Below are 54,992 nucleotides of genomic sequence, written 5' to 3' on the forward strand. Positions count from 1 at the left end.
CTTAAGCAATGATCTTTGCCACGACGCCGGCGCCGACGGTACGGCCGCCTTCACGGATGGCGAAGCGCAGGCCTTCTTCCATGGCGATGGGGTTGATCAGCTTGACGGTGATCGACACGTTGTCGCCTGGCATGACCATTTCCTTGTCGGCCGGCAGCTCGATGGCACCGGTCACGTCGGTCGTGCGGAAGTAGAACTGAGGACGGTAGTTGTTGAAGAAAGGCGTGTGACGGCCACCTTCGTCCTTGGACAGCACGTACACCTCGGCGGTGAAGTGCGTGTGCGGCTTGATGGAGCCGGGCTTGCACAGCACTTGGCCACGCTCGACGTCTTCACGCTTGGTGCCGCGCAGCAGCAGACCGACGTTGTCGCCAGCCTGGCCTTGGTCCAGCAGCTTGCGGAACATTTCCACGCCGGTGCAGGTGGTCTTTTGCGTGTCGCGGATACCGACGATTTCGATTTCTTCGCCGACCTTGATGATGCCGCGCTCGATACGGCCGGTCACCACGGTGCCACGACCGGAGATGGAGAACACGTCTTCCACGGGCATCAGGAATGCGCCGTCCACAGCGCGCTCTGGCGTGGGGATGTAGGTGTCCAGGGCATCAGCCAGCTTCATGATGGCTTCTTCGCCCAGCTTGCCCTTGTCGCCTTCCAGGGCGAGCTTGGCGGAGCCGCGCACGATGGGGGTGTCGTCGCCTGGGAAGTCGTACTTGTCCAGGAGTTCGCGCACTTCCATCTCGACGAGTTCCAGCAGCTCTTCGTCGTCCACCATGTCGCACTTGTTCAGGAACACGATGATGTAAGGCACACCCACTTGGCGGGCCAGCAGGATGTGCTCACGCGTCTGGGGCATTGGGCCGTCAGCGGCCGAGCACACAAGGATGGCGCCGTCCATCTGGGCGGCACCGGTGATCATGTTCTTCACATAGTCAGCGTGGCCTGGGCAGTCCACGTGGGCGTAATGGCGGGCAGCCGTTTCGTATTCCACGTGGGCGGTATTGATGGTGATGCCGCGGGCCTTTTCTTCAGGAGCCGCATCGATTTCGTCGTACTTCTTGGCTTCGCCGCCGAACTTGGCGGACAGCACCGTGGCGATGGCCGCCGTCAGCGTCGTCTTGCCATGGTCCACGTGACCGATCGTGCCCACGTTCACGTGGGGCTTGGTACGTTCGAACTTACCTTTTGCCATTTTGAATCTCCAAAGAGCAATGCCTGTGTCAGGGTTTAACGTCTGCATTCGGTTGCTGATTCATCCCGCACAGGGCAACAGGACGGCACCGGATCGCAGATTGCAAGAAACTTGCTACTGATTCGATAGCTGTCAGCGCTCATTCAATAAACGCTGACAGCCCATTTCATTCAAACCAACCAAAAGGGCTCGCGGAACGAACCCTCCTTTGACCAATTACTTGGTGCGTGCAGCCATGATGGCTTCCGACACATTGCGAGGGGCTTCGCTGTAGTGCTTGAATTCCATCGTGTAGGTCGCACGGCCTTGCGTTGCAGAGCGCAGCGAGGTCGAGTAGCCGAACATTTCGGACAGGGGCACTTCTGCCTTGATGGCCTTGCCGCCACCGACCATGTCGTCCATGCCCTGCACCATGCCGCGGCGGGATGACAAGTCACCCATCACCGTGCCGGCGTAGTCTTCCGGGGTTTCCACTTCCACCGCCATCATTGGCTCGAGGATCACGGGGTTGGCCTTGCGGCAACCTTCCTTGAAACCGAAGATGGCAGCCATCTTGAACGCCAGTTCGTTCGAGTCCACATCGTGGTACGAACCGAAGTGCAGCGTGACCTTGACGTCCACCACGGGGTATCCCGCCAGCACGCCTTGCGTCACGGCTTCGTTGATGCCCTTTTCCACCGCTGGGATGTACTCGCGAGGCACCACACCGCCCTTGATCGCATCGACGAACTCGATACCCTTGCCGGCTTCGTTCGGCTCGATCTTGAGCACGACGTGGCCGTACTGGCCCTTACCACCGGATTGGCGAACGAATTTGCCTTCGGCCTCTTCCACCGTCTTGCGGATGGTTTCGCGGTAGGCCACTTGCGGCTTGCCCACGTTGGCTTCCACGCCGAATTCGCGCTTCATGCGGTCCACGATGATTTCAAGGTGGAGCTCGCCCATGCCGCCGATGATGGTCTGGCCGGATTCTTCGTCGGTGCTCACGCGGAACGATGGATCTTCTGCAGCCAGACGGCCCAGTGCGATACCCATCTTTTCCTGGTCGGCCTTCGACTTGGGCTCCACAGCCTGACGGATCACGGGCTCGGGGAACACCATGCGCTCCAGCGTCACGATGGCGGAAGGATCGCACAGCGTTTCGCCGGTCGTCACGTCCTTGAGGCCCACGCAGGCGGCGATGTCGCCAGCGCGGATTTCATCGACTTCTTCGCGGTTGTTGGCGTGCATCTGCACGATACGGCCGATGCGCTCCTTCTTGCCGCGCACGGGGTTGTACACCGTGTCGCCCTTGGAGAGAACGCCGGAATACACACGCACGAAGGTCAACTGGCCCACGAACGGGTCGGTCATCAGCTTGAATGCCAGGGCAGAGAACTTTTCCGAGTCATCGGCCTTGCGGCTCGTTGGCTGCTCGTCATCATCGGTACCGCCAACCGGTGGAATGTCCACTGGCGAAGGCATGAGTTCGATCACGGCGTCCAACATGCGCTGAACACCCTTGTTCTTGAACGCCGTGCCGCAGAGCATGGGCTGGATTTCGCAGGCGATAGCGCGCGTACGCAGGCCGTGGGTGATTTCCTCTTCAGACAAATCACCTTCTTCCAGGTACTTGTTCATCAGCTCTTCGGAAGCCTCGGCAGCTGCCTCGACCATCTTCTCGCGCCATTCCTTGGCCGTTTCCAGCAGGTCGGCAGGGATTTCTTCGAAGTTGAACTTCATGCCTTGCGAGGCTTCGTCCCAGATGATGGCCTTCATCTTCCGCAGATCAACCACGCCCGTGAAGTTTTCCTCGGCACCGATCGGGATCACGATCGGCACGGGGTTGGCCTTCAGGCGCAGCTTCATCTGCTCGACGACCTTGAAGAAGTTGGCACCGGTACGGTCCATCTTGTTCACGAACGCGAGACGGGGAACCTTGTACTTGTTCGCCTGGCGCCACACGGTTTCCGACTGGGGCTGCACGCCGCCCACAGCGCAATACACCATGCAGGCACCGTCCAGCACGCGCATGGAGCGCTCCACCTCAATGGTGAAGTCCACGTGGCCGGGGGTGTCGATGATGTTGATGCGGTGTTCTGCGAACGAACGGTCCATGCCGCTCCAGAAGCAGGTGGTGGCAGCCGAAGTGATCGTGATGCCGCGCTCTTGCTCTTGCTCCATCCAGTCCATGGTGGCTGCGCCGTCATGCACTTCACCGATCTTGTGGTTCACACCGGTGTAGAAAAGAATCCGCTCGGTCGTCGTGGTCTTGCCAGCGTCGATGTGGGCCGAGATACCGATATTGCGGTAGCGCTCGATGGGGGTCTTGCGAGCCATGGTAAATCCTTGGTTGAACGTTGTGTTCGTGTGATGGGCCACCCGCGGTTGCGACGCAGCACCACAATTTGCCGGTGACCTGAATCAAGATAAGGCCGCAGGCAGAAAATGCCAGCGGCCTTACGTTTGCACCGGAAAAAGCCTGAAGGCTTAGAAGCGGAAGTGGCTGAATGCCTTGTTGGCTTCGGCCATGCGGTGCACTTCGTCACGGCGTTTCATCGCGCCGCCACGGCCTTCCGTGGCTTCCAGGAGTTCGTTGGCCAGGCGTTGCGCCATCGACTTTTCGCCGCGCTTGCGGGCGGCTTCCTTGATCCAGCGCATCGACAGCGCCAGACGGCGCACGGGGCGCACTTCCACGGGAACCTGGTAGTTCGCACCGCCCACGCGGCGGGACTTCACTTCGACCATGGGCTTCACGTTGTTGATGGCAACGGTGAAGGCTTCCAGAGGGTCCTTGTCAGGATGCTTCTTCTCGATCAGTTCCAGAGCGCCGTAAATGATGCGCTCTGCCACTGCCTTTTTGCCGCCTTCCATGATCACGTTCATGAATTTGGACAGCTCTACATTGCCGAACTTGGGATCCGGCAGGATTTCACGTTTGGGGACTTCGCGACGACGTGGCATTTTTTACCTCTATCTTTGCTTCAGTTGGCATCTTTTCAGACACCGCGAGAGCCAATGAAGGACTCCCACTTACTCGACCCGCGCAGACAACCTGCGTTTGGGGCCACTACGCTGCATCACCGCGCCACGCGGGAACAGCACCGAAAATTCTTGTGCAAAAGCGCAGGGCTTACTTGGCCTTGGGCTTCTTGGCACCGTACTTGGAGCGCGCTTGCTTGCGGTCTTTCACGCCTTGCAAGTCGAGCGAGCCGCGCACGATGTGGTAACGCACACCGGGCAAGTCCTTGACACGACCGCCGCGAACCAGCACGACGCTGTGTTCTTGCAGGTTGTGGCCTTCGCCGCCGATGTAGGAAATGACTTCGAAACCGTTGGTCAGGCGAACCTTTGCGACCTTCCGCAGAGCGGAGTTAGGCTTCTTTGGCGTCGTGGTGTACACACGGGTGCACACGCCGCGGCGCTGGGGAGAGTTTTCCATCGCAGGGCTCTTGGACTTGATCTTTTCGACCTCGCGCCCCTGACGGACCAGTTGATTGATGGTTGGCATGAATACGTCCCTAAACGTGAAATGCTTCGTGAAAAACGAAAACGTGAATCCCTTCGGAAATTCCGAAAAGCTTTCTAGTGTAGCAGGTTGGTGTGACCGGAGCAATCGCCGGGCCGTCCACCGGCCCGCCGCGTGTCACTTGATCCACAGGCGCATGGCGTCCCAGGCGCGGCCGAAGATGCCGGCCTGCTCCACGGCCTCCAGCGCCACCAGCGGCACTTCGGCGATCTGCTGCTCGCCCAGCGAGACCTTGAGCGTTCCGATCGACTGGCCCTTGGTGAAAGGCGCGACGAGCGGATCGGTGCGCACGATCTGCGTCGTGACCTTGCCTGCGCTGCCGGCTGGCACGGTGACCACGATGGCGTCCGGACGGCCGATCTTGATAGTGTTTTGCTTGCCCTTCCAGACCGCGGGCGTGGCAGCGGGCTGGCCGGCATCGAACAGCTTGACGGCGTCGAAAGCGGTGTAGCCCCAGTTCAGGAGCTTCTGGCTTTCGTTCGCGCGGGCGTTCTCGCTGGAGGCCCCAAGCACGATGGACAACAGGCGGCGCTGGCCGACATTCGGGAAGTCGCGCTTGGACGTGGCCACCAGGCAGTAGCCGGCGGCGGCGGTGTGGCCGGTCTTGAGGCCGTCTACCGTGGGATCACGGAACAGCAGCGAATTGCGGTTGGTGCCATTGGAGGGTGGCGTGCCGGGGTAGGCGTAGTGCTTGGTCGCGTAGTAATGCATGTACTCCGGAAAGTCCTGCATCAAGCGGGTGGCCAGCACGCCCAGATCGCGCGCGGTGGTGGTATGGCCCGGCTCGGTCAACCCCTCGGGGTTCTTGTACGCCGTGTTCTTCATGCCCAAGGCCTTGGCCTGGTCGTTCATGAGCTTGACGAAGTTCTCGGCGGTGCCGCCCACGCCTTCGGCGAGCGCCATGGTGGCGTCGTTGCCCGACTGCACGATCATCCCCTTGATGAGGTCTTCCACCGGCACCTGCATCTTGGGGTCGATGAACATGCGGGAGCCTGGCATCTTCCAGGCCAGCACGCTCACGGGCAGCTTCTGCTCCAGGGTGATCTTCTTGGCGCGCAGCGCGTCGAAGACCAGGTAGCCCGTCATGAGCTTGGTGAGGGACGCCTGCTCCACCGGTGCGTCGATGTCCTTGGAGGCCAGCACCTGGCCCGCCGTCACATCGAGGAGCAGGTAATTGCGCGCGGCGATTTCGGGCGGCTGGGGGGCCTGCCCTTGCGCCCACAGGACGGCAGGGGCCAGCACGGCGGCAAGAACGAAGGAGCGCAGCGTGGGCAGGAGAATCTTCATGGAAACAGGCATTCGGACAGGAAACGGTGGAACGGAACGGCGGTTGCGACCGCGGCCGATCGCGCGCGGTGCGGTAGAGGGAGCGGCTGAGCGGCGGTCAGTTCCCCGCCAGCAGATGGCGGGACACCAAGTTTTTCAGGAGCGGCAATTGTCCGTGAAAGAAATGCCCGCCGCCCGGTACGACTGTGACGGGGAGTATCTGCGGCCGCGCCCAGTCCATGACGGCCGCGAGCGGCACCGTGTCGTCCTGCTCGCCGTGCACGATGAGCGTGCGGTCATGGGCCTCCGCCGGTACGGGCGCCACCGTGAAACGGCTGGCCGCGGTGCCGACGAGCACGATGCGCTCGATGGCGCGCTCGCCCCAGAGCCGCTCCACGGCGTGGCTGGTGACGAAGGCGCCGAACGAGAACCCGGCCAGGGCCAGCGGTCCGTCGGGCGCCGTCTGGCGAATCACTTCCAGGAAATCCTCCAGCTCGCCCTGCCCGGCGTCGTGCGTGCCGGCGCTGGCGCCGACGCCGCGAAAATTGAAGCGCACCGCGGTCCATCCGCTGTGCACAAAGGCGCGCGCCAGGGTCTGCACCACCTTGTTGTCCATGGCGCCGCCGAACAGGGGATGCGGATGGGCGATCACGGCGACGCCGCGCGACGGGCCGTCGTCGGCCACCTGGGCCGCGTCGCGGGCCGCTTCGATGGCACCGGCCGCTCCGGCAAGGGTCAGGCGTTCAGTCTGGGCATTCACGTTGATTTGCTATTTAATTGATAGCTGTCAGCGCAATAACCACTAGGGCGGACAGCCAAAATGGCTTAAAAATCGAAACTAGGGCGATCAGCGCCCGAGTTCCGGTGGGGTGAGCAACCGCTCGACGATCTGGCCGTTCTTGAGGTGCGACTCCACGATTTCGTCGATGTCGCTGCCGTCCACGAAGGTGTACCAGGTCCCTTCGGGGTAGACCACGGCGACGGGCCCGCCGGCGCAGCGGTCCAGGCAGCCGGCCTTGTTCACCCGCACCTTGCCGGGGCCGGAGAGACCGGCGGCCTTGACCTGGGACTTGCACCGGTCGAACGCAGCCTGCGCGCCATGGTGGGCGCAGCTGTCTTCACCGTTGGTGCGGTCGTTCAGGCAAAAGAAGATGTGGCGGGCGTAGTAGCCAGGCTGCGCGGCTGGCGGCGTGGGGGTGTCGGTCATTCGGGCATTTTAGGAGCCGGTGCGCGGCGGCGTGTCGGCCTAAGCCGTCTCGCGGTCCCGCCGCGCCACGCGCTGCACCACATAGACCAGCGTGACATAGGGCCAGAGCCAGCCCAGCCACTGGCCGATGCCATAAAAGCGGATGAAGCGGCCCTGCTCCCAGGCCTGCAGCGTGTCGGCGAAGTAGGCGCTCGTGGGCGCCTGGTTGAGGATGTTGAGCTGCAGCATCAGCAGCAGCAGCAACACCGCTGCGCTGGCGCGGCGGGGCAGGCCGACCAGCATCAGCGCCACCGCCATGCCGGCCCACACGCCCACGCGGGCCGGGGTGCCCAGCCATTCCCACGCATGCGCCGGCCCGTAGCTGAGCGCCGAAGACAGGGCGGTCACCGACACGCCGGCCACGACGGTGGCGAGCGAGAACGCCACGCGGCGGCCGATATGGCGGATCACGCAATAGCCCAGCAGGCACGGCACCAGCAGACCCAGCATCACGGCAAGCAGTTCGGCGCTGGGCGACAGGGCCTCAAGAGGCGTTTCGCGCATCGGCAGCCAGTCCAGAAAAGGCGTGTCGGACAGCAGATCTTCGAGCGCAATTTCGAGCCGCTCCCACATCTGGCCCAGCCCGAACGGCACCGCCGCTGGAAACAGCAGCGCCACCGGCCAGAGCGCGAGCAGCGCCAGGGCCCCGCTGGCGTCGGGCACGAACCAGCGCGCGCGCAGCCGGCTCCATCGGTCCAGCGCGCCCAGCCGTTCCAGCAAGGTGGCCAGCAGCGCTCCGGCCAGGGTCCCCAGCGCGTTCAGCACCAGATCCATGTTGGAGGGCACGCGCCGCGGCAGGTAGATCTGCAGAAACTCCATCAGCATCGCCAGCAGCCCACCGGCCAGCGCCGCGAGCGGCACCGCGGCCCGTGGCCAGCCGGTGCGCAGCAGGGCCAGCGCCAGCAGGAAGCCGAAGGGTGCGTAGCCCGCGATGTTGATGTTGACGTCGAACCAGGTCCAGTACGGCGGCGGAATGCGCGCCGTCAGGAAGACCCAGGGCGAGATGCCCTGTTCGCGCCAGCCGTCGAAAGGAAACAGGCTGGCGAAGACCACGAGGGCCGCGTAGATCAGCGCCAGGGGCCAGGCGGATGTCTTGTGCACGTCGAGGGGGCGCGCGGCCAGCGCTTGATGGGTTTAAAAGGGTTTGACGACGACCAGCACCACTGCCGCCACGAGCAGCAGCACCGGCACTTCATTGAACCAGCGGAACCACCGATGGCTGCGCCGGCTTTGCCCGCTGGCCAGTTTGCGCAGCAGTACGCTGCAGGCGTGGTGGTAGCCCACCGCGAGCACCACCACCATGAGCTTGGCGTGCATCCAGCCGTTGCCCGGCCCGCGGCCGATGCCATAGCCCAGATAGAGCCAGAGCCCGAGGGCGATCGCCGGCACGGCGAGGATCGTGGTGAAGCGAAGAAGCTTCCTGGCCATGATCAAGAGCCGGTCGCGCTCGGCCGCCGATCCGGGGGCCACCATGGCCAGGTTGACGAAGATCCGTGGCAGGTAGAACAGTCCGGCGAACCAACTGGCCACGAAGACGATGTGAAAGGCTTTGACCCAGAGCATGGCCGCAGTGTACGTGCCGGGCAGGCGCCAAAAAGGCACTTGGTGCGGAAAGCACACATGCCCGCAAGCGGCCAAGAAAGTTCATGACTTTTTGTCCCAGGGCACGGCGGCGCGGCGCCCTGCGCACGGGCCGCGCGGCAATGTGGCGCACAATTTCGGGATGCATCTGTCCAGCCCCACCCCATTCCCCCAGAACCGGCCGCGCCGCCTGCGCCGCGATGCCTTCACCCGCAACCTCGTGCGCGAGCATGCAGTCACGCCGCACGACCTGATCTACCCGGTCTTCGTGCATGAGGGCCAGGGCCGCAGCGAGGCGGTTTCCTCCATGCCGGGCGTGGAGCGCCTGAGCCTCGATCTGCTGCTGCCCGTGGCCGAAGACTGCGTGAAGCTGGGCATTCCGGTGCTGGCGCTTTTTCCGGCCATCGACCCGGCCCTGAAGACGCCCGACGGCAAGGAAGCGCTGAACCCCGAAGGCTTGATTCCCCGCGTGGTGCGGGCGCTCAAGAAAGAATTCCCTGGCCTCGGTGTGATGACCGACGTGGCGCTGGACCCCTACACCAGCCACGGCCAGGACGGCGTGCTCGACGCCACCGGATACATCATCAACGACGAGACGGTGGAGATCATCACGGGCCAGGCGCTCACGCATGCCGAGGCGGGCGTGGACATCGTCGCGCCCAGCGACATGATGGACGGGCGCATCGGCGCGGTCCGCGAGGCGCTGGAGGTGCAGGGCCACATCCACACCCGCATCATGGCCTACAGCGCCAAGTACGCCAGCGCGTTCTACGGCCCGTTCCGCGATGCCGTGGGCACGCGCGGGGCCCTGGGCAAAGCCGACAAGAACGTCTACCAGATGGACCCGGGCAACACCGACGAGGCTCTGCGCGAGGTGGCGCTGGACATCGCCGAAGGCGCCGACATGGTGATGGTCAAGCCCGGCATGCCGTACCTGGACGTGGTGCGCCGCGTGAAGGACGAATTCCGCGTGCCGACCTTCGCCTACCAGGTGAGCGGCGAATACGCGATGCTCAAGGCCGCTGCCGCCAACGGCTGGCTCGACCACGACGCGGTGATGATGGAAAGCCTGCTGGCCTTCAAGCGCGCGGGCGCCGACGGCGTGCTGACGTACTTCGCCCGCGACGCGGCACGGTTGCTGCAAAAGTAAACCAGACCGCCAGCGGCGCCTGCCCGCCTGCGGTGCAGGCGCCGGCCCTCCCCGCCCTGTCCTGCCCCAGGCCTTCATGCGCATCTTTCACATCCACCAGGGCAACGCCACCGAGCTGGCCGCCCTGCCCTCCCAGCCCCCGGCCGCAGGCTTTTTCTGGATCTCCTGCACACGGGCGGCCTTCGGCGAGCAACTGGGCCTGGTGCAGGCCGCGCTGCAGGCCACTACCGGACTGCAACTGGTGGACCTGCACGTGTCCGACCTGCTGAACGCGCAACTGCCATCGCACTACGACTACACCTCGCAGTACGACCTGCTGGTGTTTCGCCGGCTGGCAGCCACTGGTGCGGGGACGGCGCCGTCCAGTCTTCCCTCTGCGCCCACAGCGACCGCAACGCCGCCGGAACGCATGAGCGGCCCGCCCGTCTTGCGGCGCATCGACACCAGCCCCGTGGGGTTCGCGGTGTTCGACCAGGTGCTGCTGTCGGTGCACCCGTCCGACTGCGCGGTGCGCGATGCCTACGCGTCGCGCCTGCTGGCCGCCGCGCGTGGCGAGGCGCAGCGCGATCCCCGGCCAGGCGCGTCGCCCGCGGGGCGCCTGCCGACGTCGCCCGCCGATCTGATGATGCGGGTCGTCAACCTCATCGTGGACGGCTACCTGGACCTGCGCCGCGAACTGAGCCGCCAGCTCGACCACTGGCAGTCCGAACTGCTCAAGCCCCGGGCACGCTTCGCCAACTGGAATGCGCTGTTGGAAGCGCGGCTCGCGCTGCACCAGCTCGACGAGATCTGCGAAGACCAGAACACCGCCGTGCAGGACTGGATCGACGCGGTCGAAACCTGGCCCGAGCCCGAAACCCCGGCGCTAGAGCGCGAACTGGACCTGCTCAAGGTGCGCAGCCGCGACGTGCTGGAGCACATCGAACGCGTGGTGCACCACGTGCGCCGGCTGGAGCAGAGCACCGAGACCGCCGTGCAGATGCACTTCAGCGTGCAGAGCAACCGCACCAACGACATCATGCGCACGCTGACGGCGCTCACCGCCGTGTTCCTGCCGCTGAACCTCATCGCCGGCATCTTCGGCATGAACTTCGAATTCATTCCGCTCGTGCACAAGCAAGATGGCTTTTGGTGGGCGATGGGTTCGATGATGGTGATCGCCGTTTCGCTGATCGCGCTGTTCTGGCGCAAGCGCTACCTGGCGCGCACCGGCCAGCACTGAAGCCGGTCCTGGCCGCAGCGTTGCACCCGGGCAAGGCTGCGCGGCATGGCATGGTGCGCTGGGTACGGCGCCGATAGAATCGCGCCCCCGTTCCAACACCCCGCAATGCCGGTCCTCCGGCGCTTCTCCCATGGCCCACATCCTCGTCGACGAGCTCGTCAAGACCTACCGCATCGCCGAGCGCGCGCCAGGCCTGGGCGGCGCGCTGCGCGGGTTGCTGCACCGGCGCACGCGCACGGTGGCGGCGTTGTCGGGCGTGTCGTTCACGCTGGAGCGCGGCGAATTGCTGGGCTTCATCGGGCCCAACGGCGCGGGCAAATCCACCACCATCAAGATCCTGTCCGGCATTCTGCGGCCCGATGGCGGGCGTGTTGAGATCGATGGCCGCCACCCCAGCGACGACCGCGAGCGCCACGTCGCGCACATCGGCGTGGTGTTCGGCCAGCGCACCCAGCTCTGGTGGGATCTGCCGGTGGGCGAGGGCTTCGATCTGCTGCGGGACATCTACCGCGTGGACGAACGGCGCTACCGCCGCGCTCGCGATGAACTGGTGACGCTGCTGTCGCTGGAGAGCGTGCTGGCGCAGCCCGTGCGCCAGCTTTCGCTGGGCCAGCGCATGCGCGCAGAGATCGCGGCGGCGCTGCTGCACGAGCCCGACATCCTGTTTCTCGACGAGCCCACCATCGGCCTGGATGCGCCCTCCAAGCTCGCGGTGCGGGACTTCGTGCGCCGCGCCAACCGAGAGCGCGGCACGACCGTGCTGCTCACCACGCACGACATGCACGACATCGAGGCCCTGGCCGAGCGGGTGATCGTGATCGGCCATGGCCGCGTGCTGGCCGACAGCCCCGTCGAAGCCCTGCGCGCCCAGGTGATGGCAGAGCGGCGCCTGGTGGTGGACTTCGGCCACGACGCGCCCTCGCTGGCGCCGCAACCGGGCGTCTCCGTCCATGCCCGCGAAGGCCGCACGCTGGTGCTGGGGTTCGATCCTGCGCAGACGACGGCGCCGGCCCTCATCGCGCAACTGGTGGCCGCGCACGAGGTGCAGGACATCCGCCTGGAAGGCCTGGCGATCGAAGAAGTCATCGCGCGCTTTTACGCCCTGCACGGCGCGGCCGAGGCATGAGGCCCCCGCTCGCGCTGCGGCCCTACACCGCGGCCTTCGTTTCGCGCTTTCTGCAGATGCTGCAATACCGCACGGCCGCGCTGGCGGGCTTCGGCACGCAGTGCTGGTGGGGCGGCATCAAGGTGATGGTGCTGGCCGCGTTCTACGGCGGCTCCGCCGCTTCGGGCGCGCCCATGCCGCTGCAGCAGGCCATCACTTACACGTGGCTGGCGCAGGGGTTGCTCGCGCTGCTGCCGTGGTCGGGCGACCCGGAAGTGGCGCAGGCTGTGCGCACGGGCGCCGTCGCCTACGACCGCCTTCGGCCGGTGGACGCCTACGGGCTGTGGTTTGCGCGCAGCGCCGGCTGGATCGCCGCGCGCGTGCTGCCGCGGCTGGCGCTCATGGTGGTTTTCTCCGCGCTGCTGCTGCCGCTGCTGGGCTGGCGCGAGTGGTCCTGGCAGCCCCCGGCCGGTGCGGCTGCGATGCTGGCGTTTTCCGTCTCGGCGGGGCTGGCGGTGCTGTTGTCCACCGCACTCGTGATGCTGCTGAACGTGGCGGCGGCCGCAGCGCTGAACGAGCGCGGCATCAATGCGCTCGCCGTGCCGGCGGTGGTGGTGCTCTCGGGCAACCTGCTGCCGCTGACGCTGCTGCCAGACGCCTGGCAATGGGCGCTCATCGTGCAGCCGCTGGCCGGGCTGCTGGACATTCCCTCGCGCCTGTACTTCGGGCAATGGACCGGCGGTCAGGCGGCGGCGGGGCTGGCGCTGCAAGCGTTCTGGATCGCCGTGCTGGTGGCGCTGGGCCGCCTGGCGATGGGGCGCACCTTGCGCCACCTTGAAATCCAAGGCGGCTGAGATGGGATCGTTCGCACTCTTCATTCGGCTGGCTGGCGCATCGCTGCACGCGCAGGCGCGCTACCCCGCGTCGGCGTTGCTGATGGCCGTGGGTCAGTTTCTTGCCACGGGTATCGAAGTGATCGCGGTATGGGCACTGTTCCACCGCTTCGGCAGCGTGCAGGGCTGGGGCCTGGGCGAAGTCGCGCTGTTCTACGGCTTGGTGAATTGCATGTTCGCGGTGGCGGACGCGCTGGGGCGTGGCTTCGATGTGCTCGGCACCGAATTTCTGCGCACCGGCGCGTTCGACCGGTTGCTGCTTCGCCCGCGTCCGCTGGCGCTGCAGCTCATGGGGCACGACCTGCGCCTCAGCCGGCTGGGCCGGCTGCTGCAGGGCCTGGCGGTGCTGGCGTTCGCCACCACGCAGGCACCGATCGACTGGACCCCTGCCACCGTGGCCCTGACGGCCTGGGCCGTGGCGGGCGGGGTGGCCTTGTTCCTGGGCATTCTGGTGCTGCAGGGCACGCTGGCGTTCTGGACCGTCGAGAGCCTGGAAATCGCCAATGTGCTCACCTACGGCGGCGTGCAGGCCGCGCAATACCCGCTGGCGCTGTACGCGCAGTGGTTCCGCCGGCTGCTGACGTTCGCCGTCCCGCTGGCCTGCGTGGCCTATTACCCGGGCCTGGCGATCCTGTCGCACCCGGACCCGCTGGGCGCGCCCGGTTGGGTGGGCTGGGTGTCGCCGCTGGCCGGCTTCGCCTTTCTGGCGGCGGCTTTCGGCGCGTGGCGCCTGGGCCTGCGCCACTACGCCTCCACCGGCAGTTGAGCGGCCTCGCGAACCCGACATGGCAAATAGCGACTTGACAATGTTTGTCTAGACAATTATTGTTGCGGCCATGATCGACGTCCGCAAAACACCTGCACCCGGCCTGCCCCCCTCTCCTGTGACCGTGGCGGGCATTCCTTTTCTGGTGGAAGAAAGCATCGGCTACCAGATGCGTCGCATCGTCTGCATCGTCGCCAGCGAGATCGAGCGCCGCATGGAGCCCCTGGGCCTGACCGATGCGCAATGGAAGCCGCTGCTGCGCCTGTACCTGAAGCACGAAAACACCGTGGCGGGCTTGGCGCGCCTGTGCCAGCTCGACGCTGGCGGCATGACGCGCCTGCTGGACCGGCTGGAAGCCAAGGGCCTGTGCACACGCACCCGCTCGCTGGAAGACCGCCGGGTCGTGCACATCGAACTCACGCCCGAAGGGCATGCGGCGGCCGCGCAGATTCCCGACATCTTGGGCGGCGTGCAGCAGATCTGCGCCCAGGGCTTCCAGCCGGCCGAGTACCGCCAGCTGCAGGATTTCCTGCAGCGCATCCACGGCAACCTGCAAGCGCTAGGCGCTGCCGCCGACACGGGCACCCCCAGTCTTTCCTGAGAGTCAGCAAGCCATGAACGCCACTTTCGACCACCCCTCGCACGCCACGGCCGACACGGCCCTGGACGGCGCCGCACCGGCCGCCGAGCCCTCTTCCAGCAGCCCCTTGCGCGGCGCGCTGCAGTATTTCGCCACGCTGGCCATCGCGCTGCTGGCGCTGCCGGGCCTGACGGCCTGCGCCGACATGTCGGGCATCGCGCCGCACGCGCAGATGCGCGATGCCGCTTCGCTCGGGCTGACCGCCCCTGCCGGCAGCACGGGCGCCGCGCAGAAGGCCTTTGCCGAATCCACCCTGCCCACCGACTGGTGGCTGGGCTTCGGCGACAGCCAGCTGGACGCGCTCATCGACCGGGCGCTGGCCACCAACCCCAACCTGAAGGCGACCGAGGCGCGCATCGCACGTGCCCAGGCGTTCATCGAAACCGCGCGCGCCGCCGACGGCCCGCAGCTCAACGGCAGCCTGGATGTGACCCGCCAGCTCTACAGCGCCAACGGGCCGTACCCGCCACCGCTGGCCGGCAGCGTGCTCAACAGCGGCACGGGCCGCCTGACCGGCAGTTGGGAGATCGACTTCTTCGGCAAGAACCGCGCGGCGCTCGAATCCGCCCTGGGCAGCGCCAACGCCGCGCAGGCCGACGCCCAGGCGGCCCGCCTGCTGCTGGCCAGCAACGTCGCCCGGAGCTATTTCCAGCTGGCGCGCCTGAAGGCCCAACTGGGCGTGGCCGAGCGCACGCTGGCCCAGCGCAACGAAACGCTGCGCCTGGTGCGCGACCGGGTGGATGCCGGCCTGGACACGCAACTGGAGCGGCGCCAGAGCGAGGGCGGCCTGCCCGAGGCACGCCAGCAGATCGAGGCGATCCAGGAACAGATCGCGCTGACACGCAACGCCCTGGGCGCCCTGGTGGGACAGCCGAATGCCGCGGCTGCCCTGGATTTTCCTGCCCTTGACGCTATTCATTCGATAGCAATTCCCAGCACCTTGCCGGCCGACCTGCTGGGCCGCCGGCCGGACGTGGCCGCCGCGCGCTGGCGCGTGGAAGCCGCCACGCAGGACGTGGCCGTGGCCAAGGCGCAGTTCTATCCGAACGTGAACCTCACCGCGTTCCTCGGCCTGTCGTCCATCGGGCTGGACCATTTCGCCCAGGCGGGCAGCAAGGAATGGGGAATCGGCCCGGCGGTCCGCCTGCCGATCTTCGATTCCGGCCGCCTGCGCGCCAACCTGCGCGGCAAGGCAGCCGATGTGGATGCGGCGGTCGAGAGCTACAACGCCGCGCTGATCGACGCCGTGCATGACGCGGCCGACCAATTGGCGTCGTCCCGCTCGATCGAGCGCCAGCAGGCCGAGCAGCGCCACGCGCAGGAAGCCGCCGAAGCCGCCTACGACATCGCCCGCCAGCGCTACCAGGCGGGCCTCGGTAACTACCTGAACGTGCTCACCGCCGAGACCGCCGTGCTGGCGCAGCGCCGTCAGGCCGTGGACCTGGAAGCCCGCCGCCTGGACACGCAGGTCGCGCTCATCCGCGCCCTCGGCGGGGGCTATGCCGCCCCCATGCCTGGCGCTGCCGCTGGCACGGGCGCCGTCGCCACGGCGCCTGCCGCAGCCGCCGCCACCTCCAGCACGGCGCATTGAGCCCGTTTCCCTTCATTCAGACCGCAACGCATTTCCGACGCGAGGAGCCTTTTCCATGAACGCACCGCAAACCCCCAACATCCCCGCAGATGCCGGCGCCGCCAAGGGCCGCCGCCGCAAGGCACTCATCTCGCTCGCCGTCGTCGTCGTGCTGGCCGGCGGCGCCTGGGGCGTGTACGACTGGCTGGTGGCCAGCCATTACGAAGACACCGACAACGCCTACGTGCAGGGCAACGTGATCCAGATCACGCCGCAGACGGGCGGCACGGTCATGTCCATCCTGGCCGACGACACCGACTTCGTGAAGGCCGGCGCGCCGCTCGTCAAGCTGGACCCGGCCGACGCCACCGTGGCGCTGGAGCAAGCCGAAGCCGGCCTCGCCCAGGCCGTGCGCCAGGCGCGCACGCTGTACTCCAACAACGGTTCGCTCACCGCGCAGATCAACCTGCGCCAGGCCGACGTGGCCAAGGCCCGCTCCGACATCGCACGCGCCACCGACGACCTGCGGCGCCGCCAGGCGCTGGCGGGCAACGGCGCGGTCTCGAAAGAAGAGTTGAACCACGCCCAGAACCAGCTTGATTCAGCCCGCACCGCACTGGCGGCGGCCGAGGCCGGCGTGGTGTCGGCGCGCGAGCAGCTCGCCAGCAACCAGTCGCTCACCCAGGGCATCGCCGTGGACCAGAACCCCAACGTGCTGGCCGCCGCCGCCAAGGTGCGCGAGGCCTATCTGGCCGCGCGCCGCACCGACCTGCCCGCCCCCGTGGACGGCTATGTCGCGCGCCGCACCGTGCAACTGGGCCAGCGCGTGGCCGCCGGCACGCCGCTGATGACCGTGGTGCCGCTCAACCAGGTGTGGGTGGACGCGAACTTCAAGGAAAACCAGCTGCGCAACCTGCGCCTGGGCCAGCCCGCCAAGCTCACGGCCGACCTGTACGGCAAGAAGGTGGAATACACCGGCACCATCGCCGGCATGGGCGTGGGCACGGGCTCGGCCTTCGCGCTGCTGCCCGCGCAGAACGCCACGGGCAACTGGATCAAGGTGGTGCAGCGCGTGCCCGTGCGCATCGCGCTGGACGCCGAACAGCTGCGCGCCCACCCGCTGCGCGTGGGCCTGTCGATGGACGTGACGGTGAACACGCAGGACCGCAGCGGCCACCTGCTGGCCGACGCGCCCCGCACGCAGGCCGTGGCGCAAACCACCGTGTACCAGGACCTGGACAAGGGCGCCGAGGCCGATGTGGCCCGCATCATCGCGGCCAATGCCGGCCCGGGCTACAAGTCCGCCCTGGCCGCGGCGCCGGCCAAGCCCACGGGCACCGCACAGGTGGCGATGGCGCCTGCCACCACCGCCTCGCACTGACCTCGGCCGGCCCGGCCCTTCGAACCGGCACCAGACCCGGCACCGCTCTTCGCCTTCTTCCCGAGACAGACCCGCTCCGCACTGCCGGAGCGGGCCAGCCGTAGAACCACTCCCACAAAACGCTGAACCATGTCTTCCGCCACCACTTCTCCGCCCCTGGCGCCGCCGCCCCTGGAAGGCAGCGCGCGCATGTGGGGCACGCTGGCCCTGTCGGCCGCGACGTTCATGAACGTGCTGGACACGTCGATCGCCAACGTGTCCCTGCCCGCCATCGCGGGCGACCTGGGCGTGAGCCCCACGCAGGGCACCTGGGTCATCACCAGCTTCGCGGTGGCCAATGCCATCGCCGTGCCGCTCACCGGCTGGCTGTCGCAGCGCTTCGGACAGGTGCGCCTGTTCGTGGCCAGCGTGACGCTGTTCGTGATCGCCTCGCTGCTGTGCGGCGTCGCGCCCAACATGGCCACGCTGATCGCCTTCCGCGCGCTGCAGGGCTTCGTGGCCGGGCCGATGATTCCGCTGTCGCAGTCGCTGCTGCTTTCCAGCTACCCCAAGGCGCTGGCGGGGCTGGCGATGGCCATGTGGTCGATGACCACGCTCATCGCGCCGGTGATGGGGCCGCTGCTGGGCGGCTGGATCACCGACAACATGAGCTGGCCGTGGATCTTCTACATCAACGTGCCGGTCGGGATCATGGCCGTGCTGGTCACGTGGAGCATCTTCCACAAGCGCGAATCCGAGCGGCGCGCGCTGCCCATCGACTCCATCGGCCTCGCGCTGCTGGTGATCTGGGTGGCGGCCATGCAGGTGATGCTGGACATCGGCAAGGAGCACGACTGGTTCGCCTCGCCGTGGGTCGTGGCCTGCGGCGTGACGGCCGTGGTGGGCTTCATCGCCTTCATGATCTGGGAGCGCGGCGAGCCGCACCCGGTGGTGGACCTCACGCTGTTCAGAATCCGCAATTTCTGGGCCGGCGCGTTGGCCACGTCGGTGGGCTACGGCCTGTTCTTCGGCAACGTGGTGCTGCTGCCGCTGTGGCTGCAGCAGTACATGGGCTACACCGCCACGCAGGCCGGCGAAGTGCTGGCGCCGGTGGGCGTGCTCGCGCTGGTGCTGTCGCCGGTGGTGGGCAAGAACATCGCCAAGGTCGATCCGCGGCGCTTCGCCACGTTTGCCTTCCTGGTGTTCGCGCTGGTGCTGTGGATGCGGTCGCGCTTCAACACCCAGGCCGATCTGGCAACCATCATGGTGCCCACGATCATCCAGGGGATCGCCATGGCGTTCTTCTTCATTCCGCTGGTGACGATCACGCTGTCGGAGATCGCGCCGGCACGCATTCCGTCGGCCTCGGGGCTGTCCAACTTCATGCGCATCACGGCCGGCGCGATCGGCACGTCGGTCTCGACCACGCTCTGGGAACGCCGCGCCACGCTGCACCATGCGCAGCTCACCGAAGGGCTGCAGCAAGGCTCGGGCGTCGTCACGCAGACGCTGCAGGGCCTGCAGGCCAGCGGCCTCACGCCCGAGCAGGCGCTGGGCCAGGTGGAGCGCCTGGTGAACCAGCAGGCGTTCATGCTGGCGGCCAACGACATCTTCTACGCCTCGGCGATCCTCTTCATGCTGCTGATTCCGCTGGTGTGGCTGGCCCACCCGATCAAGGCGAGCGCGGGCAGCGCCGACGCGGCAGCGGGTGCGCACTGAGATGCGGTCGCCATAAGATTGCTATAAATTACATAGCAATGCACCCTAGTGGTTATTGCGCTGGAGGCCTATTTCACTCTTAGGCCTGCCTGGAGGCAGAAGGCCTCCCGCCAGCCACCCGGGCCGAAAGCTGGGGGCCGCGCGGGCCGGCTGCTCAGGCCGCCACGGCGATCGGCATCTCCGGGTCCGCATGCCAGCGCGCCTGGAGCCACGCGGCAAAGCCCTCGGGCGCTCGCGCGATGCGGCGGGCGCTGGTGATCACCCGCGGATCGCGCACCCACGCCACGGTCGCCTGCTGGGCGATCAGCGCCTCCACCAGCCGCACGTCTTCGTGCGCCACCAGTGCGGCAAAGCCGCCGGCGCGGCGGTAGGCGGCCGCGGAAAGGCCCAGGTTGGCCCCGTGGATGTGCCGGTGCCCGTTGCGGTCCTGGTAATGCGTGGCGAAGGCCTGCGCCACATGGAGCGGGTGCTCGTGCCAGTCCTCGACGCCGATGGTGCCGCAAACCGCATCGCTGGCGCAGGCCAGTTGCGCCGTGATCCAGTGCGGGGGCACGCGGCTGTCGGCGTCGGTGCAGCACAGCCAGCGGGCGCCGAGCCCGACCAGATGGTCCATGCCCGCAGCCCGGGCCGCGCCCACGCAGCGCGCGTCGATCTCCAGCACGTCGCAGCCGTGCGCACGCGCCAGCGCCGCCGTGGCGTCGCGGCAAGCGTCCGCCACCACCACGACACGCACCGGCTCCCGCGGAAACACCTGCGCGGCCGCCGCGCTGATCGACGCCAGACAGGCCCCGATAAGGTCCGCCTCATCGTGGGCGGGAATGCAGACGCCGATCATGGAGCGGACTCCGGTGTCGGGGCGGGCGCCGGTACGGATGCCAGCCGCTCCTGCGCGCCGCCCGTGGCCGCGACCGAGGTGGTGCCGCCGTGCTGCCAGATGTCGATGCGCATGTCCTCGTCGCCCCAGCTTCCTACGGAGTCGAGCGCCAGCGCCTGCCGCGCTGCGCCGTGGATGCCGTCGCCATCGGCCTGCGCATCGGCCACGGGCGCGCGCCAGTGGCACAGGGCCAGATGGCCGCCCCGCTGCAGGTGCGCTGGCACCTCCGCCAGGAACCGCGCGAAATCTTCCGGCGGCAGGTAATAGGCGAGTTCGGCCACCACGATGAGATCGCTGGGGGTGTCGGGCCAGCGGTGCGGAAACGTCCAGTGGCGCAGCACCACGTTGCGCACGCCCTTCAGCGTGGCGGCCGCGCGGTCCAGGGCGGCAGTGCTGGCGTCGCAGGCGATGAGCTGGTCGCAGCGCGCGGCCAGTGCCAGCGTGTTGCCGCCCACCGAACAGCCGGGCTCGAAGCCCTGCGCATACCGGGCCCGCGGAAGCGCCGCCAGCAGCAGATCGCGCTTGCGGCGCTCGTACCAGCGCGCGTGCACGCCCCAGGGGTCGGCGCTGCGCGCATGCAATTGTTCGAAATGACCGGCATCGGCGAACGGCGCGGCCATGTCAGGCCATCACCCATTCGCAGCGGCCGCTCCAGGCACGCAAGGCCGAGGGCTGCAGCACCGGCGCGGCGTCGCCATCGGGCTGGATCTGGCTCTGGAACGCCTGTACGGCCCGGGCTTTCGCGCGCATCAGGCCAGCGTCCACCGCGATGCACTGCAGCGCCCGCTGGCGCAATCGCCCGTGGGCTTCGTGCTCGGGCACCAGCGCCCAGACGGGAAACTCGATGCAGCGTGCGCCCGCCGTGCGGGCTGCCGCCAGGGTGGCCCGGGCGCAGGCTTCGTGGTCGGGATGGCCGTCGAAGCGCCAGGGCACGAAGACCGTGTCGGTCGGCAGCAACTGCAATTGCATGGCCAGCGACCTCTCCTGGGCCGCCACACCCCCGTCCGGCAAACCCAGGCGGATCACGTGGGCCGCGATGCCCAGCTGCGCCAGCGCATCGGCCGACTCCTGCGGCCGGGTCTGCAGCAACTGCGCGGGCGTCCAGCGGCCCGAGCCCGGGTGGCTGGCCTCGCCATCGGTCACGGCATACACCAGCACCTCATGCCCGAAGCGCGCCAGTTGCGCCACCGTGCCGCCCAGGGCCAGGACCTCGTCGTCGGGGTGCGGCGCCACCAGGACGATGCGGCTTGCCGGCGCCACCAGCGACTGCGGCGTGGTGTGCAGCCACGGCCGGGCCAGGGCGCTTTTCGGACGGGCTGGCGCAGGGGGCAACCTCGCCATGGGCTTGTGCAGAGCGATCAGAGCGTCCATGCGCCGTCTCCCAGGGGGGTGGATGGGCAAGCCTGCGCCGCAAGGCGGCCCAGCACGGCCAGATCCCACTCGGCGTGGCTCTGGCGCAAAAACACCGACAGGTCCGCCACCCGCCGGGCATGGCCCGCGTCGCGGCACAGCGGCCCTGCGCCCAGGGCGCGTCCGATGTGGTCGATGGTGGTGGTCGCTGCGGCCTCCACGGTGCCGCGCACCTGAAGCGCCTCGCGGCGGCCGAAAGGCGTGCCGACTTCTCCAAGTGAGACCTGTGCCCGGTGGCGGTTTATGGCTTCGGCCGCATGGCGCAAGGCATGGGCCGCAGCGGACAGCGCGCAGTCCACCGCGCCCAGGTGCGCAGCCAACAGGCCGTCGGCCGCGTCGCCGCGCTGCTGCACCCGCTGGCGCAGCGGCTGCGCCACGGCGCAGGCGGCGCCGTGCCAGCACGCGGCGATGCCCGCCGCGCCATGCCAGAAGCCGGGCCGGTCCAGGTAGGCGCCGGGGACGCCCACGGCCCAGGCCGGCACCGCATCGAACAGCACATCGACGCTGGCGGTGTCCGCCATGCCCACGGCCTCCCAGCCTTCGCGGGTGACCGTCACGCCTGGATGGCGCATCGAGACGGCGACGAATTGCGGCTGGCCATCGGCATCGCGCGCGGTGACCAGCGCGGCATTGGCGCCACCGGCGCCGGAACACCAGCTTTTGCGCCCGGTCACGGTCAGGCGGCCATCGGCCTCCCAATGGAGTTGCAGCCCGGAGCCCGCCGGCCCTTCGGATGCCCAGACGCCCCAGAGCCCTTCCAGCGGATCGACCACCTTGCGCAGCGCAGCGGCTTCGTTTACGCCCAGGATTTCCTGGGCGATGCCGAGCGCGTCAAGGTGGGATTCGAAGAGTTTGCCGACGACGACATCGTCGCCGGTCACCCGCGCGAGCCAGCGAAACCGTGCAGCGGTCGAGCACTGCGCTGCAGGGTCGGATTCAAAGGCATGGACCTGCCCCAGCGCGCGGCGCACGGCGGCACCGGCAGGGGAGCCTAGTTCGGGAATGGGGTCACGGCGCATGCCCGCGACGCTAAGGGCCGGGGTTCTACGGCTGTGTGGGACTCAGCCTTACGGCCCTGCGAGACACCAGCCCAGCTCAGCCGTTTCAGGGAGACTGCCACCTGCTTGCCGGGGGCGTTGGCAGGCAAAGTGGCGGATGCGCCGGGCGTCGCTGAATCCCGGCGCAGGCGGCGTCTTTCAGCCGATGTGCTTGGCGAAGAATGCCAGCGTGCGCTCGCGTGCCAGGGTGGCCGCGGCTTCGTCGTAGGATCCGCGCTGGTCGCAGTTGAAGCCGTGGTCGGCGTCGTACACATGCACTTCCACCTCGGGGTGGGCGCGGCCGAAGGCTTGCACGCTGTCGAGCGCGATGAAATGGTCGCGGTCGCCGAAGTGGGCGAGCACCGGGCACTGGGGCGTGCGTGCGCTTTCCTCGGTGGTGGTCATGCCGCCGCCGTAGTAGCAGACCGCGGCCGACAGGCCGTTCAGCTCGCACGCTGCACGCCATGTGAGCAGGCCGCCCCAGCAAAAGCCCACGATGGCGACCTTGCCGCCGCTGGCCTGGGCTGCATGGTCGATAGCGGCTTGGATGTCTGGCAGCACGCCCGCGCCCGGCAGGCCCTCGACCCGGCTCTTGAGGGCCATGCCGTCTTGCATGTCCTGCGCGCTGTAGCCCAGTTCCACGCCGGGTTGCACCCTTTCGAAGGTGGCAGGTGCCACGGCGAGGTAACCCCGCGCGGCGAGCCGGTCCGCCACGGCGCGGATGTGCGAATTCACGCCGAAGATCTCCTGCAGCACGACCACGGCGCCGCGCACGGGCCCTTCCGGCTGCGCGACCCAGGCGGGCACCTTGAAACCGTCGGCCGATGTGATGTCCACGAAATTGCCCATGATGTTGCGACTCCTTTGTCGGATGGATGAAAAGCGGTTGGGGGAGAAGAAAAAGACGCGCGGGCCCGGTGGTCGCCCGGGCCTGCGGGATGCTGTAATGCGAGACCTTTCGCCAAAGGGGCATTCTTGCAGGAGATGGCAATTGAACAAAGTGGTACTTGTGACCGGCGGTAGCCGCGGCATCGGGGCAGCCACCGCCCGGCTGGCCGCGCGCCAGGGCTGGACGGTCGCGGTCAATTACGCCCGTGACGCGCAGGCGGCCGACGCCGTGGTGCGGCAGATCCACGAAGCGGGCGGCCAGGCCATCGCGTTGCAGGCCGACGTGGCGAAGGAAGACGAAGTCGTCGCCCTCTTCCAGGCCGTCGATGCCCGCCTGGGCCGGCTCGATGCCCTGGTGAACAACGCCGGCGTGGTCGATGTGCCGGCCCGCGTGGACCAGATGAGCGCCGAGCGCCTGCGCCGCATGTTCGACATCAACGTGGTGGGCAGCTTCATCTGCGCGCGCGAGGCCGTGCGGCGCATGAGCACTAGTCACGGCGGCGCGGGCGGCAGCATCGTGAATGTCTCCAGCGCCGCGTCGCGCCTGGGCGCCGCCGGCCAGTACGTGGACTACGCCGCGTCCAAAAGCGCCATCGACACGCTCACGCTCGGCCTGGCCCGCGAGGTGGCCGCCGAGGGCATTCGCGTGAACGCGGTGCGGCCCGGCCTGATCGACACCGACATCCACGCCAGCGGCGGCCTGCCCGATCGCGTGCGCGACCTGGCCCACCAGGTGCCCATGGGGCGCGGCGGCACGGCCGAAGAAGTGGCCGAGGCCATCGTCTGGCTGATGTCCGACGCAGCCAGCTACACCACCCTGTCTTTGCTCGACGTCTCCGGAGGCCGCTGATGGACCTGAAACCGCTCATCACGCTGCTTGCCATCGTGAACCCGCTGGCCATCGTGCCGTTCTTCATCCACTACACCGACGGCTTTTCGCAGCGCCAGCGCCGCCGCACCATCCAGGTCGCGGCCTTCAGCGCGTTCTGCGTGATCGCGGCCTGTGCGCTGTTCGGCCTGCAGATCCTGGAGTTCTTCAACATCTCGCTGCAGAGCTTCCAGGTGGGCGGCGGCATGCTGCTGCTCATCAGCGCGATGAACATGCTCAACGCCCAGCCGGCCGAAGCCAAGCCCCACACGCACGAACTGGAAGAAGGCGCCGAGAAAGCCGCCCAGGGCGACAGCATCGCCGTGGTGCCGCTCACCATTCCGCTGCTGACCGGGCCGGCCAGCATGTCCACCGTGGTGATCTACGCCGACCGGGCGCAGACGTTCTGGCAGCACCTGGCGCTGGTGGGCTACGGCGTGGTCATCGCCGGAGCCACGGCGCTGTGCTTCGCGTTGGCCGACCCCATCGCGCGCGTGCTGGGCAAGACCGGCATCAACGTGATGACGCGGCTCATGGGGCTGATCCTGGCTGCCCTGGCCGTCGAGGTGATGGCCGAAGGCCTGGGCAAGCTCTTTCCCGTGCTGGTCGCCCGCTGAGCCCCATGGCTGCCGCCCACGCCCGTCTGCTGCTGCTGGAGGACGACCCGGCCATCGCGCGCACGGTGGCCTATGCGCTCGAACGCGAGGGCCTGTCCATCGTGCACAGCCTGCTGCTGAGGGATGCGCGCGAGCAGTTGCGCGCCCGGCCTTTCGACCTGCTGGTGCTGGACGTGGGCCTGCCGGACGGCAATGGCCTGGACCTGCTGCGCGACCTGCGCCGCGACCCGGCGCACCAGGCCACGCCCGTGCTCATGCTGAGCGCGCACGGCGAAGAACTCGACCGCGTGCTGGGCCTGGAACTGGGGGCCGACGATTACCTGCCCAAGCCCTTCAGCCCGCGCGAACTGGCGGCACGCGTGAAGGCCCTGCTGCGCCGCGCGGCGGCCCCGGCTCCGCAGGCCGCAGTGGCGCAGGCGCAGGGCCCCTTCCACGACGACGCCGCCGGCCAGCGCGTGAGCCTGCACGGCCGGCCGCTGCCGCTCACGCGGCGCGAATACCGCCTGCTGGCGTGCCTGCTGCGCGGCGCTGGCCGCATCCAGTCGCGCGAGTCGCTGCTCGCCAACGCCTGGGGCGACGACAGCGAAAGCACCGACCGCACGGTGGACACGCACATCAAGACCCTGCGCGCCAAGCTCCGCGAGGCCGACCCCGGGCGCGAATACATCAGCACTCACCGGGGCATGGGGTACTGCCTGGAGTTATGAACGCCCCATCGCATCGCCTAGCGCGGGCCACGACGGCGGAGGCCTGATCCATGCGCCTGGGCATCCGGCTGCTGTTCGCTTTCTTCCTGATCAACGGCATCGCGGCGTTCTTCGTGCTGCGCGTGTTCACCGCCGAGATCAAGCCCAGCGTGCGCGAGGTGATGGAAGACATGATGGTGGACACCGCCAACATCCTGGCCGAGCTGGCCAGCGATGACCTGGCGGCCGGCCGCCTGGGCGCGACGGCCCCTGGCACGCCGGAAAGCCGCTTCGCGCAGCACGTGCGCCAGTACGCCAGCCGCCCGGTCGATGCAGGGATCTGGGGCTTTTCCAAGCAGACGCTGGACTTTCGCATCTACGTGACCGATGCCGCCGGCCGGGTGGTGTTCGATTCCGAGCGCAGCGCCGTGGGCGAAGACTATTCGGGCTGGCGCGACGTGGCGCGCACCCTGCGGGGCGAGTACGGCGCACGCGCCACGCGCGAGGTGCAGGGCGACGACACCAGCGGCGTGATGTACGTGGCCGCACCCATCCTGGTGGACGGGCCGGGCGGCCGCAAGATCGGCGGGGTGCTCACCGTGGCCAAGCCGACGCGGTCGGTGCAGCGGTTCATCGACCGTGCGGAACGCAAGGTGCTGCGGGGCGGGCTGCTGCTGCTGGCGCTGTCGGCCCTGGTGGGCGTGGCCGTCACGGTGTGGACGGTGTGGCACGTGCGCCGCCTGCGTGACTATGCCCTGAGCGTGCAGGGCCCGGCCGACGGCGGCCTGAACACCGCGCAGCCGCTGGCCGTGCCCAAGGTGCCCGGCGAACTGGGCGACCTGGCCCGGGCCATGGACCGCATGCGGGTGCGCCTGGAAGGGCACGACTACATCGAGGGTTACGTGCGCGCGCTGACGCACGAACTGAAAAGCCCCGTGGCCGCCATCCGCGGTGCGGGCGAGCTATTGCAGGACGACCTGCCCCCGGCAGACCGCGCCCAGTTCGCCACGCAGGTCGTGGAGCAGAGCGAGCGGCTGCAGCGCCTGATCGACCGGCTGCTGGAGTTGAGCCAGCTGGAACAGCGCCAGCGCGCCGACGGGGCGGCCGCCACGTCGCTGCAGGACTGCGCGATCCAGGCCGTGCGCCAGGCCCAGGCGCGCGCCAGCCAGCGCACCATCGATCTGGTGCTCGTGGGCGAAGGCGCCAGCGGACCCTGGGAGGCAGAGCTGGTGACCGTGGCCATCACCAATCTGATCGACAACGCCATCGATTTCGCGCCGGCCGGCAGCACGGTGCGCGTGGAGCTGGACGGCCCGGTCGTGGCCGTGCAGGACGCGGGCCCGGGCGTGCCGGACTATGCGCTGCCGCGGCTGGGCGAGCGCTTTTTCACCACCGCGCGGCCGGGCGGCGAGCGCAGCGGCTCGGGGCTGGGCCTGGCCATCGTGCGCCGGGTGATGGCGCTGCACGGCGGGGCGATGGCGGTGCGCAACACGCAGCCCGGCCTGCGGGTCGAACTGGACTTTTCGAACCTCTGAAGCACCGGGGCGGCGGCACAACCAGTGCGTTCGCACTCCACGCCACGCAGTCGGCGAAGCACTTCACCGTGCGCTCACAAACTTCATTGCCGGCTCACGCCGCCTCACCACACTGCGCTCCACATTCACTGGCGGAGAGCCCCTTGAAACATCCCCTGTTCACCAAACTGGCCGCGCTCGCGGCCATCACCCTGCTCTTGCTGTTCGGCCTGGGCCTCATCGAAGACGTGGTGCGCGACCGCCAGCGCTACCGCACCCTCACCGCCGACGGCGTGGCCCGCAGCCTTGCGGGCTCGCAAACCCTGCTGGGCCCCATGATCCACAGCGCCTGCGTGGAGAGCTGGGATGCCGTCACCGGCACCGGCAGCGACCGCACCACGGTCGAAAAGCGGCGTGAATTCTTGCTCACCGCCATGCCCGACCTGCTGCAACTGCGCGCCGGCACGGCCATGCAGGAACGCTCGCGGGGCGTTCACAAAGTCAACACCTATACCCTGAAGGCCCACGTCGCGGCCGAGTGGGCGTCGCTGGCCAGCTTGCGGCCCGACACCACGGTGCAGGGCTCGCGCATGCAGTGCGGGGCGCCCGTGCTGATGATGGCCGTGGGCGATGCGCGCGGCATCCGGGCCGCGCACCTGACCGTGGCGGGCCAAACGCTGGCGCTCAAGCCCGGCACTTTCCACGCCGCCTACCCCCGGGGATTGCACGCCCCGTTGCCCGAAGCGCTGGTGCAGCGGCGCGACGGCGATCCCGGCCCGTTCAAGGCCGAGATGGACCTGGAACTCGTCGGCACCGAAAGCCTGGCCATCGTTCCCCTCGGCGGGCAGACACAGGTGCAGATGGAAGGCAGCTGGCCCCACCCCTCGTTCGCAGGCCGCTTCCTGCCGTCGGAGCGCACCGTGACCGACAGCGGCTTTTCTGCCCTGTGGCGCCTTTCGTCCCTGGCCAGCACGGCGCAGCAGGACGTAGCCGCATCCCGCCCTGTGTGCGACGCGGCGGCGGCAGACCGCACGGGCTACGAGCCGCAGCCCAGTGGCGACCGCGGCTGCACCGACAGCTTCACCGTGGCGTTCGTGGACCCCGTCAACCCCTATTCCCTGAGCGACCGGGCCACCAAATACGGCGTGCTCTTCATCGCACTGACGTTCGTCGCGGTGGGCCTTTTCGAGTTGATGAAGCGGCTGCGGGTGCATCCGGTGCAATACCTGCTGGTAGGGAGCGCGCTGTGCAGCTTCTTCCTGCTGCTGGTGAGCCTGTCGGAGCATTTGCCGTTCGGCGTTTCGTATGCGGTGGCGGCCAGCGCCTGCGTGCTGCTGCTGGCCTATTACGCCAGCCACATGCTGGGCGGCTTGCGACTGGGTCTGCCGTTCGGCGCGGGCATCGGGTTGCTGTACGGCCTGCTCTATCTGCTGCTGCAGTTGGAGCAGACGGCACTGGTCGTGGGCTCGATCGCGCTGTTCCTGGTGCTCGGTGCCGTGATGGTGCTCACGCGCAAGGTGAACTGGTACGGCCTGACACCCCAGCGCCCGACACCGACGGCCGCGGCCCGCCACGTGGAGGCCGTGTGATGGCAGCCACCACCTCCTGGTATGACGATGCGTCCAGCCCTGGAAACCGGCATCTGGCAACGGCACTGCCGGCGCCTGCCGACACGGGCCTGTCGATGGCCGAGGCGCAGCGCCTGCAGCGCTACCACGACCGGCTGCTGTGCGCCATTGCGGCGCGTGACCGTGCCGCATTGCGCGAGGCCAAGCAGGGCATTTTGCAAGCCGCCTACTGGCCCGCCGCGGCAAGCGCCGGCTCGCCGGCATGGCGCCGCGCCGTGCGAACGCTCTCATGGCAGATGGCGGCCCTGCTGCTGCCCCGCAGGCGCCACTGACGACAGCGTTCAGGCAGCGACCGCCTCGCGCTCCAGGGATTGGACAGCCACCGGTGCCGGCGTGGCCTCATCGCCCGAACACGCGCCGCCGCAGCCGTGAATGGCCTGCGCCGGCAGCGCATCCGGCGCATGCACGGTGCCTGTGGCGGGATCGAAGCCGACGCGGCGCAGGTGCAGGGCCAGCGCCGCGTCCATGGTCTGCGTGTGCTGCGGAAACCACAAGGCCAGTTCGGTGGCCATCCGGCGGAGCACCGGCAGATCGCTCGCTTCGGCTTGTGCCGTGCCTTCACGCAGCACCTGCAGCACGACCTTGTGCTGCAGGCTGTGGCAGTTGCCCGAGGCGAAGCGGGTCGCCGCCATCCAGGCGTCCTCGCGGGCGAAGTGATCGGCGGTGTGGGCCACCAGCGCCTGCCACGCGCCGAGCAGTTGCGCGTCGGCCGCGGCCTCCACGGCGCCCAGCAGTTCCACGAACTCCTGGTGGGTTTCATCCATGAGGGGAAGGTCGAGGGCCAGGCCCTCGGACCATTGCAGTGCAGCCATTTCCAGTCCTTGCAGTCCAGTGAACGGCCAGCTTAAGAGGCCCTGAGGCGCCGGGTTTTGATGCAGGTCAGAGTGGCTGCGACGAGGCCCGCTCCCGACACGAGGCCCGACAAAACCCCAGCCCCACCGGGTTCTGCTGCAGCCGCGACGTCGTCGCACGAGGCAGGGCGGGTCGCGGCGCCCAGGGCGCGACAGGTGAGCGATGCTCGTTGGACGCGCGGAGCGTCATTGGTCCCGGCATAAAAAAAGGGCTCCGCAAGCGGAGCCCTTTTCACTGGCACCCTGCACTCTCGCGAGGACAGGAATGGCCGGTGGATTCTTACTGGTTGTAGACGCGCTTCAGGTCGGCAACGCACTTGTCCTTGGCATCACCGCTGGTGGCATCGCAACGCTCCTTGGCGGCCTTGTATTCGGCTTCGCGCTTGTCTTGGGCAGCGTCCTTCTTCACTTCAGCGACGTTGGCATCCTTCTTGGCCATGTTGTCGGCTGGCTTGGCTTGGGCGCGTGCCACCTTGGCGTCTTCCTTGGCCTTCACGTGGGCTGCCTTGGCATCCTTCACGCAGACGTCCTTGGCATTGCCTTGCTGGTCATCGCACTTTTCCTTGGCGACGTCGTAGGCAGCGTCAGCGCGGGCTTCGTTCACCTTGTAGGTGGCCTTGTCACTGGGCTTGTATTGGGCTTCGAGCTCGGCCTTGGCAACCTTTTCGGCGCCCTTGGCTTCCTTCATGCAGACGTCCTTGGCGTTGGCCGTCATGGCATCGCACTTTTGCTTGTTCGTCTTGTAGTCGGCAGAGATGCGGTCCTTGGCGGCGCTGTGCTCTTCCTTGGTCATGGCCATGCCGCTGGTTGCGAGAAGGCCGGCGGCCACCAGGGCCAGAAGATTGCGTGCGTGTTTCATGGTTTTTCTCCTCAATGTCTGTAAGGGGTGCGGACGCCGGAAGGCCGATGGGCTCGACTGGCTGACACGCTGGTTTTTGGGTCGGGTTTTTTTGGGAAATTACTTGTCGAAGCGGAAGTCGGGGTGGCGGTCTTGCCAGGACTTCAGTTCCTTCTCGGCAGCGTCCTTGGCCAGGCCTTGACGCTCTTGCAGCTTGCCCAGGAACTGGTCGCGCTTGCCGGCGACCACGTCCAGGTCGTCGTCGGTCATCTTGCCCCACTGCTCCTTGATCTTGCCGGTGAATTGTTTCCAGTTGCCTTTGACGGTGTCTTCATTCATGGCACAGGTCCTCTTGGTTATTCGCTTCAGCCTTCCACTCCGAGACGGTTTGGAAACCTAGCTGGATGCGATGGACGAACTGTAAAAGTGCCCCAAAAACTCAGGCGTAGTCATCCAAGGACACCGCGCGTCAGCCCAGGCCTACGGTATGCAGGGTCAAAAAAAAGAGGCGTGCACTGCACGCCTCTTCGGAGTAGTAAACCGCGCTGTCAGACAGCGCTCTTTCCACAGCGCTCTTCAATGCGCCAGGTGCAGCCCGCATTCGCGGTTGTCCTCGCCCTTGGTGGGGTCCACGTAATCGAAATTGTTGGGCAGCTCGTGCTTCACGAGGTACTCGTACAGGTCCTTGGACGACCAGTGCAGCAGCGGTGCCACCTTGATCAGGCCGTCGGGGTTGATGCTCACCGGGTCCATCTGCGCGCGCACGGCCGTGTCGGTGGCGCGCAGCGCGGTGAACCACACCTGCGGAGCAGTCTCACGCAGCGCACGGGCGAAGGGCTCGAGCTTGACCTCCTCGGTGAATGCCGCGTGCCGCGGATCGTCCAGCGCCGGCACCGGGCCTTCGACGGCCTCGCGATGGGCACGCGAGCGGCGCGGCAGGTAGATCGACAGGTTCAGGCCGAGCTGCCGGGTGACCGCGTCCGCGAACTGGTAGGTGGCCTCGGTGTTGTAGCCGTTGTCCATCCAGACCACCGGCACATCGGGCTGCGCCCGCGTGACCATGTGCAGGATCACGGCTTCGAACGGCCGGAAGTTGGTGGTGACGATCGGGGGCCGGCCCAGGCCCACGGCCCAGTCCACCAGACCCTGGGCGTCCTTGCCGAGTTCGGCGTTGATTTTTGCGAGGTCGATGCTGCTCATTCGGTGCTCCAACAGGACCGGGCGCCAGCGGCCCGGTGCGACGCGCGATTGTGCCTTTCGGCCCGGGCGGGCGCCGGGCGACTTCCGCCCGGCCCTGCAACGCGGCGGGACAACGCCCGGCCGCAACACGGCAAAAATACAACAATAAGAATCATTCCCATTCTCTTTTTATAATCGCGGCTCCATGCAGTCCCCCGCTTCGCTTCCGCCCCCGCCCGAGCCCCTGCTCGCCGCCCTGGTGAAGCACTACGAAGACCTGGTGGGCTCGCTGCGCCACCGCTTCGGCGAGGAGTGCTTTCCGCGCGAGATCGTGAACGATGTGTGCGTGCGGCTGCTGGAGCGCCCCGTGCCGGGCGAGATCGCCAACCCGCTGGCGTTTTTGCGCAGCGTGGCGCGCGATCTGGCCATCGACCGCCATCGCGCGCAGGCCCGCCGGTGCGAGGCGCCGCTTCCGGAGCCGGAATCGGAACCGGCTGCTTCCATGCGCCCCGCCCTGCCGCTTTCCCCGCCCGAACTGGCCCTGGCGGCCCACCAGCGCCAGCGCGCACTGCTGGCTGCCATCGAGCAACTCCCGCAGGCCAGCCGGGAGGCCTTCATCCTTACCAAGCTCTACGGCATGCCGCAGGACGAGGCCGCCCGGCGCATGGGCATCTCGCGCGGGATGGTGGCGCGGCACTTGGCGCGGGCGCTGCGCGGCGTGGAACCCGTGTTGATCGAAGGCGTGGGCCATGCCGACGGCTGAACCGGTCGGTCCTGGCGATCAAACTGCGCGCGGCGCGGGCCGGCGTGCGCACTTGCCCATCGACGAGGCCCTGGCCCCGTTCGCCGACCTGTTGCGCCAGCAACTGCCCACCCCAGAAGACATCGAGCAGGCTGCCGCGCTGCGCCGTGAACTCCGCGAGCGCCGCCGGCCCGGCGCCAAGGCCCGTACCGCCGCCGGTGCGGCCACGGCCATCGCGATCGCCGCACTGGCCACCGTGCTGTGGGCCGATCCCGTGTTGCACCGCGAAACGCTGGCCACCGCCGTGGGCGAGCGGCTGGCCTTGCCCCTGCCCGATGGCAGCACCGTGCACCTGAACAGCGGCGCCCAGGTCGAGGTGGCCCTGCACCTGCGCTCGCGCCGCCTCTCGCTGGAGCGCGGCGAGGCCGCCTTCGAGGTGGCGCACGCGCGCTGGCATGGCATGGCCCCGTGGCTGCAGCGCCCGTTCACCGTGCAGGCGGGTGACGTGGCGGTGGAAGACATCGGCACGGTTTTCAACATCCGCCGCGACCTGGCCCTGGCGACTGGCGATGGCGCCGACATCTCCGTGCAGCAGGGCAGCGTGCGCGTGCACGGGCCGGCGGGCTCGGCCCCCGTGGTGCTGCACGCGGGCCAGGCCCTGCGCACCCGCGCGGGTGCCGCACTGCCCGCACCCGTGGCGGCCGAAACCGGCACGGCCACGGCGTGGCAGGCCGGGCGTCTGCCGCTCGATGCCACGCCCCTGGCCGAAGCCGTGGCCGAGATGCAGCGCCACCGGCGCGCGCCCATCGTGCTGGCCGACCCGCACGCGGCGGCGCTGCGCATCTCGGGCCAGTTCGATCTCGATCGCATCGACCAACTCATCGACCTGCTGCCCCGGCTGGCGCCCGTGCGGGTGGACCGGCTGCCGGACGGCACCGTCGTGATCGCCTCGCACCCCACGCATCAAAAACCATAGCAGACTGCCGGCGTCTTTATTGCGCTGGAGGCCTTTTTGACTCAAACATGGGCTGCAGGGCCACCGCACGGCAGCTCAGCCCAGCCCTCCACCGCCCGCCTGATTTTTTTGAACGCGACGTGTACAAACCCGGCCGCCGGATCGGCTTACAGGGTGACGGGTGCCACGCCCGCGTTTTCATGTTCGCCATTCCACCGATCCCTTTCCCAGGAGTTTCCATGCCGATCCCCCAACACTGCCGCCCGCCATATCGCGCCCGCTGGGCTGCGCTGGCCGCCGCGCTGTGCCTTGCCGCCACCGCCGCCCACGCCCAGTCCGTCGCGGTCGATCTGCCGGCCCAGCCGCTGGCGCAGTCGCTGAACGCGTTGGCGCGCCAGAGCGGCGTGCAGATCGTGTTCGTCACCGACATCGCCCAGGGCCAGCAGGCCCCGGCGCTGCGCGGCACGCTGGAAGTGCGCGACGCTCTGCAGCGCCTGGTGGCAGGCACCGGGCTGGTGGTGCGCGCGCAGGATGCTCGCACGTTCACCGTGGAACGCGCGGGCAACGCCCCGGCCAGCGGCGCGCCAGGGGCGGGCGCTGCCGCAGGCACTGCGGGTGCGGCCACGATGAGCGAGGTGCGCGTGCAGGCCGCGCGCGGCGAGGACACGGCCTATAACGCCGCCTCGTCCGCCAGCGGCACCAAGACCGAGGCCCCGCTGCGCGACGTGCCGCAGACCATCGACGTGGTGCCGCAGCAGGTGATCCGCGACCAGGGCGCGACCTCGATGCAGGACACGCTGCGCAACGTGGCGGGCGTGGGCCTGTCGCACGGCGACGGCCAGCGCGACCAAGTCAGCATTCGCGGCTTCACCAGCATCGGCGACCAGTTCGTGGACGGCTTCCGGGACGATGCGCTGTACTTTCGCGACCTGTCCAACATCGAGCGCGTCGAGGTCGTGAAGGGCCCCGCCGCCGTGCTGTACGGGCGCGGCTCGTCCGGAGGTCTGGTCAACCGCGTCACGAAAAAGCCCGGCACCGACGTGTCCGATATCGCCCTGAGCGTGGGCAGCTGGGCCGACAAGCGCGCCGAGTTCGACGTGGGCCGCGCGCCCGCGGGCAGCGACTGGTCCTGGCGCGTCACCGGCGCGGCCGAGGATGCCAACAGCTACCGCAGCCAGCAATTCCTGGAACGTCAGGCCATCGCCCCGTCGGTGCTGTGGAAGCCCGACGGCGCCACGTCGCTGCTGCTGCAGGCCGACTATCTGCGCGACAAGCGCGTGACCGACTTCGGCATTCCGGCCTACCAGGGCCGCCCGGTCAACGTGCCCGCGGGCACGTACTTCGGCTCCGCCAACGCGCGCGACGCGGACACGTCCGAATCCACCGTCAGCTCGTTCACCGCCACGTTCAGCCACCGCTTTTCCGACGCGCTGCGCGTGCGCAACGCCCTGCGCTACTACCACTACGACCTCGATCGCCAGAACACCCTGCCGGCGGGCACGACCAACGAGGCGGCCGGCACCGTGGCGCTGACCCGTTCGGGCGTGGACCGGCGCGAGCGCGGCGTGTTCAACCAGACCGAGCTGATCCAGAACCTGCGCACCGGCGGCATCGACCACGAGGTGCTGTACGGCCTGGAACTGGGCCAGCAGAACAAGGACGCGATCTCGTTCACCGGCGGCACGCTGGGCAACGTGAACCTGTGGAACCCGGTGCTGCCGGTGGCGCCGCTCAACGGCGGCGGGGCCGTGTCGGCCAGCGCGCTCAACCGCTACCTGACGCGCGCGCTGTACGTGCAGGACCAGATCACGCTGTCGCCCGAGTGGAAGGTGCTGGCCGGCCTGCGCTACGACCGGTTCGGGCAGGAAACGGACAACCGCCTGGCGGGCCAGAGCGACTTCGAGCGCACCGACACCACCTGGAGCCCGCGCGCCGGCCTGGTGTGGCAGCCCACGGCGGCGCAGTCGTACTACGTGTCGGTAAGCCGCTCGTACCAGCCCTCGGCCGAGATGTTCGCGCTGTCGGCCACCAACACGGCCATCAAGCCCGAGCAGACGACCAACTACGAAGTGGGCGCCAAGCTCGACCTGCTGGACGGCCGCGCCACGGCCACGGCGTCGCTCTTTCAACTGGAGCGAACCGACATCAAAACCACCAACCCGGCGCAGCCCACACAGCTGATTCCCATCGGCACGCAGCGCACCCGCGGGCTGGAACTGTCGCTCGCGGGCGAGCTGGCCGCGGGCCTGCAGGCCACGCTGAGCTACGCGCTGCTGGACACGCGCATCACCCGCTCGACCGCCATCGATGCGGGCCAGCCGGTGCAGGGCAAGCGCGCCACCATCACGCCGCGCAACGCGTTCTCGGCCTGGCTCACGCAGCGCCTGGGCGAGGACTGGAGCGTGGGCGGCGGCATCAACTACGTGGGTGACCGCTTCGCCAACCCCGGCAACACCGTGACCCTGCCGTCGTACGTGGTGGTGGACGCCATGGCGCAATACCGCATCGGCAAGGCGACCACGGTACAGCTGAACCTGCGCAACCTGTTCGACCGCAACTACATCGTGTCCGCCCATGGGACCAGCCCGAACCTGAACCTGCCGGGTGCGCCGCGCAGTGCGACGGTGACGCTGCGGCATAGCTTCTGACGGGGACCACCGGTCCTTTCAGGAATCATTCCAAAACAGGAAACCCGCCAAATTAGTCAATAGGTTTTTATTGAACATTCCTTCCTATGGAACAATCCGGCCCGACGCGCGAGAACGGCCGGTTTTTGTGCAGAGATCACACAGGAAGAGAAGAACAATGTCGCTTGCCTACTGGTTCCGGGAGGGACCTGCGGAGCCCATCGAGAATGGGCGGATTCAATATGGACCGGGGAAGGGGTTGCCCAAGCTGGTGTTCGAAGGGTTAGACAATTCACAGAAACTCGTCAAGAAGATTGCCACCATTGATCCCGTTCGAAAGAAGATCATCCTGATGCAACCTAGGGAGAAAGCCCTATATGCCTCGGGCCTGCGGGAACAGGGCGTCAATGGATACCTGTATCTGTTCGCCCATGCGAGCGCAACCAGTCTTCAAGGAGTCACCAATATTAGAGAAATCGTCCGTGTCATCAGCCTCAGCGGCCTATGGCATGGAGAACCTATCCTGATTGATGCCTGCAATGCTGGAGCCTCTCCCGATGGCATCGCAAGCACCTTAGCCAGATCCCTGGGCACTCACGTCACCGCGCCCACCACGACCACCTGGAACCACCCTCTCGGCGGCGCGGCCATCGGCCAAGGCGCCTTCGAGAAACTGCCCGGCGTGCTGGAACGGCTGGCCATCCCGAACTTCCTGCGCCCAGGGCAATGGCGCACCTGGGGACCAGATGGGCAACCCATCGCCACCACGCGCACCTCGCCGCGCGATGGCGGCGAACTCGTCAAGGGCCCGCTGGCCCATGAACTGCTGAGGAAACGATGATGATGCTGCGATGGTGGAAACGCATCGGCTGCGGCTTCCAACTGCTTCTGATCCTCTCGCTCCTGATCGGCACCTACACCGCATGGTGGTGGATCGACAGCGCTCGCACCTGCGAGATACAGGACCAGTACACCCTTCGCGGCATCTGCCTCATGCGGATACAGGAACGCGCCGAGCAGGGCGACAACGCCGCGCAATGGACGTATGGCGCCTACCTCGAAACCGAAGGGAAACAGCAGGAATCTCGCGCCTGGCACCTTCAGGCCATGCACGGCGCCCGCGTAGGACTGGCTTTGCGCGGCGAAATGATCGGCTACTGCGACCGCATCCCCGGCTTTGAGGCGCACAACGTGGAGGCCGTCATGCTGCGCGTCGCGCAGACCAGCCCCGACGCGCACCTGACCCTGCTGCACCTTTACACCACCCCCCGCTTCCTTTGCAGCGCCTTCGACCTCGACAAGGCCGGCGCGCAGATTCCCCTGCTGACGCAGTGCGCGCACTTTGGCATTGCCGACTACCTTGAGTTCGCCGCCAGCGCGCATCACCGCATTCCACCCGCCACCCGTGCGGCAATTCGCGCCAACATGGACCTCTGCGAAAAGGAACTCGCAGACCCACCACCCCTGGGCACCACCGTCCGCGAGTTCATGCCGGTCCGGCGAGAAGACCTGGACGCCCTGTCGCGCAGCCTCGCAGCGCTAAAGCCCTGAGAGATGCCCATTCCGAAGACCAAGGCACCCATGGCATGGTGGAAACGCATCGGCTGCGGTTTTCAACTGCTTTTGATCTTCTCGCTCCTGATAGGCACCTACACAGCTTGGTGGTGGATCGACAGCGCTCGCACCTGCGAGACGCAGGACGAATACAACCTTCGGGGCATCTGCCTCATGCGGATACAGGAGCGCGCCGAGCAAGGCGACAACGCCGCGCAATGGACGTATGGCGCCTACCTCGAAACGGAACGCCGGGAGCAGGAGGCGCGTGTCTGGCAAGTCAGGGCCATGCATGGCGCCCAAGACGGGCTGGATATGCGCGACGAAATGATCGGCTACTGTGATCGCAAACCCGGCTTCGAGGCCCACACCGTCGAGAGCATCATGCTGCGCGTCGTGCAAACCAGCCCCGACGCGCACCTGACCCTGCTTCAACTCTATACCTACCCTGGCTGCGGCGCACTGGACCTCGACAAGGCCAGCGCGCAGATTCCCCTGCTGACACAGTGCGCGCATCTTTCCATCGAGCACTATCTGCGCACGGCTTCGGAAAAGCATTACCGCGTGCCGCTTGCCACCCGCGCAGCCATCCGCTCGAACATATCTCTCTGCGAAAAGGAGCTGGCAGACCCGCCCCCAATGGGCACCACTGTCCGCGAGTTCATGCCTGTGCGGCGCCAGAGCCTGGATGCTCTCTCGCGCAGCCTCGCCGCGCTGGAACCCTGAGATGCCCCTTCCGAAGACCAGGGCGCCCACGGCATGGTGGAAGCGTCTCGGCTGCGGCCTTCAACTGCTATTGATTTTCTCTCTCCTGATCGGCGCCTACACCGCGTGGTGGTGGATAGACAGCTCTCGCACCTGCGAGACGCAGGACGACTACAACCTACGGGGTATCTGTCTCATGCGGATACAGGAACGCGCCGAGCAGGGCGACAATGCCGCGCAGTGGGCCTATGGCAATTACCTTATGTCCCAGAACAAGCAGCAGGAGGCCATCGCCTGGCACCTGAAAGCCATGCACGGTGCCCGAAGCGGGTTGAGCCTTCGCGGCAATATGGAAGCCTACTGTGACCGCATTCCCGGCTTCGAGGCCCGCACTGTCGAGGCCGTCATGCTGCGCGTGGTGCAAAACAGCCCAGTCGCGCATCTGCGCCTTCTGCAACTCTATGCCGACCCCGGCTGCGGCGCCTTGGACCTCGACAAGGCCAGTGCGCAAATTCCCCTGCTGACGCAGTGCGCACATCTCTCCATCGATCACTATCTGGGCACCGCCGCGGAAAAGCATTACCGCGTAATGCCGTCCACTAAGCTGGCCATCCGCGCCAACATGGACCTCTGCGAAAAGGAATTGGCAGACCCACCACCCCTGGGCACCACCGTCCGCGAGTTCATGCCGGTCCGGCGAGAAGACCTGGACGCCCTGTCGCGCAGCCTCGCAGCGCTAAAGCCCTGAGAGATGCCCATTCCGAAGACCAAGGCGCCCATGGCATGGTGGAAACGCATCGGCTGCGGTTTTCAACTGCTTTTGATCTTTTCGCTACTGATCGGCACCTACACCGCGTGGTGGTGGATCGACAGCGCTCGCTGCGACAAGCAGGACCAGTACACCCTTCGCGGCATCTGCCTCATGCGAATACAGGAGCGCGCCGAGCAGGGCGACAACGCCGCGCAATGGGCCTATGGCAGCTACCTAGAAACAGAAGGCAAACAGCAAGAGTCCCGTGCCTGGCACCTCCAGGCCATGAATGGCGCCCAGGCAGGGCTGGCTTTGCGCGGCAACATGAAAGCCTATTGCGACCGCATTCCCGGCTTCGAGGCGCGTACCGTCGAGGCCATCATGCTGCGCGTCGTGCAGAACAGCCCCGATGCGCATCTAACCCTGCTGCAACTCTATACGTACCCCGGCTGCGGCGCCTTCGACCTCGACAAGGCCAGCGCGCAGATTCCCCTGCTGACGCAGTGCGCGCATCTATCGATCGATCACTATCTGCGCACTGCCAAAGAAAAGCGTTACCGCGTTCCACCCGCCGCCCGTGTGGCCATTCGCTCGAACATGGACCTCTGCGAAAAGGAGTTGGCAGGACAGATCCCACCGGACACGACCGCGCAGGAATTCATGCCGGTCTGCCGAGAAGACCTGGACGCCCTGTCGCGCAGCCTCGCCGCCCTGGAACCCTGACCTAGCTCACCGCCCCATCTGCTCCAGCCACTGCCCGATCTCCTGCGCGGCCTGGGCCGTGGCATCCGCCAGGGCGCGCGTACCGCCGGGCGCATCGGCCGTGGCGGCGGGGCGCTGGACCAGGAAGACGCGCTGGGCCAGCAGCTTTTCGCCGGCGGGGGTGGATTCGGCGATGGACACCCGCAGCCGCACCAGACCCGCGCTGGTGGCCGGGGCGGTGAAGACGTGGCTGAACTCTTCGATCTCCACGCGCAGCACGGCGGGCAGGGCGCCGCCTTCCAGGATCTGGGCGGCGCCTTCGTCGCCCGTCAGCACGGCGCGGCGCAGGCCGAGCTGGTCGCGCACGGCCTTTTGCACCAGTTGGGCGGGCGGCTGGCTCCAGCGGGCCTGGTTGTAGGGGCGCAGGCGGCGCGCGTCGTCGTAGGCGAGGCGGTACAGCACGGCGGTGCTGCCTTCGACCGGGCCGGTGGTGGTCACGTCGGCCAGGGCCAGGGGCGGCAGCGGCGCGCGGCGGTCGGAAGGCGCGGCCTCCATCAGGCCGGGGCCGAAGTCGTACACCTCGGCGCGCACGGGCGGCGCGGGCAACGCGGAGCAGCCGGCCAGCGCCGCGACGAATGCCAAGCCAAAAATGGCTCCAGCGCAATGAACACGGCGGTGGTTAGCTATCATTTTCATAGTATTCATGGCAGACGCTCTCAAGGTTTGACGACGACGGGCGCCTCGAAGCCGGGCTCGCCCGGGCCACCGGCGGCCGTGCCCGATCCGTAGATGAGCGACTGCGGGTTGTCGCTGATGGTGCTGGCGGTGCGGCCCAGGCGGCGCACGGCGCGCGAGGTTTCGTCGGCGGCGTGGTTCAGGCGCGGCAGCGTGACGCGGCCGAAGCGGTCGGCGGCGGTGGCCAGCGACTTGGAGCCCTCGGCGATCTGGTCGATGGGGCCGCCCTCGGCGCTCAGTTGCTTGACGGCCGTGCCCACTTCGTTGGCCGCGGCGGAGGCGCTGTTGCCGGCCTGGCGCAGCGCCTGCAGGGTCTCGCGCGCATCGCTGGCCACGGCGGGCACGGCGGCCAGCGCCGGGTCGAGCCGCTGCACGACGGTGGTATCGAGCCGCTTCATCAGCGCGCTGGCGTTGCCGGCGGCCTGGCCCAGGTTGTCGATGGCGTTGGCGATGCGCTTTTGGTTGTCGTCGCTCAGCAGGTCGTTGATGCGGCCCGTGGCCTCTTCCACCTGCGAGAGGATGGCGGGGCCCTGCTCGGCCAGCTGGCCGAACGGCGATGTCTTGAGCGGCAGGCGCGGCAGGCCGCTCGGGCCCCTGGGCAGGGGCGGCTCGGCCTGCTGGCCGTCGTCCAGCAGCACATGGGCCAGGCCCGTCACGCCCTGGTAGCCCAGCACCGCGAAGGTGGCGGGGGTCACGGGCGCCTGGTCGCTCACGGCGATGCGGATCAGCACGTTGCCGGCCACGTCGGGATCGAAGCCGATGCGCACCACCTTGCCGACCGCCACGCCCTTGTAGCGCACGGCGGCCTGCGGCTGCAGCCCGCCCACGCTTTGCTTGCTGGACAGCTCATACAGCTGGTAGCTGGTGTTGTCGCGGGTGAGCCAAAGGCCCAGGCCGGCCAGCAAGGCCGCCACAACGACCACGAAAATGCCCGCTGCGAGGGCGTGGGACTTGTTTTCCATCAGGCGTCCTTGGTCGGTTGCGAAGCCGGCAAGGGCGCCATGGCGCGCCGGCCGCGTTCGCCGAGAAAAAAGTGTTGGATGAACGGGTGGTCGAACTGCACGACTTCCTGCGGCGGGCCGGAGACGATGACCTTCTTTTCGGCCAGCACGGCCACGCGGGTGCTGAGCGCGAAGATCGTGTCCAGGTCGTGCGTGACCATCACCACGGTGAGGCCCAGCGCCGCGTGCAGCTCGCGCAGCAGTTCGCAGAAATCGTCGGAGCTGTTGGGATCGAGGCCCGCGGTGGGCTCGTCCAGCAGCAGCAAAGGCGGGTCCATGATGAGCGCGCGCGCCAGGGCCACGCGCTTGATCATGCCGCCCGACAGGTCGGCCGGCATGCGGGTGGCGTGCTCGGGTTTGAGGCCCACCATCTGCAGCTTGACCATGGCCGCGTCGCACACCAGGTCGCCCGGCAGCGTGCCCTGCTCGCGCAGCGCGAAGGCCACGTTGTCGAGCACGCTGAAGGCCGAGAAAAGCGCACCCTGCTGGAACAGCATGCCCACGCGGCTGGCCGCGCCGGCCCGCCCCATCTCGGCGGCGGGCCGGCCCAGCACGGTGACTTCGCCCTTGGCGGGGCGGGTGAGGCCCAGCATCTGGCGCAGCAGCACCGTCTTGCCGGTGCCCGAGCCGCCCACCAGGGCGAGCATTTCGCCGCGGCGCACGGTGAGGTCGAGGTTCTCGTGCACGGCGAAGGCTTCGCTGCCCTTGCCGAACACGGTGGACAGCCCTTTGATCTCGACCACCGGCGGCGCGTCGGCGGGCGGTGCCACGGGCGCCGTGGACTCGGCCGGAGCGGGGTTGAGCGAGGTGTCGTCCATGCCGTGTCAGATTCCGAGGTTCTTGAACGCGATGGCGAAGAGCGCATCCACGATGATCACCATGGTGATGGAGGTCACCACCGAAGCGGTCGTGCCCTCGCCCAGGCTCTGGGTATTGGGCTTGACGCGCAGGCCCCAGTGGCAGCCGATGAGCGCGATCGACACGCCGAACACCACCGACTTGGCCACGGCCATCACCAGGTTGGGAAAGCTCACCGCGTTGGGCAGCGCCTGCACGAAATACGCGGGCGACACGCCCAGGGCCAGGTCGGCCGCGAGCATGCCGCCGGCCAGCGCGCACAGCGTGGTCCACACGGCGATCAGCGGCATGGCGATGGCCAGCGCGACGGCGCGCGGCATCACCAGGCGAAACCCGTGCGGAATGCCCATGACGCGCATGGCGTCGAGCTCTTCGGTCACGCGCATCACGCCGATCTGCGCCGTGATGGCCGAGCCCGAACGCCCGGCCACGAGGATGGCGGCCAGCATGGGCCCCAGCTCGCGGATCAGCGAAATGCCCAGGATGTTGACGATGAACGATTCGGCCCCGAACTGCCGCAACTGCAGCGACATCAGGTAGGCCAGCACCACGCCGATCAAAAACCCCACGATGGCGGTGATCGGCATGGCCGTGGCGCCCATGCGGTACAGGTGGCCGGACACATCGCGCCACGGCGCGCGCCGCGGCGACCGCGCGGCGTGAAAGAGATCGATGAACAGCTGCCCCACCAGTTCGAGCAGGTGGCGCATGTGCGAGACCGCGTGCAGCACCTGCACGCCGAGCCGGTCGATCTGCTCGGCCAGGCTCCAGGGACTGTCGGGCGGGCGCTTGGTGCTGAACTCGGCCACGCGCTCCAGCATGGCGCGCTGGCCCTCGTCGAGCGCCAGGCGCTCGGGCCAGGCGCGGCCCCAGTGGTTCCACAGCAGTTGCGCGCCCACGTGGTCCAGCCACTGCAGGCTGCGCAGGTCCCAGCCGTCGGAGGCGCCGCCCCGCGTTTCGGCCAGCTGGGCCGATAGCGTGCGCCAGTGGCGCCGCATGCCCAGTTCGGCCGCACCCCAGCGGCCGTGCAACACCACGCAGGGGCCCTCGGGCGTGTCGTCTCGGGTGATGCGGGGCTGGCTGTCTTCAGTCATGGAGGGCGGAGTGGGAAGCTGTGCATGGTAGCGGAGCGGCTGGGCTCGGCCGCGTCAGCGCAAAGCGCATCCACGCGCAGGGCGTGGACGGCGTGAATTATGATCAAAACGGCCTCCAGCGCAATATCCTCTAGGGCGTATAGCTATAAAAATAATAGCAATCGGCTGTTTCCCTATCGACAGCCGCCCGGCGCTGCGCACAATGGCCGGGCACTGCCGCACTGCCCTCACAGCCTCCATGAGCGACACCACTTTCGACTACATCATCATCGGCGGCGGCACCGCCGGCGCCCTGCTGTGCAACCGCCTGAGCGCCAATGGGCGCCACCGCGTGCTGCTCATCGAGGCCGGCCGCAAGGACGACTACCACTGGATCCACATCCCCGTGGGCTACCTGTATTGCATCGGCAACCCCCGCACCGACTGGCTCTATTACACCGAGCCCGACGCCGGACTGAACGGCCGCAGCCTGCGCTACCCGCGCGGCAAGACGCTGGGCGGCTGCAGCAGCATCAACGGAATGATCTACATGCGCGGCCAGGCCCGCGACTACGACCAGTGGGCCGACATCACGGGCGATGCCAGCTGGCGCTGGGACAACACCCTGCCCTATTTCCGCCGCCACGAAGACCACTGGCGCCTGGACAAGCCCGACACCGCCAGCGAGGCCTTCAAGCGCCTGCACGGCAGCAAGACCACCGGCGGCTCGGGCGAATGGCGCGTGGAAAAGCAGCGCCTGCGCTGGGACGTGCTGGACGCCTTCGCCCAGGCCGCGCAGCAGGCGGGCATTCCGGCCACCGACGATTTCAACGGCGGCGACAACGAAGGCGTGGGCTATTTCGAGGTCAACCAGAAGGCCGGCTGGCGCTGGAACACCGCCAAGGCCTTCCTGCGCCCCACCTGCTACGGGCGGCCCAACTTCGAGATGTGGACCGCCGCACAGGCCACCCGGCTGTTGATCGACACCCAGCCCGACGGCTCGCGCCGCTGCACTGGCGTGCAGGTGTGGACCGGCGAGGAGATGGTCACCGCCCACGCCACGCGCGAGGTGGTGCTGAGCGCGGGCGCGGTCAACTCGCCACAGCTGCTGCAGCTGTCGGGCATCGGCCCGGCGGCGCTGCTGCGCGAGCACGGCATCGACGTGGTGAACGACCTGCCCGGCGTGGGCGCCAACCTGCAGGACCACCTGCAGATCCGCGCGGTGTTCAAGGTGAACGGCGTGCCCACGCTCAACATGCTGGCCGGCAACTGGCTGGGCAAGGCGAAGATCGGGCTCGAATACATGCTCAAGCGCAGCGGCCCCATGAGCATGGCGCCATCGCAGTTGGGCGCCTTCACCCGCAGCTCGCCGAGCCAGCCGTATCCCAACATCGAATACCACGTGCAGCCACTGTCGCTGGAGGCGTTCGGCGAGCCGCTGCACGCGTTCCCGGCCTTCACGGCGAGCGTGTGCAACCTGAACCCCACCAGCCGGGGCACGGTGCGCATCAAGGGCCCCGATTTCCGGACCGCGCCCGCCATTGCGCCCAACTACCTGAGCACGCCCGAAGACCGCCAGGTCGCCGCCGACAGCCTGCGCGTGACGCGCCGCATCGTCGCGCAGCCAGCGCTGGCGCCCTACCAGCCCGAGGAATGGAAACCCGGCGTGCAGTTCGAGACCGACGAAGACCTGGCGCGGCTGGCGGGCGACATCGCCACGACCATCTTCCACCCCGTGGGCACCACCCGCATGGGGCGCGACGGCGACCCGATGGCGGTGCTCGATTCGCAGCTGCGCGTGCGCGACGCGCGAGGCGGCGTCATCGCCGGCCTGCGCGTGGTGGACGCGGGCGCCATGCCCACCATCACGAGCGGCAACACCAACTCGCCCACGCTGATGCTGGCCGAAAAGGCCGCCGAATGGATACGCCAGGCGGCGCGGGCCGAAACGCCCGCCCCTGTCGAAGCCCTTGCCACCGCAGCCGGTTGACGTTCTATCGGGCTGAATGTCGGCAGCCGGTTGCTGACTGCTGACTGCTGACCGCCCGCAATGTCGCCCAGGCGACATTGCCCCAGAAAGGGGTGCGGGAAAGTCCCAATGCACCAGCAGGGTGCGCTCGTTACATTAAGTCCACTCGAAAACGCGCAACGCCGCGTAGAACGAGGGGACCGAGGAGACATCTCGAAGTCGAACAAAAACCAATCCGAGCATCCCCCAATAAGATGCCTTTTTCATAAAGCGCCGGCAACCCCGGCGCTTTTTTCTTGGGCGCGCCGCTTTCGCCCCTGTCCCCGGTCAAAGCGGCGCTGCCTGCCCAACGCGCGTGCAAATTCCACGGCGATACACCTGAGACAATCGATTGCATGGAATGGATCATTGTTTCTCTGGCGTCGCTGCTGGCCGGCTTCGTGGACGCCATCGTCGGGGGCGGCGGCCTCATTCTGGTGCCCGCCCTCTTTGCCACTTTCCCCAACGCACCGCCAGCCACGCTGCTCGGCACCAACAAAAGCGCATCGATCTGGGGCACGGGCATCGCCACCTGGCAGTACAGCCGCCGGGTGCAGATGCGCTGGCAGGCGATGCTGCCGGCCGCGGCGGCAGGCTTCGTCGGCGCGTTCGCAGGGGCCTGGACGGTGACGGTGGTGTCGGCGGATTCGCTGCGCAAGCTGCTGCCGCTGATCCTGCTGGCCGTGCTGCTGTACACCCTGGCGCGCAAAGACCTCGGGCGGCACCACACGCCCCGCTTCGAGGGCAAGACCGAAACCCGACTGGCCTGCGTGATCGGGCTCACGGTGGGGTTCTACGACGGCTTCTTCGGACCGGGCACGGGCAGCTTCTTCGTCTTTCTGTTCGTGCGGCTGCTGGGCTACGACTTCCTGAACGCCTCGGTCTCGGCCAAGCTGCTGAACCTGGCCACCAACGTGGCGGCCATCATTCTTTTCGCGGCCAAGGGCCACGTGTGGTGGCATTTCGCAGTGCCGCTGGCGGTGGCGAACGTGGTGGGCAGCGTGATCGGCACGCACATGGCCCTCAAGCACGGCACGGGCTTCGTGCGCGGCATCTTCATCGTGGTGGTGAGTTCGCTGATCCTGAAGACGGGCTACGACGCCTTCCTGCGCTGAAAAGCCTGCGCACATGGGCCCGGTTTTTGCAGGCCGGATCAGGGTTTGCGGGTGTGCATGGCCCCATGCACGCTATTTATAATGTGTCCATCCCGTGACTGCCCGCTCGGCGGGCGGCCCCACTGGTCGCTGGTTCCGGCTTCGCTAACCGCCAAGCCGGATTTTTTGTACCTGAAACCACCCTGCGCAGGAACAACAGAGATGAAGATTTTCAAGACGATCGCCACCGTGGCCGCACTGTGTGCCGCCTTTTCCGTGCAGGCCCGCACGCTGGAGGCCGTCAAGAAGGACGGCAAGATCATCATCGCGACCGAAGGCCAGTTCGCCCCCTTCAACTACTTCCAGGGCACGCAGCTCACGGGCTTCGAGATCGAAGTGGCCAACCTGGTCGCCAAGAAGATGGGCCTCAAGGTCGAATGGAAGACGCTGGGCTTCGACGCCCTGCTGACCGGCCTGTCGCAAGACCGCTGGGACGCCGTCATCGCCTCGCACGGCGTGACCGAAGAGCGCGCCAAGGCCGTCACCTTCGCTACGCCCCACTACTGCTCGGGCGGCATGATCATCGCCATGGACCCCAAGATCCGCACCGCCAAGGACCTGACCGGCAAGATCGTCGCCGTGCAGACCGGCACCAGCTACCTGGAGAACGTGCAGAAGGTCGCCGGCATCAAGGAAATGAAGAACTTCCCCACCGACGTCGATGCGCGCAGCGCCCTCACCTCCAAGCGCGTCGATGCCTGGGTGACCGACAAGTTCGTGGCCAAGGAAGTGGTCGCCAAGAACCCCAAGGCCGGCCTGAAGCTGGGCGAAATGCTCTTCATCGAGAAGATCGCCCCCGCCGTCTCCAAGGGCAACACCGGCCTGGCCGACGCCTGGAACAAGGCTTTCGCCGAAGTGCTGGCCGATGGCAGCTATGCCGCCGTGTCCCAGAAGTACTTCAACGAAGACGTCCGCTGCGCCCCATAAACGGCGGCTCCGGCTTCGGACCGTTTTCGTTTCACTGCCTCCATGCTCAATGCTCTGTGGCCACAGCACTGGACCCGCCAGCACCGCAGCAATGCGACGCTGGTCTCCGCCCTGCTGCTGATGGTGTTGGCGCTGGCCCTGCTGGGCCAGCTTCTTTCCTTTCTGCCTGACCCGATCGGACCGAACGCGCAGGCGTTCTCCGAGGGTGCGCGCACCACGCTGTGGCTCACCCTGGTGAGCGGCAGCGTGGGCCTGGTGCTGGGCACCAGCGCCGCGCTGGCCCGCACCTCGCGCTGGACCGCGCTGCGCTGGGTGGCCGGGTTCTACATCTGGGTCATCCGCGGCACACCGCTGCTGGTGCAGATCCTCTTCGTGTACTTCGCGCTGCCGGTGCTGGTGCCGGGGCTGAACCTGCCTGACTTCGCCGCTGCCGTGGTGGCGCTCGGCCTGAACGTGGGCGCCTACAACGCCGAGGCCGTGCGCGCCGGGCTGCTGGCCGTGCCGCGCGGGCAGACCGAGGCGGCGCGGGCGCTGGGCCTGTCGCGTCTGCACGTGTTTTTCGACGTGGTGTTCCCGCAGGCGTTCAAGATCTCGCTGCCGCCACTGGTGAGCAACTTCGTGGCGCTGCTCAAGGACTCTTCGCTGGCCTATGCCATCGGCGTGGTGGAACTGACCAATGTGGGCAACCGCATCCAGTCGGCGACCTTCCAGCCCATCGCGACGCTCTCCACCGTGGCCATCACGTATCTGCTGCTGACCACGCTGGTCACGCAGATCTCCAATGCCGTCGAGTACCGCTTCGACGTGGAAGGACGGGCGCAATGAGCCAGGCCACGCCCTACATCGTCGCCGACTGCGTGTGCAAGTCGTTCGGCGCGCACCAGGTGCTCAAGGAGGTGTCCACCGCCTTCAACACCGGCGAGGTGACGGTCATCATCGGCGCCTCGGGCTCAGGCAAGAGCACGCTGCTGCGGGCCATCAACCGCCTGGAGCCGCACGACAGCGGCCGCATCACCATCGGCGGCACCGACGTGACGGACGACCCGCGCACGCTGCAAAAGCAGCGCAGCGAGGTCGGCATGGTGTTCCAGCAGTTCAACCTGTTCGGCCACATGAGCGTGCTGGACAACGTGACGCTGGCGCCCCGCCGCATCCACCGCACGCCGCGCGCCAAGGCCAACGAGCAGGCCATGACGCTGCTGCGGCGCGTGGGCATGCAGGACCATGCGCACAAGTACCCCTGGCAACTGTCGGGCGGCCAGCAGCAGCGCGTGGCCATCGCCCGCGCGCTGGCGATGGCGCCCAAGGTGATGCTGTTCGACGAGCCCACCTCTGCCCTCGATCCCGAGATGGTGCAGGAGGTGCTGGACGTCATGCGCGAACTGGCGCGCGGCGGCATGACCATGATCGTCGTCACGCACGAGATGGGTTTTGCCCGCGAGGTGGCCGACCGCGTGATGTTCTTCGACCAGGGCCGCATCGCGCACGACGCGCCACCGGCCGAGTTCTTCGGCAACCCCGCCAGCGACCGCATCCGCGCATTCATCGGCCGCATGGGGGCGTGAAAGAGAAAAGGCCGGGCCTTTGGGGTCTGCCTTTTCGCCGATCACCTCCACACCGCTCTCCGTCTCTTCCTACCCCGCGCGCTTTCATCAGGCTGCGCGGGCCCCGGCACCATGAAACCTGAACGCCTGGGCCTGTTGGCCTTGCTGGCCGTGACCCTGGTCTGGGGCACGACCTTTCCTGCCATGAAGCTGCTGTCGGCGCACCTCGATGCGCTGCAGCTCATCTGGCTGCGCTTCGCCATCGCCCTCGTGGTGCTGGGCCCGCTGTGGCGCGGCATGCGCACGCCCGAACGGCGATGGGGCCTGGGGCTGGGCATCGTGCTTTTCCTGGCGTTCTGGCTGCAGATCGAGGGGCTCGCGCGCACCAGCAGCAACCGCAATGCGTTCGTCACGGGCTTGAATGTGCTGGTGGTGCCGCTGCTGGCCATGGCCGTGCTGGGGCGGCGCTACGGCTGGCGCCTGTGGGTGGCCTGCGTGCTCGCGCTGGCCGGCATGGCGCTGATGTTCCATGAGAACGAGCCCTGGAACCTGGGCGATACGCTCACCTTCGCCAGCACGCTGTTCTATGCCATCTACATCCTGGCGCTGGAAGAGTGCGCGCGCCGCACGGCCGTGCAGCCGGTGCGCGCCATCCGCATGGCGGCCGCGCAGGCCACGGCCATGCTGGCCGCCTCGAGCGTGCTGATCGCCGTGCGCCACGGCGGCCTGGACAGCACCTGGGCATCGCTCGCCACACTGCCCGCCGCGTCGTGGGTGGCCCTGCTGTACCTCGGCCTGCTGGCCAGCGTGGTGGTGGTGACGCTGCAAGCGTGGGGCCAGCAGCGCGTGGATGCGATGCGCAGCGCCATCGTGTTCGGGCTGGAGCCTGTGTTCGCAGCGGTCACGGCATGGGTGCTGATCGACGAGCGGATGGGTGCGGCCGGCATGGCCGGCGCGGCGCTGATCGTGGGCGCGCTGATCTTCAGCCAGTGGCAGCCCGCCCGGCGCGCCGCAGCTTCGGCAGGATCAAGCGAATCGAGCAAACCCAGCGGATCAACGCCTCCGGGCTGAGCAACCGCCGGGTCGGCTTACGGATCGATCATCGGCACGTCCACCGCGCGCAGCGGTGTGCCGATGGGTGCGGATGCCAGCCCCTTGCGAACGGCGGCCATGTCCTGCTCGTTCGGGTAGTCGCCCTGCAGCCAGTAGTCGAACACGCGCCGTGCGATGGGCGCGGCATGGGCGGCGCCAAAGCCCGCGTTCTCCACGATCACCGCCAGCACCAGACGCGGATTTTCGGCCGGGGCGAAGGCGGCGAACAGCGAATGGTCGCGCTGGTGTTCTTCGAGGGCCCTGGCGTTGTATTTGACGTTCTGCCCCATGCTCACCGCCTGCGCCGTGCCGGTCTTGCCGGCCGAGGTGTAGGGAGCGCCCGCGAACACTCGCGTGCCCGTGCCGCCCTTGTTCACGGCGACGAGCGCGTTGCGCACGATCTCCACGTTCCGGGGCGAAAAGCCCAGGTTCTCGCCAGGCGGCTGCTGCACTTCGGTGACCTGCCCCGTCACCGTGTCCTTGATGGCCTTGATGAGGTGCGGCCTGTAGCGCGTACCGCCGTTGGCCAGCGTGGCCTCGGCCAGCGCGAGCTGCAGCATGGTGAAGTTGTTGTAGCCCTGGCCGATGCCCAGCGATACGGTCTCGCCCGAGTACCAGCGCCGGGTTTCGGGGCGCTTGTAGGTGTTGCGCTTCCACTCCGTGCTGGGCAGCACGCCCCGCACTTCGCCGTTGATGTCGATGCCGGTGGACTGGCCAAAACCCAGCGGCTTCATGAAGTCGTGGATGGCGTCCACGCCCATGTCCACCGCCAGCGAATAGAAGTACGTGTTGCTGGAGAACTGGATGGCGCGGTGCATGTCCACGCCGCCCAGCCCGCCTTCGTGGCTGCGGAAGGTATGGCCGCCGTAGGTATAAAAACCCGGGTCGTTGTAGACCTGCGTCGGCGAGCGCTTGTTCAGTTGCAGCGCCGCCAGCGCCATGAACGGCTTGTAGGTCGAGCCCGGCGGGTAGGTGCCGCGCAGCGCGCGATTGAGCAGCGGCTTGTCGATCGATTCGTTGAGGGCCTGCCAGTTTTCGCTGTCGATGCCTTCCACGAACAGGTTGGGATCGAACGTGGGCTTGCTCACCAGCGCGACGACCTCGCCGTTGCGCGGGTCGATGGCCACGAGCGCGCCGCGCCGGTCGCCGAACATCTCCTCGATCATCTTCTGCAGCTTGATGTCGATGGAAAGCATCACCGTGTTGCCGGGCGTGGCCGGATGGCTCGCCAGGCGCCGCACCGCGTGCCCGCCGGCCGAGGTCTCCATGCGCTCCACGCCGGTCAGGCCGTGCAGTGTGCTTTCGAAACCCTGCTCCACGCCCAGCTTGCCGATGTGGTCGGTGCCGCGGTAATTGGCCGCGTCTTCCGAGTCGTCGATGCGTTCCTTCTCGCGCTGGTTGATGCGGCCGATGTAGCCGATCGCATGGCTGGCCACCTCGCCCATCGGGTAGTTGCGAAACAGCCGCGCCTTGATGTCCACGCCGGGAAAGCGGTAGCGCTGCGCCGTGAAGCGCGCCACTTCCTGGTCGGACAGGCGCGTGCGGATCGGCAGCGACTCGAAGTTGCGCGACTCGTCCATCAGGCGCTTGAAACGGCGGCGGTCGCGCGGATGGATGTCCAGCACCTTGGACAACTCGTCGATGGTGCCGTCCAGCGACTCCACCTTGGACGGCGTGATCTCCAGCGTGTAGGCCGAATAGTTGGTGGCCAGCACCACGCCGTTGCGGTCCATGATGAGGCCGCGGTTCGGAACGATCGGCACCACGGCCGTGCGGTTGCTCTCGGCCTGCTCGGCCAGATCGTCGTGGCGCACCACCTGCAGGTACACCAGGCGCGCCACGACCAGGCACAGCGCCAGAAGCACGACCAGCGCCACCACGAAGACGCGGGTGCGGAAACGCGAGGCATCGGCTTCGGTGTTGCGCAGTTCGGTCATGGCGGGGGAATCAGGTCGATCCAGTTGATCAGGTCGGGACAGCGGTCGTTCGGTCGGGCGAGCGGTAAATCGTCAAAGGATGACGCTCACAGCGGGCGGTTCTCGTCCCGGTCGGGCGGACGGCGCTGCGGCGCCAGCAGTATCCAGCTGGCGAGCGGCCACAGCAAGGCCTCCAGGCCCGGCGCCACCAGGCCCTCGAACCCGGGAAGAATGCCACCCGACACGATGCGGATCAAGAGTTCGATCGCATGCGCCGCAATGAACAGCGGAAACACCTGCAGCGCCTGCGACAGCACGCTGAACCACAGCAGGCGCCGGTGCAGGTACAAGGCGCCGTAGATCAGCGCGCAATAGGCCAGCGCGTGCTGGCCGAGCAAGGCCGTCTGGTACACGTCCATGCACAGGCCCATGGCAAACGCCACACCCATGCCCACGCGCTGCGGCTGGTGCACACCCCAGAACACCAGCAACACCATGACGAGGTCGGGCGTCCATACCACGCGCCCGAGCGGCAGCATGTTGAACGCCAGCGCCACCAACAGGCTGGCGACGATGAACAGGGGGCTGACCGGCAGCAGCAGTTGCTGCCCACGGGGCATGATCATGCGAGCCTCCTGCCGCAGAGCTGCACCGCAACCAGGGCAGTGCGCATGGAGTCAATGACGGCGCAGATCATCGGCGCGCTCCCTTGCGGACCGGGGCCACCGGTGCCGGCGCGGGGCGCTCGGGCAGGTCGGCCGTCAGCGGCTTGAGCACCATCACGTGCCGCGCGCCATTCACCTGCGCCAGCGGTGCGCAATAGATGCGCGCGAAGGCCGAGTCGGCACGCCGCTCCACCCGCACCACGCGGGCCACGGGCAACCCGGGGGGGTAAAGGCCGTCCACGCCGCTGGTGGTGAGCAGGTCGTTCTCCTGCACATCGGCATTGCCGGGCATGAAACGCAGCTCCATCCCGCCGCCGTGCGCGATCACCGGATCGCCATACGCCACGCTGCGTGCGCCCGTGCGCAGGTTCATCACGGGAATGGCCTGGTCGCGGTCGATGAGCAGGGTGACCTCGCTCAGGAAAGGATGCACGCGCGTCACCTGGCCCAGCATGCCGGACTCGTCCATCACCGGCGAGCCGAGCTCCACGCCGGCCGACTGCCCGCGGTCGATCATCACGCGGCGGGTGTAGGGGTCGGCAGCGTCGTAGATCACCTGTGCAGCCTGCGCTGCCGTGGTCAGCCGCTCGCGCAGGTCCAGCAGCTTGCGCAGCCGCGCGTTCTCCTGCAAAAGCTGCTCCGCCTGGTTGGCGCGCTGCGACATCTGCGCCATGTTGCGGCGCGCGGTGTCGGCGTCGTCCTGGGCCACCTGCAGGGACTGGAAATAGCCCACGCCCCGGCTGGCGAACTCCACCGGCTGCAGCATGGCCCACTGGAGGGGATAGAGCGCCACGGCCACGGCTTTGCGCAGCGGATCGGTCACCTGGAACCTCGCATCCGCCACCATCAAAAAAAGCGCCATGGCGCAGTAGAGGGCCAGTCGCGAACGCGGCGAGGGCCCTTGTTTGAAAAAGGACGGGGCAGACCGGTCGAGCGTACCGAGGGGCATGGACAGGCAGACCCGTTAGTCAGGCAAGGTGCCGCACCACGTCATGGAAGAAGAGCGCGAAGGCAGTGCTGCGTGCGCCCCGCGGACCAACCGCACGTGGCGCAGCGCGCCCGGCGGGGGCAAACGGTTGGCGGCCAGCAGTTCATCCATGTCTTCTCCCCGCCCCGGCTTAGCGCCAGGGGCCAGCCGTGTCACTCGCTCGTGAAGATGCTGCCCTGGCGGTCCATGCGCTCCAGCGCAATGCCGCACCCGCGCACCACGCAGGTCAGGGGGTCCTCGGCCACCAGCACCGGCAGGCCGGTTTCTTCGGCCAGCAGGCGGTCCAGGTCGCGCAGCAGGGCGCCGCCGCCGGTGAGCATCATGCCGCGCTCGGCGATGTCCGCGCCCAGTTCGGGCGGTGTCTGTTCCAGCGCGTTCTTGACGGCCGAAACGATCTGATTGAGGGGGTCGGTGAGCGCTTCCAGCACTTCGTTGCTGGAGATGGTGAAGCTGCGCGGCACGCCCTCGCTGAGGTTGCGGCCCTTGACTTCCATCTCACGCACTTCGGAGCCGGGGAAGGCCGAGCCGATGTTCTTCTTGATGGCTTCGGCCGTGGGCTCGCCGATCAGCATGCCGTAGTTGCGGCGGATGTAGCTGATGATGGCTTCGTCGAACTTGTCGCCGCCCACGCGGACGCTGCCCTTGTAGACCATGCCGCCCAGCGAGATCACGCCCACTTCGGTGGTGCCGCCGCCGATGTCCACCACCATCGAGCCGGAGGCTTCGGAAACCGGCAGGCCGGCGCCGATGCCGGCGGCCATGGGTTCCTCGATCAGGTACACCGCCGTGGCGCCCGCGGCTTCGGCCGCGTCCTTGATGGCGCGGCGTTCGACCTGGGTGGAGCCGCAGGGCACGCAGATGATGATGCGGGGGCTGGGGGTGAGCAGGGTGCGCGGGTGCACCATCTTGATGAACTGCTTGATCATCTGCTCGGTGATCACGAAGTCCGCGATCACCCCGTCTTTCATCGGGCGGATGGCTTCGATGTTGCCGGGCACCTTGCCCAGCATGGCCTTGGCTTCACGGCCGACGGCCTGGATGACTTTCTTTCCGTGGGGACCGCCCTCGTGGCGGATGGCAACGACCGAGGGTTCATCGAGCACGATGCCCTTGTCGCGGGCAAAAATCAGGGTGTTGGCTGTGCCAAGGTCAATGGCAAGGTCGGTGGAGAAGTACCGACGGAAAGCTCCGAACATTCAAAAATCCTCTCAGGCACGGCATGCACGTCGGCCTGCCATCGCCGGGTGATATTAGGGGGTGTTTATTGGATTTTTTCGCACAATGACCGGCGGTTGGGAGGGTATTGCGGCAAAGCCGGGATAATACCGCATCCCCTGTGAATAACTCCCTCCGGCATGGCCCGGAATTCAGCTTTACATCCGGTTTC

Annotated in this window: 56 protein-coding genes; 29 read left to right on the forward strand and 27 right to left on the reverse strand. The window is 67.6% G+C overall.

Annotated elements, in window-relative coordinates; genetic code table 11:
• Nucleotide 1: 1 nt before the first annotated feature.
• From tuf to BLT03_RS21590, 9 genes are all read right to left on the reverse strand, one after another.
• A complete protein-coding gene (tuf, locus tag BLT03_RS21550) occupies nt 2-1,192 on the reverse strand; it encodes an elongation factor Tu (RefSeq protein ID WP_092745834.1) in 1,191 nt (396 codons plus the stop codon).
• A 216-nt stretch (nt 1,193-1,408) separates the two neighbouring features.
• The gene (gene fusA / locus BLT03_RS21555) at nt 1,409-3,511 is read right to left on the reverse strand and encodes an elongation factor G (RefSeq protein WP_092745835.1); all 2,103 of its coding nucleotides are present in this window, start codon (nt 3,509-3,511) and stop codon (nt 1,409-1,411) included.
• A 150-nt stretch (nt 3,512-3,661) separates the two neighbouring features.
• Entirely contained in the window at nt 3,662-4,135 is a 474-nt protein-coding gene (gene rpsG / locus BLT03_RS21560) for a 30S ribosomal protein S7 (RefSeq protein ID WP_056668881.1), read from the reverse strand.
• 169 nt (nt 4,136-4,304) lie between these two features.
• Entirely contained in the window at nt 4,305-4,682 is a 378-nt protein-coding gene (rpsL, locus tag BLT03_RS21565) for a 30S ribosomal protein S12 (RefSeq protein ID WP_010104110.1), read from the reverse strand.
• A gap of 135 nt (nt 4,683-4,817) precedes the next feature.
• Nucleotides 4,818-5,987, reverse strand: a complete 1,170-nt coding sequence (locus tag BLT03_RS21570) for a D-alanyl-D-alanine carboxypeptidase family protein (protein ID WP_092745836.1) — start codon at nt 5,985-5,987, stop codon at nt 4,818-4,820.
• 97 nt (nt 5,988-6,084) lie between these two features.
• Entirely contained in the window at nt 6,085-6,726 is a 642-nt protein-coding gene (locus tag BLT03_RS21575; protein WP_092745837.1) for an alpha/beta hydrolase, read from the reverse strand.
• Between the two features lie 87 nt (nt 6,727-6,813).
• Nucleotides 6,814-7,173 carry a (2Fe-2S) ferredoxin domain-containing protein gene (locus BLT03_RS21580; protein WP_092745838.1) on the reverse strand — a complete coding sequence of 120 codons (360 nt, stop codon included), beginning with the start codon at nt 7,171-7,173 and terminating at the stop codon, nt 6,814-6,816.
• Nucleotides 7,174-7,212: 39 nt separating this feature from the next.
• Nucleotides 7,213-8,313 carry a VanZ family protein gene (locus tag BLT03_RS21585; protein WP_092745839.1) on the reverse strand — a complete coding sequence of 367 codons (1,101 nt, stop codon included), beginning with the start codon at nt 8,311-8,313 and terminating at the stop codon, nt 7,213-7,215.
• A 33-nt stretch (nt 8,314-8,346) separates the two neighbouring features.
• The gene (locus BLT03_RS21590; RefSeq protein WP_092745890.1) at nt 8,347-8,775 is read right to left on the reverse strand and encodes a CopD family protein; all 429 of its coding nucleotides are present in this window, start codon (nt 8,773-8,775) and stop codon (nt 8,347-8,349) included.
• A 160-nt stretch (nt 8,776-8,935) separates the two neighbouring features.
• Here BLT03_RS21590 and hemB point away from each other — a divergent pair, with 160 nt between their 5' ends.
• The 9 genes from hemB to BLT03_RS21635 all read left to right on the forward strand — a co-directional run bounded on the left by hemB (nt 8,936) and on the right by BLT03_RS21635 (nt 19,218).
• The gene (gene hemB / locus BLT03_RS21595) at nt 8,936-9,943 is read left to right on the forward strand and encodes a porphobilinogen synthase (protein WP_092745891.1); all 1,008 of its coding nucleotides are present in this window, start codon (nt 8,936-8,938) and stop codon (nt 9,941-9,943) included.
• A gap of 76 nt (nt 9,944-10,019) precedes the next feature.
• Entirely contained in the window at nt 10,020-11,165 is a 1,146-nt protein-coding gene (locus BLT03_RS21600; RefSeq protein ID WP_092745840.1) for a magnesium transporter CorA family protein, read from the forward strand.
• Nucleotides 11,166-11,295: 130 nt separating this feature from the next.
• A complete protein-coding gene (locus BLT03_RS21605) occupies nt 11,296-12,291 on the forward strand; it encodes an ABC transporter ATP-binding protein (RefSeq protein ID WP_092745841.1) in 996 nt (331 codons plus the stop codon).
• Nucleotides 12,288-13,124: an ABC transporter permease gene (locus tag BLT03_RS21610; protein WP_092745842.1), complete on the forward strand. Its 837-nt coding sequence runs from the start codon at nt 12,288-12,290 to the stop codon at nt 13,122-13,124. Before BLT03_RS21605 ends, BLT03_RS21610 begins: the two co-directional genes overlap by 4 nt.
• A gap of 1 nt (nt 13,125) precedes the next feature.
• Nucleotides 13,126-13,929: an ABC transporter permease gene (locus BLT03_RS21615; RefSeq protein ID WP_092745843.1), complete on the forward strand. Its 804-nt coding sequence runs from the start codon at nt 13,126-13,128 to the stop codon at nt 13,927-13,929.
• A 70-nt stretch (nt 13,930-13,999) separates the two neighbouring features.
• Nucleotides 14,000-14,530, forward strand: coding sequence for a MarR family winged helix-turn-helix transcriptional regulator (locus tag BLT03_RS21620; protein WP_092745844.1), 531 nt, complete (start codon nt 14,000-14,002; stop codon nt 14,528-14,530).
• A gap of 13 nt (nt 14,531-14,543) precedes the next feature.
• A complete protein-coding gene (locus BLT03_RS21625; protein ID WP_092745845.1) occupies nt 14,544-16,160 on the forward strand; it encodes an efflux transporter outer membrane subunit in 1,617 nt (538 codons plus the stop codon).
• 55 nt (nt 16,161-16,215) lie between these two features.
• On the forward strand, nt 16,216-17,520 hold the full coding sequence (locus BLT03_RS21630; RefSeq protein WP_092745846.1) for an HlyD family secretion protein: 1,305 nt from the start codon (nt 16,216-16,218) through the stop codon (nt 17,518-17,520).
• Nucleotides 17,521-17,649: 129 nt separating this feature from the next.
• Nucleotides 17,650-19,218, forward strand: a complete 1,569-nt coding sequence (locus tag BLT03_RS21635) for a DHA2 family efflux MFS transporter permease subunit (RefSeq protein ID WP_092745847.1) — start codon at nt 17,650-17,652, stop codon at nt 19,216-19,218.
• A gap of 154 nt (nt 19,219-19,372) precedes the next feature.
• Here the strand turns inward: BLT03_RS21635 and BLT03_RS21640 are convergent, their stop codons facing one another.
• From BLT03_RS21640 to BLT03_RS21660, 5 genes are all read right to left on the reverse strand, one after another.
• Nucleotides 19,373-20,053 (reverse strand): glycosyltransferase family 2 protein, encoded by a 681-nt coding sequence (locus BLT03_RS21640; protein ID WP_092745848.1) that lies wholly within the window; start codon nt 20,051-20,053, stop codon nt 19,373-19,375.
• Nucleotides 20,050-20,712 carry a methyltransferase domain-containing protein gene (locus BLT03_RS21645; RefSeq protein WP_092745849.1) on the reverse strand — a complete coding sequence of 221 codons (663 nt, stop codon included), beginning with the start codon at nt 20,710-20,712 and terminating at the stop codon, nt 20,050-20,052. The genes BLT03_RS21640 and BLT03_RS21645 overlap by 4 nt, the downstream gene beginning before the upstream one ends.
• A gap of 1 nt (nt 20,713) precedes the next feature.
• On the reverse strand, nt 20,714-21,463 hold the full coding sequence (locus tag BLT03_RS21650; RefSeq protein ID WP_092745850.1) for a PIG-L deacetylase family protein: 750 nt from the start codon (nt 21,461-21,463) through the stop codon (nt 20,714-20,716).
• The gene (locus tag BLT03_RS21655; RefSeq protein ID WP_139160481.1) at nt 21,451-22,521 is read right to left on the reverse strand and encodes an acyl-CoA dehydrogenase family protein; all 1,071 of its coding nucleotides are present in this window, start codon (nt 22,519-22,521) and stop codon (nt 21,451-21,453) included. Before BLT03_RS21655 ends, BLT03_RS21650 begins: the two co-directional genes overlap by 13 nt.
• Nucleotides 22,522-22,698: 177 nt before the next feature.
• Nucleotides 22,699-23,388 carry a dienelactone hydrolase family protein gene (locus tag BLT03_RS21660; protein ID WP_092745852.1) on the reverse strand — a complete coding sequence of 230 codons (690 nt, stop codon included), beginning with the start codon at nt 23,386-23,388 and terminating at the stop codon, nt 22,699-22,701.
• A 142-nt stretch (nt 23,389-23,530) separates the two neighbouring features.
• On the opposite strand from BLT03_RS21660, the gene BLT03_RS21665 reads away from it, so the two are divergent.
• The 6 genes from BLT03_RS21665 (at nt 23,531) to BLT03_RS21690 (ending at nt 29,012) form a co-directional block, all read left to right on the forward strand.
• Complete coding sequence (locus tag BLT03_RS21665) at nt 23,531-24,277, forward strand: SDR family oxidoreductase (protein ID WP_092745853.1); 747 nt, start codon at nt 23,531-23,533, stop codon at nt 24,275-24,277.
• Complete coding sequence (locus BLT03_RS21670) at nt 24,277-24,912, forward strand: MarC family protein (RefSeq protein ID WP_092745854.1); 636 nt, start codon at nt 24,277-24,279, stop codon at nt 24,910-24,912. The genes BLT03_RS21665 and BLT03_RS21670 overlap by 1 nt, the downstream gene beginning before the upstream one ends.
• A 5-nt stretch (nt 24,913-24,917) precedes the next feature.
• Nucleotides 24,918-25,619: a winged helix-turn-helix domain-containing protein gene (locus BLT03_RS21675; protein WP_092745855.1), complete on the forward strand. Its 702-nt coding sequence runs from the start codon at nt 24,918-24,920 to the stop codon at nt 25,617-25,619.
• A 50-nt stretch (nt 25,620-25,669) separates the two neighbouring features.
• Nucleotides 25,670-27,133 (forward strand): two-component system sensor histidine kinase CreC, encoded by a 1,464-nt coding sequence (gene creC, locus BLT03_RS21680; protein ID WP_092745856.1) that lies wholly within the window; start codon nt 25,670-25,672, stop codon nt 27,131-27,133.
• 143 nt (nt 27,134-27,276) lie between these two features.
• A complete protein-coding gene (gene creD, locus BLT03_RS21685; RefSeq protein ID WP_092745857.1) occupies nt 27,277-28,701 on the forward strand; it encodes a cell envelope integrity protein CreD in 1,425 nt (474 codons plus the stop codon).
• A complete protein-coding gene (locus BLT03_RS21690) occupies nt 28,701-29,012 on the forward strand; it encodes a hypothetical protein (protein WP_245711503.1) in 312 nt (103 codons plus the stop codon). Before creD ends, BLT03_RS21690 begins: the two co-directional genes overlap by 1 nt.
• 9 nt (nt 29,013-29,021) lie before the next feature.
• Here BLT03_RS21690 and BLT03_RS21695 read toward each other — a convergent pair whose 3' ends face one another.
• The 4 genes from BLT03_RS21695 to BLT03_RS21710 form a co-directional block, all read right to left on the reverse strand.
• On the reverse strand, nt 29,022-29,552 hold the full coding sequence (locus tag BLT03_RS21695) for a hemerythrin domain-containing protein (protein ID WP_092745858.1): 531 nt from the start codon (nt 29,550-29,552) through the stop codon (nt 29,022-29,024).
• Between the two features lie 319 nt (nt 29,553-29,871).
• On the reverse strand, nt 29,872-30,450 hold the full coding sequence (locus BLT03_RS21700) for a hypothetical protein (protein WP_092745859.1): 579 nt from the start codon (nt 30,448-30,450) through the stop codon (nt 29,872-29,874).
• A gap of 99 nt (nt 30,451-30,549) precedes the next feature.
• Nucleotides 30,550-30,768, reverse strand: a complete 219-nt coding sequence (locus tag BLT03_RS21705) for a CsbD family protein (protein WP_092745860.1) — start codon at nt 30,766-30,768, stop codon at nt 30,550-30,552.
• A gap of 237 nt (nt 30,769-31,005) precedes the next feature.
• Nucleotides 31,006-31,629, reverse strand: a complete 624-nt coding sequence (locus tag BLT03_RS21710) for a phosphoadenosine phosphosulfate reductase domain-containing protein (protein WP_092745861.1) — start codon at nt 31,627-31,629, stop codon at nt 31,006-31,008.
• A gap of 184 nt (nt 31,630-31,813) precedes the next feature.
• On the opposite strand from BLT03_RS21710, the gene BLT03_RS21715 reads away from it, so the two are divergent.
• From BLT03_RS21715 to BLT03_RS21750, 8 genes are all read left to right on the forward strand, one after another.
• A complete protein-coding gene (locus BLT03_RS21715) occupies nt 31,814-32,371 on the forward strand; it encodes an RNA polymerase sigma factor (protein ID WP_092745862.1) in 558 nt (185 codons plus the stop codon).
• Nucleotides 32,358-33,326 carry a FecR family protein gene (locus BLT03_RS21720; protein ID WP_092745863.1) on the forward strand — a complete coding sequence of 323 codons (969 nt, stop codon included), beginning with the start codon at nt 32,358-32,360 and terminating at the stop codon, nt 33,324-33,326. Before BLT03_RS21715 ends, BLT03_RS21720 begins: the two co-directional genes overlap by 14 nt.
• Nucleotides 33,327-33,544: 218 nt before the next feature.
• Nucleotides 33,545-35,953: a TonB-dependent siderophore receptor gene (locus BLT03_RS21725; protein ID WP_092745864.1), complete on the forward strand. Its 2,409-nt coding sequence runs from the start codon at nt 33,545-33,547 to the stop codon at nt 35,951-35,953.
• A 157-nt stretch (nt 35,954-36,110) separates the two neighbouring features.
• Nucleotides 36,111-36,773 carry a DUF8616 domain-containing protein gene (locus BLT03_RS21730; RefSeq protein WP_092745865.1) on the forward strand — a complete coding sequence of 221 codons (663 nt, stop codon included), beginning with the start codon at nt 36,111-36,113 and terminating at the stop codon, nt 36,771-36,773.
• On the forward strand, nt 36,773-37,483 hold the full coding sequence (locus BLT03_RS21735; protein WP_245711504.1) for a hypothetical protein: 711 nt from the start codon (nt 36,773-36,775) through the stop codon (nt 37,481-37,483). Before BLT03_RS21730 ends, BLT03_RS21735 begins: the two co-directional genes overlap by 1 nt.
• 3 nt (nt 37,484-37,486) lie before the next feature.
• Nucleotides 37,487-38,212 carry a hypothetical protein gene (locus tag BLT03_RS21740; RefSeq protein WP_175537832.1) on the forward strand — a complete coding sequence of 242 codons (726 nt, stop codon included), beginning with the start codon at nt 37,487-37,489 and terminating at the stop codon, nt 38,210-38,212.
• Nucleotide 38,213: 1 nt separating this feature from the next.
• Complete coding sequence (locus tag BLT03_RS21745) at nt 38,214-38,939, forward strand: hypothetical protein (RefSeq protein ID WP_092745867.1); 726 nt, start codon at nt 38,214-38,216, stop codon at nt 38,937-38,939.
• A gap of 3 nt (nt 38,940-38,942) precedes the next feature.
• The gene (locus BLT03_RS21750; protein ID WP_245711505.1) at nt 38,943-39,665 is read left to right on the forward strand and encodes a hypothetical protein; all 723 of its coding nucleotides are present in this window, start codon (nt 38,943-38,945) and stop codon (nt 39,663-39,665) included.
• A gap of 6 nt (nt 39,666-39,671) precedes the next feature.
• Here BLT03_RS21750 and BLT03_RS21755 read toward each other — a convergent pair whose 3' ends face one another.
• Genes BLT03_RS21755 through BLT03_RS21770 form a run of 4 tightly spaced genes read right to left on the reverse strand, consistent with a single transcriptional unit; the run spans nt 39,672 to nt 43,332 of the window.
• Nucleotides 39,672-40,334 carry an ABC-type transport auxiliary lipoprotein family protein gene (locus BLT03_RS21755; RefSeq protein ID WP_434802427.1) on the reverse strand — a complete coding sequence of 221 codons (663 nt, stop codon included), beginning with the start codon at nt 40,332-40,334 and terminating at the stop codon, nt 39,672-39,674.
• 26 nt (nt 40,335-40,360) lie between these two features.
• Nucleotides 40,361-41,341 (reverse strand): MlaD family protein, encoded by a 981-nt coding sequence (locus BLT03_RS21760; RefSeq protein ID WP_092745869.1) that lies wholly within the window; start codon nt 41,339-41,341, stop codon nt 40,361-40,363.
• Complete coding sequence (locus BLT03_RS21765; protein WP_092745870.1) at nt 41,341-42,198, reverse strand: ABC transporter ATP-binding protein; 858 nt, start codon at nt 42,196-42,198, stop codon at nt 41,341-41,343. Before BLT03_RS21765 ends, BLT03_RS21760 begins: the two co-directional genes overlap by 1 nt.
• A gap of 6 nt (nt 42,199-42,204) precedes the next feature.
• Nucleotides 42,205-43,332 (reverse strand): MlaE family ABC transporter permease, encoded by a 1,128-nt coding sequence (locus BLT03_RS21770; RefSeq protein WP_092745871.1) that lies wholly within the window; start codon nt 43,330-43,332, stop codon nt 42,205-42,207.
• 238 nt (nt 43,333-43,570) lie between these two features.
• Here BLT03_RS21770 and BLT03_RS21775 point away from each other — a divergent pair, with 238 nt between their 5' ends.
• From BLT03_RS21775 to BLT03_RS21800, 6 genes are all read left to right on the forward strand, one after another.
• Nucleotides 43,571-45,301 (forward strand): GMC family oxidoreductase, encoded by a 1,731-nt coding sequence (locus tag BLT03_RS21775; RefSeq protein WP_092745895.1) that lies wholly within the window; start codon nt 43,571-43,573, stop codon nt 45,299-45,301.
• A gap of 374 nt (nt 45,302-45,675) precedes the next feature.
• On the forward strand, nt 45,676-46,434 hold the full coding sequence (locus tag BLT03_RS21780) for a sulfite exporter TauE/SafE family protein (RefSeq protein ID WP_092745872.1): 759 nt from the start codon (nt 45,676-45,678) through the stop codon (nt 46,432-46,434).
• 201 nt (nt 46,435-46,635) lie between these two features.
• Nucleotides 46,636-47,400, forward strand: coding sequence for an ABC transporter substrate-binding protein (locus tag BLT03_RS21785; protein WP_092745873.1), 765 nt, complete (start codon nt 46,636-46,638; stop codon nt 47,398-47,400).
• A gap of 42 nt (nt 47,401-47,442) precedes the next feature.
• Nucleotides 47,443-48,225 (forward strand): amino acid ABC transporter permease, encoded by a 783-nt coding sequence (locus BLT03_RS21790; protein WP_092745874.1) that lies wholly within the window; start codon nt 47,443-47,445, stop codon nt 48,223-48,225.
• The gene (locus BLT03_RS21795; protein ID WP_092745875.1) at nt 48,222-48,965 is read left to right on the forward strand and encodes an amino acid ABC transporter ATP-binding protein; all 744 of its coding nucleotides are present in this window, start codon (nt 48,222-48,224) and stop codon (nt 48,963-48,965) included. Before BLT03_RS21790 ends, BLT03_RS21795 begins: the two co-directional genes overlap by 4 nt.
• 111 nt (nt 48,966-49,076) lie before the next feature.
• Complete coding sequence (locus tag BLT03_RS21800; RefSeq protein WP_092745876.1) at nt 49,077-50,015, forward strand: DMT family transporter; 939 nt, start codon at nt 49,077-49,079, stop codon at nt 50,013-50,015.
• A 17-nt stretch (nt 50,016-50,032) separates the two neighbouring features.
• Here BLT03_RS21800 and mrdA read toward each other — a convergent pair whose 3' ends face one another.
• From mrdA to BLT03_RS21820, 5 genes are all read right to left on the reverse strand, one after another.
• Nucleotides 50,033-51,973, reverse strand: a complete 1,941-nt coding sequence (gene mrdA / locus BLT03_RS21805; protein WP_092745877.1) for a penicillin-binding protein 2 — start codon at nt 51,971-51,973, stop codon at nt 50,033-50,035.
• An 86-nt stretch (nt 51,974-52,059) separates the two neighbouring features.
• Nucleotides 52,060-52,578 (reverse strand): rod shape-determining protein MreD, encoded by a 519-nt coding sequence (gene mreD, locus BLT03_RS21810; protein ID WP_092745878.1) that lies wholly within the window; start codon nt 52,576-52,578, stop codon nt 52,060-52,062.
• A gap of 67 nt (nt 52,579-52,645) precedes the next feature.
• Nucleotides 52,646-53,566, reverse strand: a complete 921-nt coding sequence (mreC, locus tag BLT03_RS21815; protein WP_092745879.1) for a rod shape-determining protein MreC — start codon at nt 53,564-53,566, stop codon at nt 52,646-52,648.
• Nucleotides 53,567-53,581: 15 nt separating this feature from the next.
• A complete protein-coding gene (locus BLT03_RS25050; protein ID WP_281243318.1) occupies nt 53,582-53,716 on the reverse strand; it encodes a hypothetical protein in 135 nt (44 codons plus the stop codon).
• Nucleotides 53,717-53,757: 41 nt separating this feature from the next.
• A complete protein-coding gene (locus BLT03_RS21820; protein WP_092745880.1) occupies nt 53,758-54,801 on the reverse strand; it encodes a rod shape-determining protein in 1,044 nt (347 codons plus the stop codon).
• Nucleotides 54,802-54,992: the final 191 nt, after the last annotated feature.

This window comes from Paracidovorax valerianellae (assembly GCF_900102625.1).
GTDB lineage: Bacteria > Pseudomonadota > Gammaproteobacteria > Burkholderiales > Burkholderiaceae_C > Paracidovorax > Paracidovorax valerianellae.

Excerpts from the sequence above, each read along its gene's own strand:
- tuf (WP_092745834.1), bottom strand. The coding sequence starts at position 1,192 with ATGGCAAAAGGTAAGTTCGAACGTACCAAGCCCCACGTGAACGTGGGC.
- fusA (WP_092745835.1), bottom strand. The coding sequence starts at position 3,511 with ATGGCTCGCAAGACCCCCATCGAGCGCTACCGCAATATCGGTATCTCG.
- rpsG (WP_056668881.1), bottom strand. The coding sequence starts at position 4,135 with ATGCCACGTCGTCGCGAAGTCCCCAAACGTGAAATCCTGCCGGATCCC.
- rpsL (WP_010104110.1), bottom strand. The coding sequence starts at position 4,682 with ATGCCAACCATCAATCAACTGGTCCGTCAGGGGCGCGAGGTCGAAAAG.
- BLT03_RS21570 (WP_092745836.1), bottom strand. The coding sequence starts at position 5,987 with ATGAAGATTCTCCTGCCCACGCTGCGCTCCTTCGTTCTTGCCGCCGTG.
- BLT03_RS21580 (WP_092745838.1), bottom strand. The coding sequence starts at position 7,173 with ATGACCGACACCCCCACGCCGCCAGCCGCGCAGCCTGGCTACTACGCC.
- BLT03_RS21590 (WP_092745890.1), bottom strand. The coding sequence starts at position 8,775 with ATGCTCTGGGTCAAAGCCTTTCACATCGTCTTCGTGGCCAGTTGGTTC.
- hemB (WP_092745891.1), top strand. The coding sequence starts at position 8,936 with ATGCATCTGTCCAGCCCCACCCCATTCCCCCAGAACCGGCCGCGCCGC.
- BLT03_RS21600 (WP_092745840.1), top strand. The coding sequence starts at position 10,020 with ATGCGCATCTTTCACATCCACCAGGGCAACGCCACCGAGCTGGCCGCC.
- BLT03_RS21605 (WP_092745841.1), top strand. The coding sequence starts at position 11,296 with ATGGCCCACATCCTCGTCGACGAGCTCGTCAAGACCTACCGCATCGCC.
- BLT03_RS21610 (WP_092745842.1), top strand. The coding sequence starts at position 12,288 with ATGAGGCCCCCGCTCGCGCTGCGGCCCTACACCGCGGCCTTCGTTTCG.
- BLT03_RS21615 (WP_092745843.1), top strand. The coding sequence starts at position 13,126 with ATGGGATCGTTCGCACTCTTCATTCGGCTGGCTGGCGCATCGCTGCAC.
- BLT03_RS21620 (WP_092745844.1), top strand. The coding sequence starts at position 14,000 with ATGATCGACGTCCGCAAAACACCTGCACCCGGCCTGCCCCCCTCTCCT.
- BLT03_RS21625 (WP_092745845.1), top strand. The coding sequence starts at position 14,544 with ATGAACGCCACTTTCGACCACCCCTCGCACGCCACGGCCGACACGGCC.
- BLT03_RS21630 (WP_092745846.1), top strand. The coding sequence starts at position 16,216 with ATGAACGCACCGCAAACCCCCAACATCCCCGCAGATGCCGGCGCCGCC.
- BLT03_RS21635 (WP_092745847.1), top strand. The coding sequence starts at position 17,650 with ATGTCTTCCGCCACCACTTCTCCGCCCCTGGCGCCGCCGCCCCTGGAA.
- BLT03_RS21640 (WP_092745848.1), bottom strand. The coding sequence starts at position 20,053 with ATGATCGGCGTCTGCATTCCCGCCCACGATGAGGCGGACCTTATCGGG.
- BLT03_RS21645 (WP_092745849.1), bottom strand. The coding sequence starts at position 20,712 with ATGGCCGCGCCGTTCGCCGATGCCGGTCATTTCGAACAATTGCATGCG.
- BLT03_RS21650 (WP_092745850.1), bottom strand. The coding sequence starts at position 21,463 with ATGGACGCTCTGATCGCTCTGCACAAGCCCATGGCGAGGTTGCCCCCT.
- BLT03_RS21655 (WP_139160481.1), bottom strand. The coding sequence starts at position 22,521 with ATGCGCCGTGACCCCATTCCCGAACTAGGCTCCCCTGCCGGTGCCGCC.
- BLT03_RS21660 (WP_092745852.1), bottom strand. The coding sequence starts at position 23,388 with ATGGGCAATTTCGTGGACATCACATCGGCCGACGGTTTCAAGGTGCCC.
- BLT03_RS21670 (WP_092745854.1), top strand. The coding sequence starts at position 24,277 with ATGGACCTGAAACCGCTCATCACGCTGCTTGCCATCGTGAACCCGCTG.
- BLT03_RS21675 (WP_092745855.1), top strand. The coding sequence starts at position 24,918 with ATGGCTGCCGCCCACGCCCGTCTGCTGCTGCTGGAGGACGACCCGGCC.
- creC (WP_092745856.1), top strand. The coding sequence starts at position 25,670 with ATGCGCCTGGGCATCCGGCTGCTGTTCGCTTTCTTCCTGATCAACGGC.
- BLT03_RS21690 (WP_245711503.1), top strand. The coding sequence starts at position 28,701 with ATGGCAGCCACCACCTCCTGGTATGACGATGCGTCCAGCCCTGGAAAC.
- BLT03_RS21695 (WP_092745858.1), bottom strand. The coding sequence starts at position 29,552 with ATGGCTGCACTGCAATGGTCCGAGGGCCTGGCCCTCGACCTTCCCCTC.
- BLT03_RS21700 (WP_092745859.1), bottom strand. The coding sequence starts at position 30,450 with ATGAAACACGCACGCAATCTTCTGGCCCTGGTGGCCGCCGGCCTTCTC.
- BLT03_RS21705 (WP_092745860.1), bottom strand. The coding sequence starts at position 30,768 with ATGAATGAAGACACCGTCAAAGGCAACTGGAAACAATTCACCGGCAAG.
- BLT03_RS21710 (WP_092745861.1), bottom strand. The coding sequence starts at position 31,629 with ATGAGCAGCATCGACCTCGCAAAAATCAACGCCGAACTCGGCAAGGAC.
- BLT03_RS21715 (WP_092745862.1), top strand. The coding sequence starts at position 31,814 with ATGCAGTCCCCCGCTTCGCTTCCGCCCCCGCCCGAGCCCCTGCTCGCC.
- BLT03_RS21720 (WP_092745863.1), top strand. The coding sequence starts at position 32,358 with ATGCCGACGGCTGAACCGGTCGGTCCTGGCGATCAAACTGCGCGCGGC.
- BLT03_RS21725 (WP_092745864.1), top strand. The coding sequence starts at position 33,545 with ATGCCGATCCCCCAACACTGCCGCCCGCCATATCGCGCCCGCTGGGCT.
- BLT03_RS21730 (WP_092745865.1), top strand. The coding sequence starts at position 36,111 with ATGTCGCTTGCCTACTGGTTCCGGGAGGGACCTGCGGAGCCCATCGAG.
- BLT03_RS21735 (WP_245711504.1), top strand. The coding sequence starts at position 36,773 with ATGATGCTGCGATGGTGGAAACGCATCGGCTGCGGCTTCCAACTGCTT.
- BLT03_RS21740 (WP_175537832.1), top strand. The coding sequence starts at position 37,487 with ATGCCCATTCCGAAGACCAAGGCACCCATGGCATGGTGGAAACGCATC.
- BLT03_RS21745 (WP_092745867.1), top strand. The coding sequence starts at position 38,214 with ATGCCCCTTCCGAAGACCAGGGCGCCCACGGCATGGTGGAAGCGTCTC.
- BLT03_RS21750 (WP_245711505.1), top strand. The coding sequence starts at position 38,943 with ATGCCCATTCCGAAGACCAAGGCGCCCATGGCATGGTGGAAACGCATC.
- BLT03_RS21755 (WP_434802427.1), bottom strand. The coding sequence starts at position 40,334 with ATGATAGCTAACCACCGCCGTGTTCATTGCGCTGGAGCCATTTTTGGC.
- BLT03_RS21760 (WP_092745869.1), bottom strand. The coding sequence starts at position 41,341 with ATGGAAAACAAGTCCCACGCCCTCGCAGCGGGCATTTTCGTGGTCGTT.
- BLT03_RS21765 (WP_092745870.1), bottom strand. The coding sequence starts at position 42,198 with ATGGACGACACCTCGCTCAACCCCGCTCCGGCCGAGTCCACGGCGCCC.
- BLT03_RS21770 (WP_092745871.1), bottom strand. The coding sequence starts at position 43,332 with ATGACTGAAGACAGCCAGCCCCGCATCACCCGAGACGACACGCCCGAG.
- BLT03_RS21775 (WP_092745895.1), top strand. The coding sequence starts at position 43,571 with ATGAGCGACACCACTTTCGACTACATCATCATCGGCGGCGGCACCGCC.
- BLT03_RS21780 (WP_092745872.1), top strand. The coding sequence starts at position 45,676 with ATGGAATGGATCATTGTTTCTCTGGCGTCGCTGCTGGCCGGCTTCGTG.
- BLT03_RS21785 (WP_092745873.1), top strand. The coding sequence starts at position 46,636 with ATGAAGATTTTCAAGACGATCGCCACCGTGGCCGCACTGTGTGCCGCC.
- BLT03_RS21790 (WP_092745874.1), top strand. The coding sequence starts at position 47,443 with ATGCTCAATGCTCTGTGGCCACAGCACTGGACCCGCCAGCACCGCAGC.
- BLT03_RS21795 (WP_092745875.1), top strand. The coding sequence starts at position 48,222 with ATGAGCCAGGCCACGCCCTACATCGTCGCCGACTGCGTGTGCAAGTCG.
- BLT03_RS21800 (WP_092745876.1), top strand. The coding sequence starts at position 49,077 with ATGAAACCTGAACGCCTGGGCCTGTTGGCCTTGCTGGCCGTGACCCTG.
- mrdA (WP_092745877.1), bottom strand. The coding sequence starts at position 51,973 with ATGACCGAACTGCGCAACACCGAAGCCGATGCCTCGCGTTTCCGCACC.
- mreD (WP_092745878.1), bottom strand. The coding sequence starts at position 52,578 with ATGATCATGCCCCGTGGGCAGCAACTGCTGCTGCCGGTCAGCCCCCTG.
- mreC (WP_092745879.1), bottom strand. The coding sequence starts at position 53,566 with ATGCCCCTCGGTACGCTCGACCGGTCTGCCCCGTCCTTTTTCAAACAA.
- BLT03_RS25050 (WP_281243318.1), bottom strand. The coding sequence starts at position 53,716 with ATGGATGAACTGCTGGCCGCCAACCGTTTGCCCCCGCCGGGCGCGCTG.
- BLT03_RS21820 (WP_092745880.1), bottom strand. The coding sequence starts at position 54,801 with ATGTTCGGAGCTTTCCGTCGGTACTTCTCCACCGACCTTGCCATTGAC.